Origin of the sequence: Bizionia saleffrena (assembly GCF_008086175.1) — a bacterium.
In the GTDB taxonomy this organism is placed as follows: domain Bacteria; phylum Bacteroidota; class Bacteroidia; order Flavobacteriales; family Flavobacteriaceae; genus Bizionia; species Bizionia saleffrena.
On the sequence record NZ_VSKM01000006.1, the window covers coordinates 57,672 to 115,342 of the forward strand.

The 57,671-nt window shown below is 35.2% G+C and carries 57 protein-coding genes (2 of these 57 cut by a window edge); 30 read left to right on the forward strand and 27 right to left on the reverse strand.

From position 1 onward, the window contains the following. Positions 1-92, reverse strand: partial view of an FMN-binding glutamate synthase family protein gene (locus ES676_RS07045; RefSeq protein WP_148369622.1) — the beginning only. 1,516 nt of this gene lie to the left of the window's left edge; only the first 92 of its 1,608 coding nucleotides appear in the window; the start codon lies at positions 90-92; the stop codon falls past the left edge of the window. A gap of 609 nt (positions 93-701) precedes the next feature. Here ES676_RS07045 and yaaA point away from each other — a divergent pair. Next, the gene (yaaA, locus tag ES676_RS07050; RefSeq protein WP_148369623.1) at positions 702-1,460 is read left to right on the forward strand and encodes a peroxide stress protein YaaA; all 759 of its coding nucleotides are present in this window, start codon (positions 702-704) and stop codon (positions 1,458-1,460) included. 1 nt (position 1,461) lies between these two features. Here the strand turns inward: yaaA and ES676_RS07055 are convergent, their stop codons facing one another. Beyond that, positions 1,462-1,593, reverse strand: a complete 132-nt coding sequence (locus ES676_RS07055; RefSeq protein WP_148369624.1) for a 30S ribosomal protein THX — start codon at positions 1,591-1,593, stop codon at positions 1,462-1,464. Between the two features lie 86 nt (positions 1,594-1,679). Here ES676_RS07055 and ES676_RS07060 point away from each other — a divergent pair, with 86 nt between their 5' ends. The 6 genes from ES676_RS07060 (at position 1,680) to ES676_RS07080 (ending at position 4,992) form a co-directional block, all read left to right on the forward strand. Then, on the forward strand, positions 1,680-2,399 hold the full coding sequence (locus ES676_RS07060) for a tetratricopeptide repeat protein (protein WP_148369625.1): 720 nt from the start codon (positions 1,680-1,682) through the stop codon (positions 2,397-2,399). A gap of 181 nt (positions 2,400-2,580) precedes the next feature. Continuing rightward, entirely contained in the window at positions 2,581-2,817 is a 237-nt protein-coding gene (locus tag ES676_RS15075) for a hypothetical protein (RefSeq protein WP_246124357.1), read from the forward strand. A gap of 48 nt (positions 2,818-2,865) precedes the next feature. Beyond that, a complete protein-coding gene (locus ES676_RS15080; RefSeq protein WP_246130322.1) occupies positions 2,866-3,069 on the forward strand; it encodes a hypothetical protein in 204 nt (67 codons plus the stop codon). A gap of 163 nt (positions 3,070-3,232) precedes the next feature. Next, on the forward strand, positions 3,233-4,528 hold the full coding sequence (locus ES676_RS07070) for a DEAD/DEAH box helicase (protein WP_148369626.1): 1,296 nt from the start codon (positions 3,233-3,235) through the stop codon (positions 4,526-4,528). 2 nt (positions 4,529-4,530) lie between these two features. Then, positions 4,531-4,746, forward strand: a complete 216-nt coding sequence (locus ES676_RS07075; protein WP_148369627.1) for a DUF6500 family protein — start codon at positions 4,531-4,533, stop codon at positions 4,744-4,746. Positions 4,747-4,749: 3 nt separating this feature from the next. Continuing rightward, positions 4,750-4,992: a VF530 family protein gene (locus tag ES676_RS07080; protein ID WP_148369628.1), complete on the forward strand. Its 243-nt coding sequence runs from the start codon at positions 4,750-4,752 to the stop codon at positions 4,990-4,992. Here the strand turns inward: ES676_RS07080 and ES676_RS07085 are convergent. The 16 genes from ES676_RS07085 to ES676_RS07155 form a co-directional block, all read right to left on the reverse strand. Beyond that, positions 4,989-5,672, reverse strand: a complete 684-nt coding sequence (locus tag ES676_RS07085) for an N-formylglutamate amidohydrolase (protein WP_148369629.1) — start codon at positions 5,670-5,672, stop codon at positions 4,989-4,991. The two genes, ES676_RS07080 and ES676_RS07085, sit on opposite strands and share 4 nt — an antisense overlap. After that, positions 5,669-6,895, reverse strand: coding sequence for a glutamate-cysteine ligase family protein (locus tag ES676_RS07090; protein WP_148369630.1), 1,227 nt, complete (start codon positions 6,893-6,895; stop codon positions 5,669-5,671). Before ES676_RS07090 ends, ES676_RS07085 begins: the two co-directional genes overlap by 4 nt. Beyond that, the gene (locus tag ES676_RS07095) at positions 6,895-8,343 is read right to left on the reverse strand and encodes a RimK family protein (RefSeq protein ID WP_148369631.1); all 1,449 of its coding nucleotides are present in this window, start codon (positions 8,341-8,343) and stop codon (positions 6,895-6,897) included. Before ES676_RS07095 ends, ES676_RS07090 begins: the two co-directional genes overlap by 1 nt. 189 nt (positions 8,344-8,532) lie before the next feature. Next, a complete protein-coding gene (locus ES676_RS07100) occupies positions 8,533-8,985 on the reverse strand; it encodes a tRNA (cytidine(34)-2'-O)-methyltransferase (protein WP_148369632.1) in 453 nt (150 codons plus the stop codon). 18 nt (positions 8,986-9,003) lie between these two features. Further along, the gene (locus tag ES676_RS07105) at positions 9,004-9,765 is read right to left on the reverse strand and encodes a Rossmann-fold NAD(P)-binding domain-containing protein (protein WP_148369633.1); all 762 of its coding nucleotides are present in this window, start codon (positions 9,763-9,765) and stop codon (positions 9,004-9,006) included. A gap of 85 nt (positions 9,766-9,850) precedes the next feature. Beyond that, positions 9,851-11,179, reverse strand: coding sequence for a Na+/H+ antiporter NhaA (gene nhaA / locus ES676_RS07110; protein ID WP_148369634.1), 1,329 nt, complete (start codon positions 11,177-11,179; stop codon positions 9,851-9,853). A gap of 114 nt (positions 11,180-11,293) precedes the next feature. Further along, on the reverse strand, positions 11,294-11,914 hold the full coding sequence (locus tag ES676_RS07115) for a hypothetical protein (protein ID WP_148369635.1): 621 nt from the start codon (positions 11,912-11,914) through the stop codon (positions 11,294-11,296). A gap of 360 nt (positions 11,915-12,274) precedes the next feature. Beyond that, complete coding sequence (locus ES676_RS14695) at positions 12,275-12,418, reverse strand: hypothetical protein (RefSeq protein WP_170234434.1); 144 nt, start codon at positions 12,416-12,418, stop codon at positions 12,275-12,277. 106 nt (positions 12,419-12,524) lie between these two features. Then, the gene (locus tag ES676_RS07120; RefSeq protein ID WP_148369636.1) at positions 12,525-14,048 is read right to left on the reverse strand and encodes a carbon-nitrogen hydrolase family protein; all 1,524 of its coding nucleotides are present in this window, start codon (positions 14,046-14,048) and stop codon (positions 12,525-12,527) included. 10 nt (positions 14,049-14,058) lie between these two features. Next, positions 14,059-14,823 (reverse strand): tryptophan synthase subunit alpha, encoded by a 765-nt coding sequence (trpA, locus tag ES676_RS07125; RefSeq protein WP_148369752.1) that lies wholly within the window; start codon positions 14,821-14,823, stop codon positions 14,059-14,061. Positions 14,824-15,050: 227 nt separating this feature from the next. Further along, on the reverse strand, positions 15,051-16,232 hold the full coding sequence (gene trpB, locus ES676_RS07130; protein WP_148369637.1) for a tryptophan synthase subunit beta: 1,182 nt from the start codon (positions 16,230-16,232) through the stop codon (positions 15,051-15,053). Beyond that, the gene (locus ES676_RS07135) at positions 16,222-16,860 is read right to left on the reverse strand and encodes a phosphoribosylanthranilate isomerase (protein ID WP_148369638.1); all 639 of its coding nucleotides are present in this window, start codon (positions 16,858-16,860) and stop codon (positions 16,222-16,224) included. The genes trpB and ES676_RS07135 overlap by 11 nt, the downstream gene beginning before the upstream one ends. 19 nt (positions 16,861-16,879) lie before the next feature. Continuing rightward, a complete protein-coding gene (gene trpC, locus ES676_RS07140) occupies positions 16,880-17,665 on the reverse strand; it encodes an indole-3-glycerol phosphate synthase TrpC (RefSeq protein WP_148369639.1) in 786 nt (261 codons plus the stop codon). A 25-nt stretch (positions 17,666-17,690) separates the two neighbouring features. After that, on the reverse strand, positions 17,691-18,683 hold the full coding sequence (gene trpD, locus ES676_RS07145; RefSeq protein ID WP_148369640.1) for an anthranilate phosphoribosyltransferase: 993 nt from the start codon (positions 18,681-18,683) through the stop codon (positions 17,691-17,693). Position 18,684: 1 nt separating this feature from the next. Then, positions 18,685-19,251 (reverse strand): anthranilate synthase component II, encoded by a 567-nt coding sequence (locus tag ES676_RS07150; protein WP_148369641.1) that lies wholly within the window; start codon positions 19,249-19,251, stop codon positions 18,685-18,687. Between the two features lie 18 nt (positions 19,252-19,269). Next, on the reverse strand, positions 19,270-20,664 hold the full coding sequence (locus ES676_RS07155) for an anthranilate synthase component I family protein (RefSeq protein WP_148369642.1): 1,395 nt from the start codon (positions 20,662-20,664) through the stop codon (positions 19,270-19,272). A 453-nt stretch (positions 20,665-21,117) separates the two neighbouring features. Here ES676_RS07155 and ES676_RS07160 point away from each other — a divergent pair, with 453 nt between their 5' ends. From ES676_RS07160 to ES676_RS07210, 11 genes are all read left to right on the forward strand, one after another. Continuing rightward, complete coding sequence (locus tag ES676_RS07160; protein ID WP_148369643.1) at positions 21,118-21,429, forward strand: rhodanese-like domain-containing protein; 312 nt, start codon at positions 21,118-21,120, stop codon at positions 21,427-21,429. A gap of 24 nt (positions 21,430-21,453) precedes the next feature. Then, entirely contained in the window at positions 21,454-21,852 is a 399-nt protein-coding gene (locus ES676_RS07165; RefSeq protein ID WP_148369644.1) for a rhodanese-like domain-containing protein, read from the forward strand. 120 nt (positions 21,853-21,972) lie between these two features. Further along, on the forward strand, positions 21,973-22,389 hold the full coding sequence (locus ES676_RS07170) for an HYC_CC_PP family protein (RefSeq protein ID WP_148369645.1): 417 nt from the start codon (positions 21,973-21,975) through the stop codon (positions 22,387-22,389). Between the two features lie 107 nt (positions 22,390-22,496). Further along, the gene (locus tag ES676_RS07175; RefSeq protein WP_148369646.1) at positions 22,497-26,270 is read left to right on the forward strand and encodes an efflux RND transporter permease subunit; all 3,774 of its coding nucleotides are present in this window, start codon (positions 22,497-22,499) and stop codon (positions 26,268-26,270) included. A 19-nt stretch (positions 26,271-26,289) separates the two neighbouring features. Next, positions 26,290-27,558: a TolC family protein gene (locus tag ES676_RS07180; protein ID WP_246130323.1), complete on the forward strand. Its 1,269-nt coding sequence runs from the start codon at positions 26,290-26,292 to the stop codon at positions 27,556-27,558. A gap of 3 nt (positions 27,559-27,561) precedes the next feature. Then, positions 27,562-28,131, forward strand: coding sequence for a helix-turn-helix domain-containing protein (locus ES676_RS07185; protein WP_148369647.1), 570 nt, complete (start codon positions 27,562-27,564; stop codon positions 28,129-28,131). A gap of 76 nt (positions 28,132-28,207) precedes the next feature. Next, the gene (locus tag ES676_RS07190; protein ID WP_148369648.1) at positions 28,208-30,712 is read left to right on the forward strand and encodes a heavy metal translocating P-type ATPase; all 2,505 of its coding nucleotides are present in this window, start codon (positions 28,208-28,210) and stop codon (positions 30,710-30,712) included. Positions 30,713-30,724: 12 nt separating this feature from the next. Continuing rightward, positions 30,725-31,198 carry a DUF305 domain-containing protein gene (locus ES676_RS07195; RefSeq protein WP_148369649.1) on the forward strand — a complete coding sequence of 158 codons (474 nt, stop codon included), beginning with the start codon at positions 30,725-30,727 and terminating at the stop codon, positions 31,196-31,198. After that, the gene (locus tag ES676_RS07200) at positions 31,188-32,936 is read left to right on the forward strand and encodes an efflux RND transporter periplasmic adaptor subunit (RefSeq protein WP_148369650.1); all 1,749 of its coding nucleotides are present in this window, start codon (positions 31,188-31,190) and stop codon (positions 32,934-32,936) included. Before ES676_RS07195 ends, ES676_RS07200 begins: the two co-directional genes overlap by 11 nt. Before the next feature lie 37 nt (positions 32,937-32,973). After that, on the forward strand, positions 32,974-33,408 hold the full coding sequence (locus ES676_RS07205) for a heavy-metal-associated domain-containing protein (RefSeq protein WP_148369651.1): 435 nt from the start codon (positions 32,974-32,976) through the stop codon (positions 33,406-33,408). A gap of 170 nt (positions 33,409-33,578) precedes the next feature. Further along, positions 33,579-34,409, forward strand: coding sequence for a universal stress protein (locus ES676_RS07210; protein WP_148369652.1), 831 nt, complete (start codon positions 33,579-33,581; stop codon positions 34,407-34,409). A gap of 22 nt (positions 34,410-34,431) precedes the next feature. On the opposite strand, the gene ES676_RS07215 is transcribed toward ES676_RS07210, so the two are convergent. Further along, positions 34,432-35,130 (reverse strand): Crp/Fnr family transcriptional regulator, encoded by a 699-nt coding sequence (locus ES676_RS07215; protein ID WP_148369653.1) that lies wholly within the window; start codon positions 35,128-35,130, stop codon positions 34,432-34,434. A gap of 246 nt (positions 35,131-35,376) precedes the next feature. Here ES676_RS07215 and ES676_RS07220 point away from each other — a divergent pair, with 246 nt between their 5' ends. From ES676_RS07220 to ES676_RS14700, 10 genes are all read left to right on the forward strand, one after another. Beyond that, positions 35,377-37,818: a heavy metal translocating P-type ATPase gene (locus ES676_RS07220; protein WP_148369654.1), complete on the forward strand. Its 2,442-nt coding sequence runs from the start codon at positions 35,377-35,379 to the stop codon at positions 37,816-37,818. Between the two features lie 148 nt (positions 37,819-37,966). Continuing rightward, complete coding sequence (gene ccoS / locus ES676_RS07225; RefSeq protein ID WP_148369655.1) at positions 37,967-38,179, forward strand: cbb3-type cytochrome oxidase assembly protein CcoS; 213 nt, start codon at positions 37,967-37,969, stop codon at positions 38,177-38,179. Between the two features lie 3 nt (positions 38,180-38,182). Continuing rightward, positions 38,183-40,387: a cytochrome-c oxidase, cbb3-type subunit I gene (gene ccoN, locus ES676_RS07230; RefSeq protein ID WP_148369656.1), complete on the forward strand. Its 2,205-nt coding sequence runs from the start codon at positions 38,183-38,185 to the stop codon at positions 40,385-40,387. 2 nt (positions 40,388-40,389) lie between these two features. Beyond that, entirely contained in the window at positions 40,390-40,581 is a 192-nt protein-coding gene (locus ES676_RS07235; RefSeq protein ID WP_148369657.1) for a cbb3-type cytochrome c oxidase subunit 3, read from the forward strand. 1 nt (position 40,582) lies between these two features. Further along, a complete protein-coding gene (locus ES676_RS07240) occupies positions 40,583-41,473 on the forward strand; it encodes a cbb3-type cytochrome c oxidase N-terminal domain-containing protein (RefSeq protein WP_148369658.1) in 891 nt (296 codons plus the stop codon). Positions 41,474-41,556: 83 nt separating this feature from the next. Next, positions 41,557-41,859, forward strand: coding sequence for a hypothetical protein (locus ES676_RS07245; RefSeq protein ID WP_148369659.1), 303 nt, complete (start codon positions 41,557-41,559; stop codon positions 41,857-41,859). Positions 41,860-41,886: 27 nt separating this feature from the next. Beyond that, positions 41,887-43,308 (forward strand): cytochrome c oxidase accessory protein CcoG, encoded by a 1,422-nt coding sequence (gene ccoG / locus ES676_RS07250; protein WP_148369660.1) that lies wholly within the window; start codon positions 41,887-41,889, stop codon positions 43,306-43,308. A 117-nt stretch (positions 43,309-43,425) separates the two neighbouring features. Further along, positions 43,426-43,872 (forward strand): FixH family protein, encoded by a 447-nt coding sequence (locus tag ES676_RS07255; RefSeq protein WP_148369661.1) that lies wholly within the window; start codon positions 43,426-43,428, stop codon positions 43,870-43,872. Positions 43,873-43,878: 6 nt separating this feature from the next. Next, entirely contained in the window at positions 43,879-44,586 is a 708-nt protein-coding gene (locus tag ES676_RS07260; RefSeq protein WP_148369662.1) for a sulfite exporter TauE/SafE family protein, read from the forward strand. Positions 44,587-44,609: 23 nt separating this feature from the next. Continuing rightward, a complete protein-coding gene (locus tag ES676_RS14700; protein WP_170234435.1) occupies positions 44,610-44,777 on the forward strand; it encodes a hypothetical protein in 168 nt (55 codons plus the stop codon). Between the two features lie 166 nt (positions 44,778-44,943). Here the strand turns inward: ES676_RS14700 and hemN are convergent, their stop codons facing one another. The 6 genes from hemN to ES676_RS07290 form a co-directional block, all read right to left on the reverse strand. Next, positions 44,944-46,305, reverse strand: a complete 1,362-nt coding sequence (hemN, locus tag ES676_RS07265) for an oxygen-independent coproporphyrinogen III oxidase (RefSeq protein WP_148369663.1) — start codon at positions 46,303-46,305, stop codon at positions 44,944-44,946. A 125-nt stretch (positions 46,306-46,430) separates the two neighbouring features. Continuing rightward, on the reverse strand, positions 46,431-46,772 hold the full coding sequence (locus ES676_RS07270) for a hypothetical protein (RefSeq protein WP_148369664.1): 342 nt from the start codon (positions 46,770-46,772) through the stop codon (positions 46,431-46,433). Positions 46,773-47,647: 875 nt separating this feature from the next. Continuing rightward, on the reverse strand, positions 47,648-48,058 hold the full coding sequence (locus ES676_RS07275; RefSeq protein ID WP_148369665.1) for a response regulator: 411 nt from the start codon (positions 48,056-48,058) through the stop codon (positions 47,648-47,650). A gap of 73 nt (positions 48,059-48,131) precedes the next feature. Further along, complete coding sequence (locus ES676_RS07280) at positions 48,132-48,893, reverse strand: LytR/AlgR family response regulator transcription factor (RefSeq protein WP_148369666.1); 762 nt, start codon at positions 48,891-48,893, stop codon at positions 48,132-48,134. A 129-nt stretch (positions 48,894-49,022) separates the two neighbouring features. Continuing rightward, positions 49,023-49,421, reverse strand: coding sequence for a response regulator (locus ES676_RS07285; RefSeq protein WP_148369667.1), 399 nt, complete (start codon positions 49,419-49,421; stop codon positions 49,023-49,025). After that, positions 49,415-52,363: a PAS domain S-box protein gene (locus ES676_RS07290; protein WP_148369668.1), complete on the reverse strand. Its 2,949-nt coding sequence runs from the start codon at positions 52,361-52,363 to the stop codon at positions 49,415-49,417. Before ES676_RS07290 ends, ES676_RS07285 begins: the two co-directional genes overlap by 7 nt. A 1,379-nt stretch (positions 52,364-53,742) precedes the next feature. Between ES676_RS07290 and epsC the strand changes: the two genes are divergently transcribed. Together epsC and cysM are read left to right on the forward strand one after the other, a co-directional pair. Next, on the forward strand, positions 53,743-54,534 hold the full coding sequence (gene epsC / locus ES676_RS07295; RefSeq protein WP_148369669.1) for a serine O-acetyltransferase EpsC: 792 nt from the start codon (positions 53,743-53,745) through the stop codon (positions 54,532-54,534). Between the two features lies 1 nt (position 54,535). Then, on the forward strand, positions 54,536-55,414 hold the full coding sequence (gene cysM / locus ES676_RS07300; RefSeq protein ID WP_148369670.1) for a cysteine synthase CysM: 879 nt from the start codon (positions 54,536-54,538) through the stop codon (positions 55,412-55,414). Positions 55,415-55,664: 250 nt separating this feature from the next. On the opposite strand, the gene ES676_RS07305 is transcribed toward cysM, so the two are convergent. Together ES676_RS07305 and ES676_RS07310 are read right to left on the reverse strand one after the other, a co-directional pair. After that, positions 55,665-56,852: a BaiN/RdsA family NAD(P)/FAD-dependent oxidoreductase gene (locus tag ES676_RS07305; RefSeq protein ID WP_148369671.1), complete on the reverse strand. Its 1,188-nt coding sequence runs from the start codon at positions 56,850-56,852 to the stop codon at positions 55,665-55,667. Between the two features lie 156 nt (positions 56,853-57,008). Continuing rightward, positions 57,009-57,671, reverse strand: the final stretch of a protein-coding gene (locus ES676_RS07310) for a PLP-dependent aminotransferase family protein (RefSeq protein WP_148369672.1). Its footprint extends 1,182 nt past the window's final position; only the last 663 of its 1,845 coding nucleotides appear in the window; the start codon falls outside the window, past its right edge — the gene reads right to left on this strand; the stop codon is at positions 57,009-57,011.

Sequence of the window (57,671 nt, forward strand, 5' to 3'; positions counted from 1 at the left end):
AAAAGCACATACCAATAAGGACTTAAAAATAGGCCTGATGCCAGTGACATCAACAATGAAATAGTTGATATAATATAAAATTGAGTACGCATAATAGTCGTTTAATTGAATTCTTAGCTTTCTTTATAAGAAATAAATAGCTTATTATAGTTTAATTGATTGAGAACCAGTGATCTGTAAATACAGAATCGTTTAGGGCAAATTACAATATAATTCTGAAATAAAAATTAAAATGAAATTAAAGAAAGCTTAATTGTTTTTCTAAGATTAATCTCGCATTATTTAGTGTGTAGAAGAGAATAAAAATGTCGAATTTTTAAAAATAGTTCTAAAAACAGAAGTGGTTTAAGAACGTCTAATGGGGATATTTATAAAAAGAATAGTTCTGAACATCTAGAAAAGATACGTGTAAAGGATTTTGAAAAAGGCAGATCAATTCAGTATCTAATTAATTACAACAAGTGTGATACAAAACTAACGTCTGTTAAATACCCCTTAAAAGTCTATAAATACTTCTTATACATTGATAAGAAATAGCAGTGCAAAGGGGTGTGTACTTTGTGCTTTAAGTATTAAATTTATATATGGCGAATGCTAGTCTGTTTTTAGCTGCAAAATGCGTTAATACAATCATAAGATTTAAGGTCTATCTGTAAAAACAGGAGAATTAGTAGTAATTTAGTAAACAGAAGCAATAAAAGATGAAAATAGTACTATCACCAGCAAAATCTTTGGATTTTGAAACGCAGTTACCAACAGAAAAAGTATCGCAACCAATATTTTTAAAACAATCGGAGCGACTTAATAACATACTAAAAGAGAAATCGGCAAAAAGCCTATCTAAATTAATGCATATAAGCGATAATTTGGGGCAACTAAATTACGCGCGTAACCAAGAATGGACGGTACCATTTACAACAGACAATGCACGTGCGGCAATTTATGCTTTTAATGGGGATGTATATCGCGGTCTGGATGCTTATACCATAGCGTCAAAAAAAATCGATGTATTACAAGATAAAGTCCGCATTTTATCGGGGCTGTACGGCGTATTAAAACCGTTGGATTTAATGCAAGCCTACCGTTTAGAAATGGGAACAAAAATGCCGGTGGGAAAGAACAAAAACTTATACGAATTCTGGAAAGAAGAGATCACTAAAGCGCTAAATGAGGAATTAGAAGACGATGAGGTATTTGTAAATTTAGCGAGTAACGAGTATTTTAAATCTATAGATACCGCAGCCTTAAAAGTTCCTGTAACTACAATCGAGTTTAAGGAATTTAAAAATGGCACGTATAAAATAATTGCTATTTACGCTAAAGTGGCTCGCGGATTAATGGCGCGTTACATCGTAGATACCGATGCTAAAACCATTGATGATTTAAAAGGGTTTACTGCAGAGGGATACGGATTAAGCGACGCGCTTTCTTCAGAACATAACTTAGTATTTACCCGATAAATTAAGGTTTAACTTTTTTATCGATTTCTATTTTAGTTTCCGGTGTTACTCGTTTTTTTATGCGTGGGCGTCTTACACCATAACTACCACGGCTAATTTTTCCGCGTTTCGTTTTTTTGTCTCCTCTTCCCATAATTTTAATATTTGTTTAACCCTTAAGGTACTTATATTATTGGGGATAGTTCACTATATTTAACACTTTAAAATAAAATTTAACATATGTACTATATTATCGTTGCTTTGCAAGTGTATTGCATCTATCATCTTATTAAAAACAGGAACCAGTATTACTGGATTTTTTTAATTTTATTTATTCCTGCCATTGGTTCGGCAATTTATTTAATTACACAGGTTTATAATAAACGCGATGGCGAAAGAATTCAAGAAGGGATAACGGCTGTTTTAACACCCTCGAAAAAAGTTAAGGATCTAGAGAAGAAACTTGAGTTTTCAGAAACGTATCTCAATAGAATTAATTTAGCAGAAGCGTATTTTGAAATGAAAGATTTTGAGAATGCCATAACCCATTACAAAATTGCTTTAGAAGATAAAGGTCAAAATAATTTATTTGTCATTAAAAAATTAATAGCCGGCTATTATCAAACAAATAATTTTGAGCGTTCTGTTTTTTATGGTGATCAAATAAAAGACGTATTAGATTTTAGAGCTAAAAACGCACAGTTTCTTTATGGTTTAGCGTTAAATGAATTAGGTCGCGTTGAAGAAGCCGAAGAGCAATTACGACAAATAGATCAGCGTTATTCAAATTATAACGAGCGATTAGCATTGGCTAAATTTCTTCAGAATAAAGGAAAAATGGAAGATGCTCAAGAGATTTTGAAAGAATTAAAGACGGAATCTGAGCATTTTACCAACCCCAACAAAATAAAATATAAGCCAACAATGCACGAAGTAGAGATGCTTTTAGCCAAGGCTTAATGTTGTACTCCGGCAGCCGTAACCGCCATTTATACAGAAAGACTTAGAACCTTTAATTTTAGGCAAGCTGCCGCCACTACGTTTTACTACTGGCGATCTATTAGAAAAGGATATCGATTGTTGTTACGGCAGTCACTATAATTCGGTGTAGTTATGCATCGCTGCGATTTACAATTTAAATTTGCGTTACGGTATTTCTCAAGAAGCCATTATAGAATGGAAACAGTTTCTAAAAGCATATAAAATTGAGGTTTGCGATAGTGAAGAATCGGATGAAAGTGAAAAAATAGATGCATCCGCTATGGGTGCGACGGCTATAAAATGCCATAATATTATCGGTTGTCCACAAGAATTCCCTTCGGTAGCAATGCTGTTGTTTATAATTGGAAACAGTAAAATAGCCCTGAGATTTCTTTAGAAAGCAGTTTAAAAAGTACGGATTAAAACTAGAGCAGTGAAAAATTAAATGTCTAGAGTACACCAGTTTGTGTTGCCAAGTGTATCAGCTTTTTGCCGAGAGCGCCTAAATAAAACAGTTTCGCTAACGTCGTCTTCGGGCGCGGTAAATATTTCAATAGGTAGTAAGTCGCTATTCAAAGAGCTAAAAGCTATAAGTACTGAGTTTAATGCCTTCGATTTTCGTGTACTTCAGGATAGCGAGTTTTTATAAGATCGCTTTTCAATACGGTTTATGGGGGTTTAGGACTAAAGAAAACACAATTATAGTAAATAGAAATAAATTAAGTGTACATTTGTCGCTTAATTAATAGAGGTGATATTTATAATAAATTGTCATCTCCCACCCCACAAATGTGGGTTTCTAAACAATTTGTATGTCATTTAAATCTTTAGGCTTATCCGAAGCCTTGCTAAAAGCAATTAGCAAAAAAGGATACACAACTCCATCTCCAATTCAGTTAAAAGCAATTCCTCCAGTTTTATTAGGAGTCGATGTATTGGCTTCTGCCCAAACAGGAACAGGAAAAACAGCAGGTTTTACACTGCCGTTATTACATTTATTATCACAACGACCAGCCGAAAGACATCGTCCAGTTCGTGCGTTAATATTAACACCAACACGAGAATTAGCAGCACAAGTGTATGCTAATGTTAGAGAGTATAGTGAGTTTTTAGATATTCGCAGTACTGTTATATTTGGAGGTGTAAACCAGAAATCGCAGGTCTCTACCTTAAGACAAGGTGTAGATGTATTGGTAGCAACTCCAGGGCGTTTACTAGATTTAAATAATCAAGGTCTATTGTCTTTAAAACACGTAGAAATATTTGTTTTGGATGAAGCAGACCGTATGCTAGATATGGGGTTTTTACGCGATATTGAACGGGTAATGAAAATAATGCCAGCAAAACGTCAGAATTTAATGTTCTCTGCGACGTTTTCTAAAGACATAAAGAAACTCGCGAAGGGTATTTTAAATCATCCAGCGCAAGTTGAAGCAACGCCAGAAAACACAACCGTAGAGGCTATATCTCAAAAAGTATATCGTGTAGCGAAAGGTAAAAAAACAGACCTCATCATCAAGTTAATTCTAGATGGAAATTGGAAGCAAGTTTTAGTGTTTGCACGTACCAAACACGGAGCAAATAAACTAACAAAGAAAATGATTAGCGAAGGCATTACTGCAGCAGCTATTCATGGAAATAAAAGTCAAGGGGCACGAACAAAAGCCTTAGCAGGTTTCAAAGAAGGAACCGTAAGTGTTTTAGTGGCTACTGATATTGCTGCTCGAGGACTAGATATTCCCTTATTACCACACGTGGTGAATTTTGAAATTCCTAATATCTCTGAAGATTACGTTCACCGAATTGGTAGAACGGGTAGAGCAGGAGCGAAAGGAGAAGCAATCTCTTTAGTAAGTGCCGATGAAACTACATTTTTACGAGACATTGAAAAATTAATAGGCGAGAAATTACCAATTGAAATAATGGAAGGTTACGAACCTGATCCTAATGCATCAACAGCACCGATAAAGCAAGGTGGTGGTGGTGGTGGTAGATCATCGCGTAACTCTAATACATCCAAATCAAGAGGGTCTAAATCTGGTGAGAGTAAATCGGCTCACAATTCAAGACGTCCAAAACGTACTAACGACCGACGTTCAAAAAGTTAAGGATGCGTAGTCGTTTAAAGGAAAAAATTATAGCAGTTTGCAATAAGAAAATAGAGCAAAAGGGAGAGTCCGTCGGACTCTCTTTTTACGCTTTTTTTGCTAATAAAAATGACGATCCGGAGTTATTAATGGAAGCTGCAACGTGGTGGATAGGAACGCACCAATTAGATCATTTTGAAAAAGCTGTTAAAATTAAAGCACTCGTTTTAAATTCTTAAAAAATGGAACCACAACCTAACAATCCTTTACACGGTATTACTTTAGAAAAAATAATCACCGATTTACAAACGCATTACGGGTGGGAATATTTAGGACTTACCATAAAAATTCGCTGTTTTAATGAAAATCCAACAGTAAAATCGAGCTTAAAATTTTTACGTCGCACACCGTGGGCACGAACTAAAGTCGAAAATTTATATTTAAAAATGATTAAAAGTCAAGCGTATAAAAAGAGTCTTAATTAATTTAAGGCTTTTTTTATGGCGTGAAATAAGATGCTTTTTAATGTTGAATGCATTATATTTTGCCTTGAAAACTTCTGATTAATCTCTAATTCAATACCTAGATAATTAAGTGCGAATTGTTGTCTTAGGTACGTTGTAAAACCATCGGCTTTGCCCAAATAGGGATAGTTATATCGCACGTTTAAGTTGCTATCTTCAGTCTTTAAATGGTCTTTTAATAGTGAGGCCCATCGTTTTTCTCCTTGCCTTGAAGAATCGTAAAGAATTCCAATATCGCACGAACGTTCTATAATGTTAAAAACGGGAGTAAATGAATGAATGGATAAATGCAACACGGTTTCATTACTGCCAATTAAATTTCTTATTTCTGTTTCTACCGCATTGCGATACGGGAAATAATAATCCTTTATAATACCCTCTTTTTCGGTGTTGGCTAACCCTTTCGTAAACTCAGAAAAGAGATGTTTATGGTGCAACGAGCGATTCAATTCAATTAACAATCTACTTGTAGCACTATAATTAGAATATACTGCTAGCGTTTTTAACGCATTAAAAACATCTAAAGCACCGAAGTCGAAACCACGATGCGATTGTAATATTTCAAGACTATTTTTAAAATATTCTGTGTACTCACTCGGGATAGTCTTGCCTCCATGTTCGCAGGTTACAATCAGTTTCATACTGAGAATACGGTATTTGTTTGTAAGCAATCGGCAAGTTTAGAATACACTTTTTTAATGTGAGCTTCAGAGAAATCACTGTCGACTGCCTTTAAAATTCTAGTCGCCAAAGTGCCGTCATTTAAAATCGTTTCAATCGCGTGATAATGTGACGCGTGAATAGTTGGTTTTGCTAATTTATATAAGTGTTTCCAAATAGCATTCACTGTTGCGTTTTCTTCTAGATGGAACAATTGTAAATAGTTTGTATTTGTTACTTCGTAGTTTTCACCTTCTTTAATTATAGGGTTAAAAACAGCAAATAACGCTTCTTTTGTCCATCCTTTTTGGTCGCTCAAAGAGGCTAAGTGTTTATTAACTAATAATTTTAATGTTTCAATAATTAACACGCAAATGGCAATATCTGCTTGCGGACATTCTTGAATATCTACCAATCTAATTTCTATGGCATTCCTATCAAAACGGGCGATTGCTCCTCGTGAATTTAAAAAATGATGATCTAAAATACCGTTAGTATCTTTCGGTGCGATGGCTTTTTTAATCGGTTCGAAAATGGTAGAATAATAATCGATTTTTGTAAACACACGTTCCGGAATTACCAAGCCTGTCATTTCTGGAATTTCTTTCTGATTCGTTTTATAGTATTCTAATCGCGTGTCTTTAAACCCCGTATTTTTGCCTTCTAAGATAGGAGAACTGGCACATAATCCTGGAATTAATGGTAATATAACGCGAATAGCCGCGTGTAATTTTTCAAATTCTTTATCATCGAAAAACGGCAAATTAATATGTGTGCTTTGCACGTTACTCCAACCGTGACCTTTACAATCGAAAATGCGATTATAGAGCTCGTAAACTTCGCTAAACGAATGTTTCCAAAGCTGTGTGTCGGTTAAGGGATTCATTAACGGATGCGACGCTGTTGGTAATAGCTTTAAATTTTCAGTCTTTAAAAGGCTATTTATTTCGATAATGTTTTTATGAAATGCTTCCGATAAATTATCTAAATCTTTTGTAGGTCCATTTGTCTTCAATTCTATTACGTGCGCCACTAATTCATTACTCCACGCAATTAAACCGTTGTCGATATCTGAAGTTAAGGCACCATTTTTTTTAGTTAATAATGCATCCACTTTGGGAGCGACTTTAAATGTAGCGGTATCAATGAGCATATATTCTAACTCTATACCGTATACTTCAAATAAATGATATTTTTTGCTCATTAGGAATCTAAACGTTTTTTTAAGGCTGAAAGAATCTCGATGTAAACCGCATCGCCATAATACGCGTCTTCCACTCCGAAATCGATATTTGGGTTGTCGTTAATCTCGATAACCATGGGTTTGTTATTTACTACTTTAATGTCTATACCGTATAAACCTTTTCCCATAAGTTTAGCCGATTTTATAGCCATATTCAACACCTTTTTAGGCACTTCTTCTATGGGTAAGCAATCGGCATTACCATCTTGGTCATTTTTGTTTTTTGCTTTCCAATTGTAAATTTGCCAATGCCCTTTAGCCATATAATATTTACACGCGTAAAACGGTTTGTCGTCGATAATACCTATGCGCCAATCGTAATCTGATGGGCAAAACTCTTGCGCAATTATCAGGTCAGATTCTTTAAGCATTTCGGTAACAAGCGTGTTATATTCGTCTACAGTTTTGGCTTTCTTGACCCCAAAGGAGAACGTAGAATCTGGCGCTTTTAGCACACACGGTAATCCTGTAATCTCCAAGATAGTGTCTCTGTTTTCTTTATATACTATGCACGTTTTTGGAGTGTCTATATTCGCGTTTTCTAAAGCTTCAGCCATATATACCTTGTTACAGCATTTTAAAATGGCATCTGGGTAATCTATAATCGCTAAACCTTCTTTCTGTGCTTTTCGAGCAAAGGCATAGGCTTCGTTATTCACTTCGGTGCTTTGACGAATAAAAAGAGCATCAAAAGACGATAAGCGCGATAAATCTTTAGGTTCAAGAATTTCGACATAAATATTCATCTTTTCGGCAATTTCGGTAAACCGTTTTAGGGCTTTAGCATTACTTGGCGGTGCAGGATCTTTGGGGTTGACTAATATGGCTAAATCAAAATCCGTTTTTACCAGTTTCGGTGTGTCGTAACGCTTCTTTGAAAAATATTGATTAGCAAATATGCGGACACTTTCTTTGTGTTCTTCAGGGATTTCATTTTCTGAAATAGCACGAATACTTTGAATATTCCATTTTGTCGTATGATTAAATTTTACGCGTAAAAAGGGCATCTGAAAATGTCTGTAAAAAAGTGCACTCAACTCTTTGTATTTTTGCGCTACGTTTTGGCCGAAATAAATACTCAATGTAAACTCTTGAGATTTGATGTTTTTTAAATGATGCTGAATCACATCATCAAACTCACCAGATACAATACGAACGAGCTTTAAGGTTTTTAAATCGACAATATTTTTAACGGTAGGTATCGCTAAATGCCCTCGTGCTTCGGCTAAAAGCGAGACGTAATATCCTTTAGATTGGTATGAATAATCCTTACAAAGGTTAAAAATTCTTGCTTTTTTTAGACGTGAGAATTTAGGATTCGTTAAATAGTCTTGAGACGAAATAACGGAAATATGATCTATCGCAACAGTCCATTTTTCTGGCTGATTGACAACAATGTATTTTTGCATTAAAGACGCTTTAAATAAATATAAATTTACAATAAGTGTGTTGTGCTTAATTTAATATGATAATAGCACAATGTATAGTAAATGTATATTTTTTTTGAATAGCTTTAACAATTTCGAAATAAATTTACACTCTTTTTTAATTTGATTTTAGGGGAGTTTAAAAAATGTAGATACCTGGTTTTTAGCGCTTTATTTTAATTGTCTTAAGCCTTCGTAAACAACGATACTTACAGCATTTGCAATGTTTAAACTACGAATGTGCTCGCTATGAAGTGGTATTTTGTAGAGGGCCTTTTTGTTCTTATCGGTGATTGATTTTTGTAATCCTGAAGATTCTTTTCCGAAGACTAAAAATAAATTGTCTTTAAAAGGAATGTCCCAATGCGATTGTGAGCCGTGACTAGATAAGAAAGCCATAGAAGCATTTTTATTCTTGCTAAAAAAGTCTTCTATGTTCTCATAAATGGTAATATCTATATGTTTCCAATAATCTAAGCCTGCACGTTTTAGTCGGGCGTCGCTAATTTCGAAACCAAAAGGTTTTACTAAATGCAAACGCGAGCCAGAACCTAATGTTAAGCGGCCAATGTTACCAGTGTTATTTGGGATTTCGGGTTCTATTAAAACTATATTTAAAGGCATTCGTTGGGAGCGTTTGTTTTATATTTTGGTTAAATCGTTGTAAATAAATTCATAATTTAAAGTGTTTACTAATTTAGCATTAGAGACTAATTTATAGCTGGAAGAACCGCTTTCGAAATCGGGCGATGGCTTGTCGTAGCTTTTAGCAAGTGCGATATAAAATGAATTGCGTTTTGGGTGCGAACTGCAACAGGCATTAAAAATGGTGTTCCAGCAGTCTTTTTTTATAATCTCTTCAATTATAGCGATGCAATCGTCCCGATGAATAAGATTGACGTAACCCTCAGGGTTCGGCATTTTTTTCGATGCGGATATGAAATTAGCCGGATTACGGTTATAGCCAAAGAGTCCTGAGAACCTAATAATAGTGGTATCGAAATTGGAAGCGTTTAAAAATAATTTTTCAATTTGAGACAACGCGCTATTGTTGGTAGGCGCATTTTCCGTTACCGTCCCATTGGTGTTATCGTAAACCGAGGTCGAGCTGATAAAGATAACGTGTTGTATTGAAGATTTTTCTATTTCATTCACTAAGCGTTCAAAATTAGCGATATTTTTATAAGCGATAGGTAATATTAGAACATTGGCTTTTAGAAAGTTGGACGTGGCTATAGTTTTGTCTTCCAAATTAATTGCATAATGCTTGATATTATTCTTCTCAAATTCAACGGCATTTTCGATTGATCTATTGGACGCTTTCACCGAATAGGATGCGCTCAATTTAAAAGCTAGCGGTTTACCTAACCAGCCACAGCCTAAAATACTTATGGTTTTAGTCATATATAATTAATTGGAAAAGAAAGACATTACAAAACGATGTAAGAATTATAAAAATAGCCATAGATGAGCCTAGACTCTGTGCGACTTACAACTCTTTATTTAAATTTTGAGACGGAGGTTTATTGCCCGTAAATCTTAAAATAACATACCCTAAAAACCCAGCTATTAAGGAACCAATAATAATACCTACTTTAACTGAGTTTATATTAGAAAGATCGTCGCTAAAGGCTAAGTTTCCAATAAAAATAGACATAGTAAACCCAACACCTGCAATACAAGCAATTCCTAGAATTTGCGCAAATTTAACACCTTCCGGTAGCCGCGTTATTTTTAGTTTTATTCCTAAGTAAGAGAATAATGCCACACCAATAAATTTTCCAAGGAATAAAGAAATTGCGATATTTGAGAGGAGCGAGAAATTAAAGTTATAACTGGTATTAATGACGACTCCGGCATTAGCAAAAGCAAATATAGGAAGAATAAAATAAGCGGTTAGATTATGTAATCTCTGTTCTAAATCTTGCAAAGGAGAACGCACTGCTTCGGTTAAATTGTCTAAGTCATCAATGTGATTAATTTCATCATTTGAGAGTAAGTGTTTTTCTTTCCCATCAGATTGCCTTACGATTTTCTCGGAGATCGAAGACAGGTTTTCAGCGTAAAGACTTAAATTAATTCGCCTTTTAATAGGAATTGTAAATGCTAATAGAACACCTGCTATGGTTGGATGAATCCCAGATTTAAGGAATAAAAACCAAATAACGACGGCAAGGACTAAACCAATACCAAGGGAATATTTTTTTTTGTTATAAAAGGCGGCTAAAATACCAATAAGAATTAGACCGTAAATAATGTATTCCCAATTAATATTAGAACTATAAAAAACGGCAATAACCAATACTGCGGCGATATCATCTATAATGGCAAAAGCGGTTAAGAATATTTTTAAACTTAAAGGTACACGCTTCCCTAAAGTGCTCAAAATAGCCAAAGCAAAAGCGATATCGGTAGCCATCGGTATACCCCAAGCTTTTGTCGTTGTTACGTCTTGATTTAAGGTTAAGTATAAAATAACCGGAATTATCATACCCCCTAATGCCGCAACAAAAGGGAACGCTGCTTTTTTTATCGTGTTAATTTCTCCAATAAGTAACTCTCGTTTAAGCTCTAAACCAATTAAGAAAAAGAAAATGGCCATTAAACCATCATTGATCCAGAGATGTAATGGTTTTTTAAGCTCAAAATCTTCAAAAGATATTCCTAATTTATATTCCCAAAGATGCGTGTAACTGTCTACGAAAGGTGAATTGGCCCAAATAAGGGCAATAATAGTTGCGCTAAATAGCAGTATACCTGCTAAACTCTCGGTCTTAACAAATTTCTGAATTGGCGATAGGATAATTCTTTTAATCATTAATTAATACAGTTATGAAGTTACATCACGTTTTTTTGAATGAAAACAGTATTAACTTGAGTTCACTACGAAAATAACTGTATTTTTTAAGATTACTATTCTGCCTAATGTTAATTATACATTAAAAAAGCCTTCTTTTTTAAGCTCTTCAATTTCTTTAGCATTAAAATGATGCGCAATAGCTTCCATTCTATCCAAATTAGTTTTACGTGTGTACACCCAATTATATAACTTACCGATGATGCGTTTATAGTGAAACCATTTACCATCAGGGTTTAGGGCTTCATCATATCTAAAAGCTTTCCATCTCATTATTTTATCTTCGGTCGTTTCTGGTTTGGTCCATTTTCTACGGTCTCCAAACTTCTCTTTCCAAACCTCATTCAACTCTTTCTTAGTATCTTTCTTAAGAATTGTTTTCTTAGGAAGTATGTAAGAATTGAAACGGGTGATGTATTGTTGTTTAACAGGGTTTTCGTTTTCTCTAAGTTCTTTAATATATCGCATTAAAAAATCTTCGGGATCTTTACTGTGCATTTTAAAATCGAGACCTAAATCTTCAATTTTTTTAATTAACTCGGGTTTACTTTTGCGTTTAGCACCAGTAAGAAAAGTTCCTAGATTTCTGTCTTTATACTTAAATCTATGGTTTACTTGAATTTTAACGCCGTTAGCTATGGCTTCCTCTAGTAGGTTTAGCCAATCTTGTTCTGAAGATACTTTTGCTCTTTTCATAAATAGACAATGGTTAATTAATTTAACTGACTCGTATTTTAAGACGAATATTGCCCTTGATTAAATTGTTTTATAATAAAAAATAAAAAAAAGTATATAAAGGGATAATACTTTTAAACATCCTACAAAAGTAAACTTTTATTTTATAGTATGTTAACTTGATGGTTTTTAATTTTTTGTTAAAAAATAACAAATGATATTGTTTTATTCTATAAAACGTATAAAACACACTTTTTTTGGCAATGAAATCGTATTATTCGTAAAATGTTTTAAAACATTGTTTAATATAACTAAAATTAAACAAAAAAACTATGTAAAATTAATTACACAGTTCTTTTTTATATAAAATTAATAAGCCAATTATTTCTTTTTTTGTTGCCCCTTTATAGACGACTCTTCAATATCGAATTTATTTGTTTCAATATCTGTATTTCCTGTTGGGTTCGTCGGATTTGATTGCTTCTTTGTCGTTTTAAATTTTCTTTTATCTTCAATAGCCCCCATAATTTCTAAGTTTTTTAATTGTTATACATCAAAGCTACATATTAGAGAAATAAAAATGTATTAAAATAGTCATAAAACGGAGACAGAAACTGTTAAGACCTGTTAATTATTCTTTTTTGGTTAATGAGAATAAGTCTTTTCTACGATCTTTAAGGTTTTTAACGCTGCCATGTTTGTTTAAGTTTCGTAATAAATCGATATCAACGTCGGCAATTAAAATCATTTCCGTGTTTGTGGTAGCCTCAGCTTTTATTCCATTTAAAGGAAAAGCAAAATCACATGGCGTTAAAACAGCCGACTGTGCAAACTGGATGTCCATATTTTCTACTTTAGGTAAATTACCAACACTTCCTGCAATGGCTACATAACATTCGTTTTCTATCGCTCTAGCTTGCGCACAATGTCTTACTCTAGAATAGCCATTTTGCGTATCGGTTAAGAACGGAACAAACAGAATGTCCATTCCTTCATCGGCCAACAAGCGGCTAAGTTCAGGAAACTCAGAATCGTAGCATATTAATACCCCTATTTTTCCGCAATCGGTATCGAATGTTTGAAGTTTGTTTCCGCCGACCATTCCCCATACTTTAACTTCGTCTGGGGTAACGTGTAGTTTTTCGTAACGTTCTAAACTTCCGTCACGGCGACATAAATAACCAACATTATATAACTTTTCGTTTACCATTTCTGGCATACTACCGGTAATAATATTTATATTATAAGAAATCGCTAATTGGGAGAAGCGCGAGACAATTTCTTGGGTGTGTTTTGCTAATTCTCTAACGGCATCTGGTGTAGACAAATTATTGTGATCGGCCATTAGCGGCGCGTTAAAAAACTCTGGAAACACGGCAAAGTCACTGCGGTAACCAGAAACAGCATCCACAAAAAATTCTGCTTGTTGCATTAATTCGTCCAAATCTTTATACAAACGCATCTGCCATTGTATTAAACCTAAACGAACTACCGTTTTTATTGTACTGGCTTTTTTGTTCTCTTTTTCGTAATAGATATTATCCCATTCTAATAAAATAGCATAATCTCCAGATGATTTATCGCCTTTTAAATAATTTTTTAAAACGCGTGTAGGATGAAAATCGTTCGAAATCTGAAAGTTTAGAACGGGATCGTTAATTTCTTTACTTTTAACCTTATCTAAATATTGTTTTGGTGTTAACGTATCTGAATACTTGTGAAAGTTTGGGATACGTCCGCCAAAGGCCAAACCACGAAGGTTGGAGCGCTCGCAAAGTTCTTTTCTATAATCGTATAAACGGCGCCCTAAACGTAAACCTCTAAATCGTGGTCTTATAAAAACATCTATACCATAAATAACATCGCCATCTGGTTTATGCGTAGTAAAGGTGTCGTTTCCTGTAATATCTTTATAAGTATGGTGATTGTCTAATTTGTTATAATCGACAATAATGGACAAGGCACAACCCGCAATTTGATTATTGATTTTTATAACGACTTGCCCTTCCGGATATATATCTATTAATTTTTGAATGTGATGTTCTTTCCAAAAGGCGTCTGGCATTGTAGAATAAGATTCAATCATCGCTTCCTTAAGCTCTTGGTAATCTTCTATTTTTAAATATTCTAATTCTATATTTTCTATGTCTTCCATTTTAGTACGATTAATGTAAAATTGTATTTACAAAAGTATCTATATTTTTAATACCATTAGCAGAGAGGTGTTTAATAAATGCTGAACCAATTATTGCGCCTTTTGTATGTTGGGTTGCTTGCTTAAAAGTCTCTTGATTTGAGATACCGAAACCTACAATTTGTGGTGCTTGAAGTTCCATATTCGCCACCCGTTTAAAGTAATCGGTTTGTTCTGTTTGAAAGCCAGAGCTACTACCGGTAACACTAGCACTACTTACCATATAAATAAACCCTTCGGAAATAGAATCGATATAACGAATACGCTCTTGTGAGGTTTGAGGCGTAATTAAAAACACATTGATTATACCATATTTTTTGAAGAGGTGTTTATAGTTTTCATCGTACACATCAACAGGTAAATCGGGAATAATTAAACCGTCGATACCCACTTCTTGACACGCTTTACAAAAGGCTTCGACACCATATTGAAGAATAGGGTTGAAGTAGCCCATAATAATTAAAGGAATTGAAACGGACGCTCGAATAGATTGTAATTGTTGAAACAAAAGCTCTGAAGTCATGCCGTTTTTTAACGCCTGCGTAGAACTTTCTTGAATTGTGGGGCCATCGGCTAAAGGATCGCTGAAGGGTAATCCAATCTCGATCATATCTACACCATTGCTCTCTAGTTCTTGAATGATTTCTACGGTATCGTTAACCGAAGGATATCCTGCCGAAAAGTAAATGGATAATAATTTTTTGTCTTCCTTTAATTTTGTCTGTATTCTATTCATTTGTAAAGCCAAAAAAGCTGGGTTTTAATTATTCAATGAAATATATCGTGTGTTATTATTTGCGTTAAGGATTGATGCGACATCCTTTTTTTTGATTGTATTTTGATTTGTTTTTAGCTGAGAAATAGAATTAATAGTCAAAAAAACCATTTTAAAGAAACCAAAAAAAAGATATAGCGGAAAGCCTGACCCTTTGGGTAACGCCATTATAGTAACACTTAAAGATATTATAACTTAAAATGTTTACTATACGTGTCTAAATCTTTATCACCGCGACCCGATAAACTCAGCACAATAACGTCGTCTGTTTTAAAGGTTTTTTGCTTAAATACGGCAAGTGCGTGCGAACTTTCAATGGCCGGAATTATACCTTCGAGCATACTTAATTCTAGTCCGGCTTCCATTGCTTGGTCGTCTGTAATTGCTATAAATTCTGCGCGTTTGGTTTTATACAAATTAGCGTGCATTGGGCCAACACCAGGATAATCTAATCCTGCAGAAATAGAGTAAGGCTCGGTTATTTGTCCGTCGGGTGTTTGCATTAACAGTGTTTTACTACCGTGAATAATACCTTCTTTACCTAAAATAGAGGTGGCGGCACTTTCGCCCGAATGGACACCTAAACCAGCGGCTTCGGCGGCAATTAATTTAACCTTTGGTGTATCGAGGTAATGATAGAAAGCACCCGCTGCATTACTCCCGCCTCCAACACAAGCGATAACATAATCGGGGTCTTTTCGGCCTTCTTTCTCTTGTAATTGCCATTGCATTTCCTCGGAAACGACGGCTTGAAAACGCGCCACCATATCTGGGTACGGATGCGGCCCTACAACGCTACCAATAATATAATAGGTATTTACGGGGTTATTAATCCAATCTCTAATGGCTTCGTTTGTCGCGTCCTTTAACGTTTTGCTACCCGAATTTGCAGGAATAACGGTGGCGCCTAACATTTTCATTCTGGCGACGTTTGGTGCTTGGCGTTCAATATCGACCGCCCCCATATACACAATGCATTCTAACCCCATTAATGCACAAACGGTAGCGGTGGCAACACCGTGTTGTCCAGCCCCAGTTTCGGCAATAATACGTTTTTTGCCCAAGCGTTGCGCCATTAAAATTTGGCCAATAGTATTATTGATTTTATGCGCACCGGTATGGTTTAAATCTTCGCGTTTTAAGTAGATTTTGGTGTTGTATTTTTCTGAAAGTCGCTTGGCAAAATATAAGGGCGACGGACGCCCAACATAATCTTTTAATAAAGCGTTAAAAGCGTTAATAAATGAAGGTTCGGTCATTACTTTTAAATAGTTTTGACGTAATTCTTCGACGTTTGGATAGAGCATTTCTGGAATGTATGCGCCACCGAAATCGCCGTAATAACCTTTGCTGTTTACATTATAGGACATAACCGTTTTTTATAAGTTGGTATTTAAAATCGTTTAGTTTTTTAATGTCTTTAAAGCCTGAAGTCGATTCGAATTTACTGTTTAAATCTACTGTACAGCACAAGTCTGATTCTGGTCGTTTTAGGAATAATAGAAAGTCTTCTAATTCTTCCATACCGATACCGCCACTTAAAAAGTACGATTTACTCGATGTGTATTTTTTTAAAACATTCCAGTTAAACGTGTAACCGTTTCCACCGGGTTCCTTACCTTTTGTATCGAACATGTAGTAATCGCAAACGTCTTCGTAAGGTTCTAAAACCTTAAAATCGAAATGATTTTTTATAGAAAATACTTTTATAACAATAACGCCAAACGCACGCACTTCTGCACAGAATTCGGGCGATTCGTTACCGTGTAATTGTACACCTTGTAAGTGGTGTTTTTCTATGTTACCGACTATAAAATCTAATTTTGCATTAACAAAAACACCTATTTTTTTGATGTCTTCAGAAATTTCTGGACATTCAGAATTAAAATATCTCGGCGATTTTTCGTAAAAAATAAACCCCATATAATCTGGTTTCACATCGCTAGCCACATCCAAAATGTTACTTTCAGATTTCATTCCGCAAACTTTTAATTTCATCTGTATATTTTTATTGTTGTTATTTTTTTAGTTGATTGATAAATGCTTTGGCACTTTGGCCAGCGTTATCGGTTTTCATAAAATGCTCTCCTATTAAAAAACCTTTATAACCAAATGGCTGAAGGGTTTTTACGGCGTCGATAGAACTAATGCCACTTTCAGAAATTTTAACAAATTCTTCAGGAATCAAAGAACTTAACGTTTTACTAGTTTCTAAACTCACAGTAAAGGTGTTTAAATCTCTATTATTAACACCGATAATGTCGATGCTCGGAAGTAAAGATTTATCAAGTTCTTGGGCGTTGTGTATTTCCAGTAAAACATCTAGACCTAATTGCTTTGCAAAAGTAGAGAAATGTTGAATCTCTTTGGGTGTTAAAATAGCGGCAATTAACAATATGGCATCTGCACCGTGCGCTTTAGCTTCAGTAATTTGATAAGTATCGATAATAAACTCTTTACGTAAAATGGGTAAGTTACAGCACGCACGTGCCACGATTAAATCGTCTAACGAGCCACCAAAATATTTAGCATCTGTAAGAACAGAGAGTCCGCTTGCACCTGCATTTTCATAACCTTTGGCCACTTCGCACACTGTGAAGTTTTGATTAATAATATTTTTTGAAGGCGATCGGCGCTTATGCTCTGCGATGATACCAATAGCACTACTTCTAAGACTAAGCGCTAACGACAATGTTTTGCGATTAAACAGTACAGAACGTTCCAATTGTGAGACTGGAATTAGCGACTTGCGGAGATCGACCTCTTGCCTTTTATCGGCTACAATACGTAATAATATATTCATTTTATTAAGAAATAAAGAGGTTTGGTTAATGACTTAATGCGATTAATTTATTTAAACTCGCTTTGGCTTTTAGCGTAAGTAAAGACTCTTTTGCGAGTTCGAAACCTTCGGCGTGGCTTACCTTTTTTACCATTGCAATGGCTAAGCCGGCATTAGCGCACACCACATTATTTTGTGCTTCTTTTCCGTCTCCGTTTATAATTTTTAAAAATGTTTTAGCGGACGATTTTACGCTTTTTCCACCATATAACGCTGCAGGTTCTATAGGTGAAAGGTTTAAGTCTTTCGGCGTTAAAATAGTTTCAGAATGATTCGTAATTATTTTAGTGTTACCTGTCAACGAAATTTCATCATAACCATCTAAAGCGTGAACAATACTATAATTAATATCGGTATCTTGATAAAGATAGCCATAAATGCGCTGTAATTCTAAGTTGAAAACACCTACCAACTGGTTTTTTGGAAACGACGGGTTTACCATTGGACCTAACATATTAAAAAATGTTTTTAAACCTAAGTCTTGCCTTACCGGTGCCATTTTTTTCATTGCCGGATGAAATAAGGGCGCGTGTAAAAAACAAATATTAGCATCTTCTAAAGATTTTTTTAATGCCGCCGTTTTGTTTGTAAAAGTAATGCCAATGGCCTCCATTACATTTGAAGATCCTGAAGCAGACGAGACGCCGTAATTGCCGTGTTTTGCTACTTGAACACCAGCGCCAGCCGTTATAAAAGTCGCTAGAGTAGAGACATTAAAAGTGTCTTTTGCATCCCCACCAGTACCGCATAAATCTATGGTGTTATAGTCTGATAAATCCACGGGAATACAGAGTTCTAAAAGAGCATCGCGAAACCCTTTAAGTTCATCTATGGTAATACTACGCATCATATATACCGTAACAAATGCGGCAATTTGGGTGTGGTTGTATTTTCCTTTAGAAATATTTACTAATACATTTTGAGCCTCTTCACTAGAAAGAGGTTCTTGGTTAATTAATTTATTTAGTATCGCTTTCATTTTAATTTCGTATCCAATTTTCTAAAATTTGTTTTCCATTTGGTGTTAATACCGATTCTGGGTGGTACTGCACCGCTTTTACGTCGTAAACGTTATGTCTTAATGACATAATTTGTCCGTTCTCGTCTACCGAAGTAACCTCTAAACATTCTGGTAGAGCTTCGTTAACAACCCACGAATGGTAGCGTCCTACACTAAACGTTTTTTCTAATCCAGTAAATAAACTCTCATCGTCGACAATAATCTTTACTGTAGTCGATACACCATGATAAACAGTGTCTAAGTTTATTAAAGTACCGCCAAACACTTCTCCAATGGCTTGCAAGCCTAAACAAACACCTAAAATACTTTTTGTAGGAGCGTAGTGTTTTATAATGGCTTTTAATAATCCGGCTTCTTCCGGAATTCCTGGACCTGGAGATAATACGATTTTATCGAATGCCTCTACAAAATCTAGTGTTAATTTATCGTTTCTTCTTACGGTAACTTTACAATCTAAATCTTCTAAATAATGTACTAAATTGTAAGTAAAGCTGTCGTAATTATCAATTACTAATATGTTTTTCATATATGAGGAGCATCTTTTTTAGATGTCTTTTGCTAATTCTATGGCTTTTGTTAAGGCGCCTAATTTGTTATACACTTCTTGTAATTCATTTTCAGGTTTGGATTTCGAAACTAATCCGGCTCCAGCCTGCCAATGCAGTGTGTGGTTTTTACTTAAGAAGGTTCTTATCATAATTGCGTGATTATAATTGCCGCTAAAATCCATAAACCCTATAGCACCCCCGTAAAAGGCACGACTTGTTTTTTCGTATTTTTCAATAAGCTGCATCGCACTGTGCTTTGGCGCTCCGCTTAATGTTCCGGCAGGAAAAGTATCGGCGACTACCTGCATTGTTTGTGTGTTCTTATTAATTTTACCTGTTACTTTACTTACCAAATGAATAACGTGAGAGAAAAATTGGGCCTCCTTATACGTTTCTACTTTTACCTCGCTGCCGTTTCTACTTAAATCATTTCGTGCCAGGTCTACAAGCATAACGTGTTCTGCATTCTCTTTTTCGTCTTCGGCGAGCTGTTTTGCCAATTCGGTATCTTGCGTATCGTTACCAGTGCGTTTAAATGTACCGGCAATAGGATGTATTTCGGCCCAACCATCAGAAACGACTAATTGTGCTTCTGGTGAACTACCAAAGATTTTAAAATCACCATAATCGAAATAAAATAAATAAGGCGACGGATTGACGCTTCTTAGTGCGCGGTACACATTAAATTCATCGCCTTTAAAATCTTGAGAGAATTTTTTAGATAATACCAATTGAAACACATCGCCTCGAGCACAGTGTTTTTTAGCTAATTCTACTTGATCTTTATATTCTTTATCTGTTAAATTGGATGAAATGTCAGAGTTTGTTGAAAAATCGTAAGAGGCAAAGTTTTTCGATTTTATAAGTTGAAGAATTTCGTCGATATTATTTTCTGTATCGTGGCAATGCGCAAAAATATAAGCCTCGTTTTTAAAGTGGTCTATCGCTATAATATTTTGGTATACCGCATAATAAATATCAGGAATATCTATAGAATTAGGTTTTTTTGAAATCTCAATGTCTTCAAAATATTTTACCGCATCGTAAGCAGTATAGCCAAAAATACCGTTGTTTATAAACTTAAATTCGTTGTTAGAAGAAACCTTGAAACGTTTCGTGAATTTATGAATTTTCTCTGCGACATTTTTGGTTTTATTAACCATTTCACTGCCATCGGGAAAGGTTTGTACAATTCTTTTGCTATCAATTTTTATAGAGGCAATCGGGTTAAAACAGATGTACGAAAAACTATTATCACTAGCGTGATAATCGCTACTTTCTAACAAAATACTGTTCGGATATTTATCTCTTATTTTAAGATAAATACTTACAGGAGTAATGGTGTCTGCAAGTATTTTTTTATAGTGGGTATACAGGCTAAAGGTTTTCATTGTTTAAGTTTTTTAAATAAAAAAAAGGCTTGTCGTGAACGACAAGCCTTTTTCAATATATTTTAATTTAAATATTACGAATAGGGTTATTTCACGATTGTTAATTTTCGAGAATTCCACCACCAAGTATTATTTAAAATTGTATTCATTGTATTTTGTAATAGTTGACAAATATATAAATGAAAAATTAAATTTTCCTATAATTATATGTTAAAACACAATTTATTTTCAATCTTTATCTGTTTTCTAATTTTTGATGATAAGAATTTAGATTTTTATTTATGTTGACTAAAAAATTAAGAGTGAAAATAAGATAAATATATTAGAGTAGTTAAGAAGATGGATGTAAGTTTTTTTAGGGGTAGATTTTTTGCTGTTCTTTTTTAATAAAAAATATTTTTTTCTGAAGAAGGAAAAAGCAAAACCTTAACTTTGCCGTCTAAAACAATTATAATGGCAGATTTAACGCAAGAACTTTGGGCAAACAAGTTAAAAAATGATGATAATTCAGTCCTTTTAGATGTGCGAACAGAAGAGGAGTTTGGCGAAGGGAATATCCCGAATGCTTTAAATATAAATATTTTTAAGGGGCAGGCATTTGTTTACGAATTAGAAGAACTCGATAAAAGCAAAAATTATTATGTGTATTGTCGATCTGGAGGAAGAAGCGGGCAGGCTTGCGAGATAATGAACGATATGGGGTTTGAGAACGCCTATAACCTTATGGGTGGTTTTTCTGAATGGACTGGAGATAAACAATTTTAAGTGTAATTATAAATCTATATAGTAATGAAAAAAATAATTTTAATTTTTGCCGTAGCATTGGCGTCACTAAGTTGTGAAAATAATTCTGAAGGTGTAATCACAGAGGTGAGCCCTGAGGAAATTGATTTAATTCTAGACCTAGAAAAAGTGCAATTAATAGATGTAAGAACCGCTGAAGAATTTGATCTTGGACATATTATTAATGCTCAAAATATCAATATTAATTCGGATTCTTTTGATGCGGATATCGAGTTGTTAGACAAAGAGCAACCGGTAGTGCTGTATTGTAAATCGGGGAACAGAAGTGCAATGTGTGCTAAAAAAATGAAAGACGCGGGGTTTAAAAAAATATATGATTTAAAAGAAGGTTTTTCTAAATGGAAACACATCGATTTAAATACAACTACTAATAAAAATATATAGACGTAATAGTTTTTTGCCTTATAACGAGGCTTTTTATTGATTATCTCTATTGAAATAATCGCTTAGTTTCGTGTTAAACAAAATTAAGCGATTATTTTTTTTGTACATTTGTTACTAACTATGAAAAAAATAGGTCATAAAATATTCGCAACGATGCTGGCTTTTGTAGTGTTATTCTCTACATTGTCCTTTACTATCGATATGCATTTTTGTGGCGGCTCGTTAGTAGATACTGCTATTTTTCAAAAAGCAAAGACGTGCCAAATGTCAATGCAAACAACGAGTAAAAATACTGAATGCTCTGCAGTAAAAAAGAATTGCTGTAACGATGAGCAATTGGTAGTGGATGGACAAGACGAATTGCATCAAAATAGCCATCACATTTCATTCGGCCAACAACTGTTTGTAACCGCATTCGTTTATACGTATAGCTCTCTTTTTGAAACCATAAACAAAGAAGAAACTAATTATCAAGATTACCGATCACCACTCGTCGTTCAAGAACTCTACAAGCTAGACGAGACTTACCTCATTTAATTTTTAAACAATAATCTATAGTATCCTGCGAAGTTATTTTGCGAGGAGAATATGCTGTATTCGGTGTTTTCTACACCTATGTTTCATTGTTTAAATAAATAAATCAGATGCTAAATAAAAGCATAAAATTTTTAATAGAAAATAAGCTGGTTGCCGTTTTATTACTCGTCCTTTTTATAGGTTGGGGAACTATAAACGCACCCTTTAATTGGGATACGGGCTTTCTGCCTAGTAATCCTGTCGCTGTAGATGCTATTCCCGATATTGGCGAAAACCAGCAGATTGTTTATACCGTATGGAACGGACAATCGCCTCAAGATATCGAGGATCAAATTACCTATCCGTTAACAAGTGCGTTGTTAGGTATCCCGGGGGTAAAAACAGTGCGAAGTTCTTCGATGTTTGGGGCGTCTAGTATATATCTCATTTTTGAAGAAGATATAGAGTTTTACTGGAGCCGTAGTCGTATTCTAGAAAAGCTGAATTCCTTACCGAAGAACTTGTTACCTGAAGGCGTTAATCCAGCATTGGGGCCAGATGCAACAGGTTTAGGGCAGATCTTTTGGTATACGCTTGAAGGTCGCGATACCAAAGGAAATGTAACTGGTGGTTGGGATTTACACGAATTGCGTAGTATACAAGATTACTATGTAAAATTTGGGTTATCGTCGGCAAGTGGGGTGTCTGAGGTCGCGTCTATTGGCGGGTATACCCAAGAATATCAAATTGATGTGAACCCCGAATTAATGCGCCAGTATAACATTGGTTTAAATGCCGTGGTAAAAGCGGTCAAAGAAAGTAATAAAGAGATTGGCGCTCAAACATTAGAAATTAATAACGCCGAGTATTTAGTGCGGGGCTTAGGTTACGTAAAATCGATAGCCGATATAGAAAACACAGTAGTGACTTCCAAAGACTTTACTGCCATTACAGTAAAAGATATCGCTAAAGTATCTTTAGGGCCCGCAGAGAGACGTGGGTTATTAGACAAAGAAGGAGCTGAGGTTGTTGGTGGGGTGGTTGTCGCTCGATACGGTGCGAATCCGTTGGAAGTGATTACCAATGTTAAAACCAAAATTAATGAGTTAAGTACAGGGTTGCCGTCTAAAGTTTTAAGCGACGGAAGAACATCGCAACTCACAATTGTTCCTTTTTACGATCGTTCGGAATTGATTCAAGAAACGCTCGGTACACTAAATGAGGCGCTCGCTTTAGAAATTTTAATTACAGTACTTGTTATTGTTATAATGGTGTTTAATTTAAGAGCTTCAGTTTTAATTTCAGGCTTATTGCCAGTCGCGATATTAATGGTTTTTATCGCTATGAAACTCTTTAATGTCGACGCGAATATTGTCGCATTGTCAGGAATTGCTATCGCCATTGGTACAATGGTGGACGTCGGTGTTATTTTATCTGAAAATATTATTAGGCATCTTGACGAGCATAAAGCCAAATCTGAGATAGCAGAAAATGCAGGGCAATCTGCACCTAAAAATCGTTCCATAAATCAGGTGGTATACAAAGCAACAACCGAAGTTTCTGGTGCAATTGTTACCGCGGTTATGACTACGATTATTAGTTTTATCCCTGTATTTACTATGATTGGGGCTGAAGGTAAGTTGTTTAGACCCTTAGCATTCACAAAAACATTTGCACTAACAACCTCGTTAATTGTGGCGCTGTTTTTAATTCCGCCGTTCGCAGCATTCTTATTCCGTAAGAAAACGATGAAACGAACAACGCGTTTTATTACTAATTATATACTGATTCTAATTGGTCTCATCGGCCTCTTTTATGGGTTTTGGCTCGGTCTTTTAGTGATTGCGTTTGCTGCTATTTCTATGTGCCGATTAATAGACTATTTGCCTTTTGGACCGCTGCCCAAAGCAGAAGGCCTCTTATCGGCCCTAGCGGTTGTGATTCTATTAACCGACTATTGGAGACCACTAGGGATTCATAATAATATTTTCTTTAATTTTATTTTTGTTAGTGTTATTTGCTTCGGATTATTGGGCGTTTTTATAGGATTTAGAACCTATTATTCGCGCATTTTAAGATGGTGTTTAGATCATAAATTATTGTTTTTATCATTACCCTTAGGACTTGTTATTTTTGGTTTTTTAGTCTTCAAAAATACCGAAAAAGAGTTTATGCCCTCTTTAAATGAGGGGTCGTTTTTATTAATGCCAACGTCCTTACCGCATTCAGGAATTGAAGAAAATAAACGTGTCTTGCAGCAATTGGATATGGCGGTCGCGAGTATACCTGAAATTGAAACAGTGGTTGGAAAAGCAGGGCGTACCGAATCGGCTTTAGATCCTGCGCCGTTATCGATGTATGAAAATATTATTCAATATAAATCGGAATATTTGTTGAATAGTGACGGCGACCCGCAACGCTTTCGAGTAAATAAAAAGGGTGAGTTTGTGTTAAAAAACGATTCTGTTTTAGCTAAAACTGAAGCACATTCGTGGCAAATTTCCACATTAAATAAACAATTAATACCCGACGAAGATGGTGAGTATCTTAGAAACTGGCGACCAGAAATAAATTCTCCTGACGATATTTGGAACGAAATTTCGAGAGTTACTAAATTACCGGGTGTTACGTCTGCACCTAAATTGCAACCTATAGAAACGCGTTTAATTATGTTGCAAACAGGAATGCGAGCGCCAATGGGAATTAAAGTAAAAGGACAAGATTTAAAAGAAATTGAAGCTTTTGGTGTGCAGTTAGAAAATCTTTTAAAACAAGTAGAAGGGGTGAAAACCGAAGCTGTATTTGCCGATAGAATTGTAGGCAAGCCGTACTTGCTTATCGATATTAATCGCCAAAATATTGCACGCTACGGTATTAGCATTCAAGCCGTGCAGGAGGTGTTGCAGGTTGCTGTTGGCGGTAAGGTTTTAACGCAAACAGTAGAAGGTCGTGAACGTTACGGTATTCGTGTGCGGTATCCCCGAGAATTGCGTGCCAATCCTTCCGATTTGGAACAACTTTACATTCCTGTGGGAAACGGAAGTTCTGTGCCGTTAAGTGAATTAGTAACTATTCGGTACGAGCAAGGGCCACAAATGATAAAAAGTGAAGATACCTTTTTAGTGGGGTATGTGCTATTCGATAAATTATCAAGTTTTGCCGAAATGACAGTGGTCGATAATGCGATAAATTTTATACAAGAAAAAATTGATGCTGGCGAATTAATCGTACCCAAAGGCATCAGTTATCAGTTTACTGGAACCTACGAAAATCAAGTACGTGCCGAAAAAACGTTAGCGGTCGTTGTGCCATTAGCGTTAGCAATAATCTTTTTAATTCTTTATTTTCAATTTCGCTCTGTAGCCACATCATTAATGGTGTTTACTGGAATTGCGGTTGCATTTGCGGGTGGTTTTATTATGATTGGGTTATATAGTCAAGAGTGGTTTTTAAATATTACCATTTTTGGGGAAAATTTACGCGACGTTTTTCAAATTCAAACCATTAATTTAAGTGTCGCTGTTTGGGTTGGATTTATAGCCTTGTTTGGTATTGCAACCGATGATGGCGTGGTAATGGCGACTTATTTAACACAAACTTTCGAGCGTAATACACCAGAAACAAAAGCTGCTATTCGTGCATCTGTGTTAGAAGCAGGAGAGAAACGTATTCGTCCGTGTTTAATGACAACGGCAACCACCATATTAGCGTTGTTACCGGTATTAACGTCGACAGGGCGCGGTAGTGATATTATGATTCCGATGGCAATTCCAAGTTTTGGCGGTATGTTAGTCGCTTTAATTACCTTATTTGTAGTGCCTGTTTTATTTAGTTGGAGAGCAGAGCGTAAGATAAAGGATATAGCGCCAACAAAAATTCAAACTAATTCTCGCTTATCATAATCGTTTAAAACCTATACAAATGAATTCAAATAAATACAAACAAACGGCGAAGCGCATTGGTTTTAAGACTTTTAAAATGATGGTATTTTGTGCTTTGTTTTTCGGATTTCAAAATGCAGTATTCTCACAAGAATTGGGTAGTTTAATAAAAGAAGGGTTGCATAATAATCCGGAGGTTCAAAAATTCGAATTGCAGTACCGTATTGCTTCAGAAAAGGTAAATGAAGTCAATACAATCCCTAATACGGAATTTGGCGCAGGGTATTTTGTAAGTGAACCCGAAACCAGAACGGGCCCACAGAAATTTAAATTGTCGGTAAAACAAATGATACCGTGGTTTGGAACGCTTACGGCACGAGAGAATTATGTTAGCGCTTTAGCCGAAGCTAAATATCAAGACATCGCCATCTTAAAACGACAATTGGCAGCTTCCATTTCGAATGCCTATTACGTGTTATATCAAAATAAAGAAACACAATTGGTGTTTGAAGAGACGATTCAGCTTTTAAAAACTTACGAAAAGTTGGCGTTAACCGGTATTGAATCGGGAAAAGCATCGGTGGTAGATGTGCTGCGCCTACAAGTGCGACAAAATGAATTAGAGCAAGAGTTGCATGTCCTTCAAATTAATTATTTATCAGAGCAAAGTGTGTTGAATCTTCAGTTAAATAGAGGTAAAAATACGCCGATAACTATTGAAACGACTTTCGAAATCCCTGAGAATGAGTTGGTGTTTAATAGTGAGAACTTACAAGTGCACCCAGAGCTAATCAAATATGATAAATTGTATGAATCGGTGAGTCAGTTAGAGCTCCTAAATCAGAAGGAAAAAGCGCCCGCAATAGGTTTTGGGTTAGATTATATAAACGTGTCCAAAAATCCAGATATGACGTTTGCCGATAACGGTAAAGACATTATTATGCCAATGGTAACCGTGTCTATTCCCATTTTTAATAAAAAGTTTGGATCTGTAACGAAGCAAAACCAATGGGAACAAGAGCGCATAGAATTTGAGAAAACCAATAAATTTAATACATTACAGACGGTTTTGGATAAAGCTATAAAACAAAAAAATGTAGCGCGTGTTCGTTATACTATGCTTTTAAAAAACAGCAATCAAACTAAAAAAGCAGAAACGATTTTATTAAAAACTTACGAGACGGGAACGTTAGATTTTACTGCGGTTTTAGAGGTTCAGGAATTGCTGTTAAAATTTCAAACCAATACCATTGAAAGCATCAAAAATTACTGTGTACAAGCGTCAATTATTAACTATCTAACACAATAGAAAATGCACGAAATTTATACGATTAAAAATATGGTTTGTGATCGGTGTATTGCTTCGGTGTTAACTATTTTCGAGGGTGAAGGATTTACCGTAGAGTCTATCGAATTAGGTCAGGTTAATGTGGTTAAAACTGAAAAGAGTAATCAAGAATGTAATTTAGAATCACTAAGCATTCAACTTAAAAAGAATGGTTTCGAAATCATAAAAAATGACAAAGACACCCTTGTTGAAAAACTTAAAATTGAACTTATAAATGCTATTGAAGCAGGACGAACCGAACAATTGTCTCAAGATCTTGCTTTGCGTTTTGGTAAAAGTTACTCGGTATTAAGTAAATTATTTAGTAAAACTGAAGGGGTAACTTTAGAAAAATACAGTATTCAGCTTAAAATTGAAAAAGTAAAGGAACTCATTCAATTGGGGCAACTTAATTTTTCTGAAATCGCGTATTCACTAAATTACAAAACAAGCAGTCATTTGGCGCGACAATTTAAAATGGTTACTGGAGTATCGATGACAGAATATAAAAATGCTAAAGAATGGAACCGAAAAACCATAGACAAAATTATATAAATAAGTAACCGAATTGTGAAAACTAAAATGCGTATTTAGCTTTATATTTACGGGCATAGTATTAAAAAAGAGACTAATGGAACAAATATATAAAATAAAAGGAATGACGTGCAATGGTTGTCGCGGTCATGTCGAAAAAACGCTTTCGCAAGTGAGCGGTGTTCTTTCTGCACGTGTAGATTTGGACGCTGCCGAAGCAACAATAGAATCAGAAGACGGCATCGCTATGTCAGTTTTAAAAGATGCTTTGGAAAATGATGGCGGTCGCTACCAGATTTATAATCAGGAAGAATCTATTCCCGAATCCAAACCTAAAGAAGAACCAAAAGGTCAGGGGACAGGTGTTTTTTATTGCCCGATGCATTGCGAAGGCGATAAAGAATACGACGCGCCGGGAGATTGCCCAGTCTGTGGAATGGATTTAGTAGAAGAGCAAAACCTAAAGGCCATTCAATCTGAAAAATGGACGTGCCCAATGCATCCCGAAGTTGTAAAAGATGAATCTGGTGATTGCCCAATCTGCGGAATGGATCTCGTCCCTTTGAAACCCTCATTATCGGCCGAAGAAAAGACGTATAAAAAGCTGATGCACAAATTTTGGTTATCATTAGGGTTTACATTGCCCATTTTTATAATTGCAATGAGCGAGATGATTCCTAACAATCCATTGTATTCTATTTTAGATCAGAAGTATTGGAACTGGGTGCAATTAGGACTGTCTATTCCTGTGGTTTTTTATGCGACGTGGATGTTTTTTGAACGCGCTTATAGAAGTATAAAAACGTGGAATCTTAATATGTTTACCCTTATCGGTATTGGCGCTGGGGTGGCTTGGTTATTTAGTGTCTTCGGATTGTTTTTTCCAGATTTCTTTCCAGCTCAGTTTAAAACCGAAATGGGAGCTGTTCACGTGTATTTTGAAGCGGCCACGGTTATTTTAACCTTAGTGTTAATGGGGCAAGTTTTAGAAGCGCGAGCACACAGTAAAACTAACGACGCAGTAAAAGAATTATTAAAATTAGCACCCAATAAAGCACTTCGTGTTGTAAATGGCGACACCGAAGAAGTAGCGATCGATAGCATTAAAAAGGGTGATATATTAAAAGTAAAACCAGGCGATAAAATCCCTGTCGATGGTATTATTACTGAAGGACAAAGTACTATCGATGAATCTATGATAACTGGAGAACCAATGCCAGTAAGTAAAGCGGTTAGTGATACGGTGAGTAGTGGCACCATTAACGGGAATCAGTCCTTTTTAATGCGCGCAGAAAAAGTAGGTTCTGAAACCTTACTATCGCAAATAGTGAAAATGGTAAACGATGCCAGCCGAAGTCGTGCGCCTATCCAAAAGTTAGCCGACACGGTTTCTGGCTATTTTGTACCGACCGTAGTTGCAATTTCTCTACTAACTTTTGCCGCTTGGGCAATTTGGGGACCAGAACCCGCTTATGTTTTTGCGTTAGTTAATGCCATTGCGGTATTAATTATTGCATGCCCGTGTGCTTTAGGTCTGGCAACGCCTATGTCGATAATGGTTGGGGTTGGTAAAGGTGCTCAAAATGGTGTACTAATAAAAAATGCCGAATCCTTAGAGTTAATGGACAAGGTAAATGTGTTGATTATAGACAAAACAGGAACCATTACCGAAGGGAAGCCAACGGTTGAGGAAATTGGTGTTTTTAATGCTGAAAATACTGAGTATTCTGAAGTTGAGGTACTTCAGTTTATAGCGTCTTTAAATAGTTCTAGCGAGCACCCGCTTGGTGAAGCGACAGTAACTTATGGTAAGGAGAAAGGCGTAGAAATATTAGATGTCAAACAGTTTATTGCGGTGACAGGAAAAGGTGTGGAAGGAACTGTCAATGATTTAAAAGTGGCTTTAGGGAACGCTAAAATGATGGATTATGCTAAGGCAACTATCAATAAGGAAATGACCAAAACGGTTACAGCGCTTCAAGAGCAAGGAAAAACGGTGTCCTATTTATCGGTAAATGAAAAAGTAGTAGGTTATGTTGTAATTAGCGATAAAATTAAAGCGACAAGTGCCAAAGCTATTCAAGAATTACAAGCGAAAGGTATCGCGGTGATTATGTTAACGGGTGATAACGAAAATACAGCGAAGGCAGTTGCAGAAACGTTGCAATTATCGAGTTATAAGGCCGGAATGTTACCGGAAAATAAATTAGAAGAAGTTCGGAAACTTCAAGAGCAAGGTGAAATTGTAGCGATGGCAGGCGATGGTATTAACGATGCGCCAGCATTAGCAAAAAGTAATGTGGGCATCGCAATGGGTACAGGGACCGATGTGGCTATAGAAAGCGCAATGATTACTTTAGTAAAAGGCGATTTGCAGGGCATAGTGAAAGCGAGACACTTAAGCGATGCGGTAATGAAAAATATTAAACAAAACCTGTTTTTTGCTTTAATTTATAACACGTTGGGAGTCCCTATAGCAGCAGGACTTTTATATCCGTTTTTCGGCATATTATTGTCACCAATGATAGCAGCATTAGCAATGAGCTTTAGTTCGGTGTCTGTTATTACAAATGCGTTGCGATTAAAATCAATAAAAATCTAAAACCAATCAATTATGGAAAATTCAAAAAAAAGTAATAAGTATACCAAATTCTTTTTAATGTTAGGCGCTTCTTTTGTGGCGATGTATGTTACTATGTATCTTAATACATACGCGATAGACCACGTTTATTTTAGCTTAACGCGTTTTTACATGACCTGTTTGGGTATCTCGGCAATGGCGGTGATTATGTTGCTATTTATGCTGGGTATGTACCAAAATAAAAAGAAGAACATCGCTATTATATTAGGGAGTGTGCTCTTGTTTATGGGCGCCTTAGGATTAGTGCGTGCTCAAAAACCTATTATAGGCGATGTGTTATGGCTTCGCGCAATGATACCACACCATTCCATTGCGATATTAACTAGTGAAAGAGCAGATATAAAAGATCCGGAAGTAAAAGAATTAGCTAATGCTATAATTGCAGCACAACGCAAAGAAATTGGTGAGATGAAGGCGATGATAAAACGATTAGAAAATGAAAAATAATAAAATAATTATGTATGCGGTTTTTCTAACTATTGGCGTATCCATTGGTTGGTTTGTTTTTGGTGGCGACTCTAATAAAGAAATAGAACATAATCACGAAGAGGTTGCCGAGAGCAAGAAAATGTGGACCTGTTCTATGCATCCACAAATAATGCAATCGGAGCCTGGCGATTGTCCGATTTGCGGTATGGATTTAATTCCGGCCGCAAGTAGTAGTGAAGGTCTTGCGGCCAACGCTTTTAAGTTAACTCCAAATGCTATGGCATTAGCGAATATACAAACGCGTCGGGTAGGTAAAGCCGAGGGTGATGCTGAAAATAGACTTGTGCTTTCGGGTAAAATTGCTCAAAATGAAGAAGAAAATAAAGTGCAAGCCAGTTATTTTTCGGGACGGATAGAGCGATTAAATGTGAGTTATACGGGAGAAGAAATACGAAAGGGACAGATTTTAGCGACTTTGTATTCTCCTGAGTTATATGCGGCTCAGCAAGAGTTGATTACGACAGCGTCGTTAAAGAAAACGCAGCCTGATTTGTATCAGGCGGTTCGTAATAAATTGAAGCTATGGAAACTTTCTGAAACTCAAATTCAACAAATTGAAAGTTCTGGAATAGTAAAAGAATATGTGCCTATTTATGCTACGGTTTCAGGAACAGTAACCGAAAAATTGGTTAACCAAGGGGATTACGTGAAACAAGGACAGCCACTATTAAAAGTTACCAATTTAAATACGGTTTGGGCACAATTTGATGTGTACGAAAATCAAATCAATTTAATAAAAAATAAGCAAACGGTTATGGTATCGGCAAATGCGTATCCTAATAAAGAAGTAGAAGCGGTTGTAGATTTTATTTCACCAACCTTAAATACGACAACGCGTACGACTACTTTGCGTGTGGTTTTAAAAAATAAAGAAGGGGTTTTTAAACCTGGTATGTTTGTATCGGCAACCGTGAATGTGAATTCTGATCGTATTAATCAAGAGTTAAAAATACCGGCGTCGGCGGTAATGTGGACGGGGAAACGTTCTGTGATTTATGTAAAAAAAGATGAAAATACTCCTGTTTTCGAAATGCGTGAAGTTACTTTAGGGCATCGTGTGGGAGAATCTTATGTTATTTTAGAGGGCTTAACTAAAGGTGAAGAGATTGTGGTTAACGGCACATTTACCGTTGATGCGGCAGCACAATTACGAGGTAAGAAATCGATGATGAATGCTTCAAATACATCAAATACTTCAGTAGTTGCTAATACTGAGCCAAAACTTGAGGTTGTGAAACGCTTAAAAGCATCAAAAGTATTTCAGCAACAGCTAAAAACGGTGTATGATTCGTATATACAAGTAAAAGATGCTTTAGCAGAGGATAATGTTGCGGTGGCAAGAGACTTTTCCGAAGTGTTATTAAAAAAAGTAAATAATCTGGCTTTAAAAGAATTAGAAACTACTGAAGCCAAAGCAGCTGGAGAACCTATAATAAGGACGTTGTTTGAAAGTACAAAAAACTTAGCCGAAACACAAACGATTGCAGGTCAGCGAGAGGTATTTCAGAGGGTGTCTTTACAATTGGCCACTGCAATAAAACTTTTTGGAATTAATGAAGAGGTCTTTAATTTACATTGCCCGATGGCGAATAACGATAATGGTGCGTATTGGTTAAGTACAAGTAAACACGTGTTAAACCCTTATTTTGGTGCGGCGATGTTAAAATGTGGAGAAGTAAAAGATAGTATTGAGTAAAACGGAATAAATAGTAATAACTTTAAATTTTAAAACGATGAAAAAAACAATGTTAAGTGCAGCAGTACTAATGATGATAGCTTTTACAAGCTGTAAAAATGAAGCGAAAATAGACACCGAGGTAACGACCACGCCAGAAACAGAAATAGCGACTACGGGAGCAGAAGATTTAGCGATGGTGGAAACTACTTTTGGAGTGCGCGGTAACTGCGGAATGTGTAAAGAAACGATTGAAAAAGCGGCAAAAAGTGTAGCGGGCGTTTCTAGTGCCGATTGGAATGTGGACTCTAAAACAATGGCCGTGGCTTTTGATGAAAAAGCGACCGATGAAATGGCTATTCATACTGCTATTGCAAATTCGGGTTACGATACGGAACAAGTGGCTGGTAATGAGGAGGCTTACAATGAATTACCAGGATGTTGTAAATATGATCACGCAATGGAAATGAACCAATCTGGTACAAAAATGTAATTTTAGAGTTACAAATTATGCTAAATACCAATAGAATTTGTTTTATAATGGTTAACTTTATCCTGGAGTAATTAAAAGGTGACTGTGATAATTGTCACCTTTTTTTACAATTAGAGTCCTTATATTTACAAAAGTAAAATTTAGATTAACCACCAAAAAAAAATAGACCAATGAAAAAAATTATAGTACCTGTAGATTTTTCAATACACTCAGAAAACGCTTTAAGGGTAGCGGCACAAATTGCTAGACATCAGAACTCAGAAATTGTTGTTGTACATATGATGGGCATAAGCGATGCAAAGCTTATTAAAGAAGGGAATGATTCTATTGAAGGCTTATTTTTAATAAAACTAACCAGAAAACGTTTTACAGAATTTTTAGATAAAGATTATTTAGAGGGACTAACAATTCATGATACGGTAAAAAATTACAAAGTATTTTCAGAATTAGATGATGTTGCTAAAGAATATGGTGGCGATTTAATAGTTATGGGGTCGCATGGTACTAGCGGTGTCTCTGAAGTTTTTGTAGGCTCTAACACTGAGAAAGTAGTACGTACCGCGTCGGTGCCTGTTTTAGTAATTAAAGAAGAAACAAACTTTAACCCGTCAGATGCTGTTTTTGCATGCGACTTTAAAGTAGAAAGTTTAGACGTGTACAATAAGGTCTCTGGAATGTTTAAATTATTAGATATTAAGCTTCATTTATTATACGTAAACTTACCGGGACAAAACTATAAGAGTACAGATCAAATTGAAAAGCAAATTATTGAATTTATAGTGAGTTTGCCAGAAGATGATAAAATATTACCAGAAGATGTAACAATCTATGCCGACTTTTCTGTGGAGCAAGGAGTGTTTAATTTTGCTAATAAAATAAAGGCAGATGTGATTAGTATACCCACGCATGGTAGAAGCGGATTAGCACACTTTTTCTCTGGAAGTATTGGAGAAGATATTGTAAATCATTCTAAAATCCCTGTATTAACAGTAAAAATATAAGGTTGCAAAACCATGTAAAAATTTACAAGCCTTCTATTAAATTATAGAGGGCTTTTTCATTTTCTATTTTAATGCGTTTACCTGTAGCAGAAATTAACTGGTCCTTTTTAAAGGACGACAGCGTACGGATGCACGCTTCTTTTGCTGTGCCAACGACATTAGCAATATCTTCGCGCGAGAGCGTCATAGAAATATAACCCTCTTCGTCTACGCCAAAATTATCTCGTAAATACATTAACGCTTCAGCGATACGTTGTCTAACGCTTTTTTGCGCCATACTAACAATGACATCGTCTGCCACTTTTAAATCTTGCGCCATTTGTTTTAAGATCGCTTGAGTAAACTGTGTGTTTTCGTCAAGAGACTTTGAGAGTTCAATTTTAGGAATAAAACACACCGTCATGTCATTGAGAGCAACCGCACTTAAATTCGTAGATTGATCTGAAATCACAGAACGTTGTCCTAAAATCTCACCTTTTGCTACGATTTTAACAATTTGATCTTTACCATTATCGCTCATTTTTGAGAGCTTAGAAACGCCATTTTGAATACAAAAAACCCCGTTAAGCTTTTCTCCTTCTCTAAAGATAGACTCGCCTTTTTTTATAATTTTCGATATTTTACTATCAGAAATGCGCTTAAGCTCTTCCTTTTTTAAGGCTTTTAATGAATTTAATTGTCTAACAATACAATTTTCACAACGCCTTTCAAGATGACTCATAAGTTGAAAAATATTATTCTTTATTCTTGCAAAGAAACGAATAATTTAGGCGAAATCTATGAAAGTAAAGTTCTTTATAATGAAAACTCTAGAGAATGTTGTAAATTATACGGCTGTAGGTTTTACTTTAAAACAGCTAAATAATGCTAATATATATGATAAATGTCATCTTTTTGGGCTGTAAAATGAAAGACCTTTGTCTTAGGTATGAATGATCTTTTTAAGGTCGAAGTAAATTAAGTAGTTATGGAGAATTGTTTCCATTGTGGTGATGCCTGCGATAGAACTGTAATTAAATATGAGGATAAACAATTTTGTTGTCACGGTTGTAAAACAGTGTTCGATATTTTAAATGAAAACGACCTCTCTTATTACTACGATTTACAGCAAACACCAGGAATTACACCCTCTCGTATAGAAGGTAAATACGACTTTCTTGAGAATAAAGTGATTTCTGATAAGTTGTTAGAATTTAACGAACAAGGCATTCAAGTGGTGACGTTGTTAATTCCTTCCATACATTGTAGTTCTTGTATTTGGGTCTTAGAGAATTTAAACAAACTTAATCCTGCAGTTAAAACGGCGCAAGTCAATTTTCCTAGAAAAACAGTGCGGGTTACGTATTCAAGCGACGGTTTTAATTTGCATGATTTAGTGGTTTTATTGGCTAAATTAGGGTACGATCCTTATCTATCTCTAGAAGATGCTTCTGTAAAAAAAACGACAACCGATCGTACTTTAATTTACCAACTGGGTATTGCAGGTTTTGCATTTGGAAACATTATGTTTTTGTCTTTCCCCGAGTACTTTAAAGTCGATGAGTTTTGGCTAGAGCGGTATAAATATTTTTTTAGATGGCTTATGTTTGCCTTTTCGCTACCTGTCGTTTTTTATGCAGGCTGGGGTTATTTCGTATCTGCTTATAAAGGCTTACGTTCTAGAATATTAAATATTGATGTGCCCATTGCTATAGGTATATTCGTCTTATTTGTTCGGTCTTCGGTAGAAATTATTATGGACTGGGGATCTGGTTTTTTCGATAGTTTAGCTGGTTTAGTGTTTTTCTTGTTATTAGGAAAATTCTTTCAGCAAAAAACCTATGCTTTCTTGTCTTTTGAAAGAGACTATAAATCCTATTTTCCTATTGCGGTAACACGATTATTTAAGGAATACGCTTCGGTTGATGGTGAAAACACATCCGAAACTTCAAAAAAAGAAGACCAAGCCCAAGTTTACGAATTAGAAAAAGGAGACCGAATAATTATCCGAAATTCAGAATTAATTCCTGTCGATGCTATTTTAATAAAAGGGAAAGCATTAATCGATTATAGTTTTGTAACCGGCGAGGCAGAACCCGTGGTAAAACAGTCTGGCGATTATTTATATGCTGGGGGCCGGCAACAAGCAGGTGTTATCGAGTTGGAGGTTTTAAAACCAGTAGAACAAAGTTATTTAACCCAATTATGGTCTAACGAAATATTTAGTAAAAATAAGCAGAGCGGATTTGAAAGTTTAACAGACAAGATAAGTAAGCGCTTTACCATTACCTTATTATTGATAGCTTTAGTGTCCACAATATTTTGGTTATTTTACGATACATCGATCGCACTAAATGTGTTTACATCGGTACTAATTGTTGCGTGCCCGTGTGCAATAGCTCTGGCCGCTCCCTTTACTTTAGGGAATTTACTGCGCATTTTCGGTCGTAATAAATGCTACATTAAAAACAGTAAAGTGATTGAGCAACTATCTCACATCGATACCGTGGTTTTCGATAAAACTGGAACACTTACTACCAATCAGAAAAACGGAATTGTTTACGAAGGAATAACGCTCTCCGAAGACGAGAAATTAGTATTAACTTCAACTTTACGTGCCTCAAATCACCCTCTGAGTCGTGCCTTATATACGCTGTTGAATACGAATGGTATTTGCACTTTAGATTCCTTTACAGAAGAAGTAGGTAAAGGTATTGAAGGGGTTTCACGTGCGTTTTCTATAAAAGTGGGCTCCTATGATTTTGTAACTGAGAAAGCTCAAGAAAAATCACAAGTTTTAGAGCAATCGAATACAAACAAAACTACAGTTCATATTGGTACCAGCGAAGAGTATAAGGGATGCTTCGTATTTTTTAATGAATACAGAGCGGGTATGACTGATGTATTTGAAGCGTTGTCTAAAAATTGTAATCTCGTTGTTTTATCTGGCGATAATAATGGAGAGCAAGCGTATTTAGAACAAATACTTCCTAAAGGGATCACGTTGCTATTTAATCAGAAGCCTGAAAACAAACTCAATTATGTTAAAACGTTACAAGATCAAGGGAGGAATGTGTTGATGGTTGGAGATGGACTTAACGATTCTGGGGCATTGGCACAAAGTAATGTGGGTATTGTTATTTCGGAAAACGTCAATGTGTTTTCTCCAGCGTGCGATGGTATTTTAGATGCTTCTCGTTTTAAACAAATAACAACGTTTTTAACGTTATCTCGTCAAGGTATAAAAGTTATTAACTATGCTTTTATTTTCTCGTTATTCTACAATGTAATAGGGTTAGGCTTTGCGGTGACAGGCCATTTAGCGCCAGTTGTAGCAGCAATATTAATGCCTTTAAGCTCTATAAGTATCGTGATTTTTACGACTGTTTATACATATATTTTAGGGCGAAAGCTTAATTTGGTCGACTAATACCCAAAGGGAGTAAGGTGGAAAATATCAATAAGAATCATTGAATAGAAATAAAAAGGGGTATTTTGAAATAAAAAGAAGTAAACTGACAAAAGTCATTTTATTAATAAACCAATACCGGTAATTTTACACCGTAATTCAAGATGATATGAATATTATATATATGCTTTTAGCAATCAGTGTTTTTGTGGCACTAGTGTTTTTTGCAGCTTTTATTTATTCTGTGAAGAAAGGTCAATACGATGATATGTATACGCCCTCTGTAAGAATGCTTTTTGAAGATGAACTTGTTGATGAAAAAAAAGAAACTAGTAAATCAACCAATGAAACAACACCAAGAAAAAAAAGACTAACTAAATAAACTATGGAATTACAAAAATTTTATTATGATAATAAGGTTGTACGGAACTTTATTATCGCAACACTATTCTGGGGGATTGTAGGAATGAGTGTAGGGCTACTATTAGCTTTTATGTTTTTATTCCCTAATCTTACCGATGGTATTTCTTGGTTAAGTTTTGGTCGTTTACGTCCGTTACATACAAATGCCGTTATTTTTGCTTTTGTTGGTAATGCTATTTTTGCTGGAGTCTATTACTCTTCACAGCGATTATTAAAAGCGCGTATGTGGAAAGATTGGTTAAGTAATTTTAACTTTTGGGGATGGCAAGCTATAATTGTAGGTGCTGCCATAACACTACCGTTAGGGTACACAACATCTAAAGAATACGCGGAGTTAGAATGGCCTTTTGATATCGCTATTGCTGTAGTATGGGTTGTATTTGGAGCCAATTTAATTGGAACTATGCTAAAAAGAAGACAACGTCACTTATATGTTGCACTTTGGTTTTATTTAGCAACATTTGTTACTGTAGCTGTTTTACATATTGTAAACAGTATGGAAATTCCGGTAAGCGCATTGAAGAGTTACTCTATGTATGCTGGTGTTCAAGATGCATTAGTACAATGGTGGTATGGGCATAATGCCGTAGCATTTTTCTTGACTACACCATTTTTAGGTTTAATGTATTATTTCGTTCCAAAAGCGGCAAACAGACCGGTATATTCTTATAGATTATCTATTGTGCACTTTTGGTCGTTAATATTTATTTATATCTGGGCAGGACCCCATCACTTATTATATTCTTCGTTACCAGATTGGGCACAGAACTTAGGTGTTGCATTCTCAATAATGCTTTTAGCGCCATCTTGGGGAGGTATGATTAATGGATTATTAACATTACGTGGTGCTTGGGATAAAGTAAGAACAGATCCTGTTCTTAAGTTTATGGTTGTAGCGATTACAGGTTATGGGATGGCTACTTTTGAAGGGCCAATGTTATCACTTAAAAACGTAAATGCTATCGCTCACTTTAGTGACTGGATTATTGCCCACGTGCACGTTGGTGCTTTAGCTTGGAATGGGTTCTTGGCATTTGGTATGATTTACTGGATGGTACCCCGATTATTTAAAACTAAATTATGGTCTCTTACATTAGCCAATACACACTTTTGGGTTGGTACTCTAGGTATCATTTTATATACATTACCTTTATACGTAGCAGGATTTGTGCAAGCCTCTATGTGGAAACAATTTAATCCAGATGGTACTTTAACTTACGGGAATTTCTTAGAAACCGTAACCGAAATTATGCCAATGTATTGGATGCGTGCTATTGGGGGAACGCTTTACATTTCAGGAGCAATAATTGGTGTTGTTAACTTAATAATGACGGCTAGAGCAGGAAGCGCTGTAACCGATGAGTTAGCAGAAGCTGCACCATTAGAAAAAATAACGAAAAACAGAACTAAAAAAGAAGGGTACCACTCTTGGTTAGAGAGACGTCCTGTTAAATTAACAATTTTCGCTACAATCGCTATTCTTATTGGAGGTATGGTACAAATTATACCCTCGTTAATGGTAGACGATTATATTCCAAGAATTTCTAGTGTAAAACCATATTCTCCATTAGAATTAGAGGGTCGAGATCTTTACATTAGAGAAGGCTGTGTAGGTTGTCACTCACAACAAGTTAGACCCTTTAGAAGTGAGGTAGAACGTTACGGAGAATACTCTAAAGCAGGGGAATATGTTTACGATCATCCTTTCTTATGGGGAAGTAAACGTACGGGACCAGACTTAATGCGAATAGGTGGTAAGTATAGTGATAACTGGCATTTTAATCATATGTACGATCCGCAAAGCACCTCTTCAGGTTCTATTATGCCTTCTTATAAGTGGTTAATTTTAAATGAGCTCGATAAAAGTAATACTGAAACTAAACTGAGAGCAATGGTAACACTTGGTGTTCCTTATACAGAAAATGATATCGTTACAGCGCAACAGTGGATGTCCGAGCAAGGTGAGAAAATTGAAAAAAGCTTGTATAACGATCCTGATTTTGCAAAAACATACGAAGCAGATAAGCAGTATGCAAAAGATAATAATGAGGAGTTTGTACAAATGCGAGATAGAGAAATTGTGGCCTTAATAGCTTACCTACAACGTATGGGTACCGATATTAAAGTGACAAATGGAGACGGATCAACAGAAAACTTAAACGAATAGATATGTTCAAATTTGTAAAAGGAAACCTAGAAAATATAGATGGTGTTGCAATCTATCCTTTAGTATCGTTATTAATATTCTTCATTTTTTTTGTAGGACTTTTTTTGTGGGTTATTACGGCAAAAAAATCACATATAGAGGAAGTTAGTAACATTCCTTTAGAAGATGACACCATTAATACAAACCAAAACTAATATGAGAACAACTGCATCCTTATTAAGACTCTTCTTGTTATTAATTATTTCTATAATTTTAATGGAATGGGTTTATGAAACAGATCAGCAATGGGCAATGCTTACTGAGCCCATTTACTGGATAATTATAGGTACTGTAATGCTTTTCGGTATGGCTTTCGAAATATGTATCGAAGCCTTACGTGTTATTTTATTTAAAACACTAAAGCCCGAGCAGCAAGCCAGTTATTTAGCAAAAGAAGTGTACCGAAAAGAAAACCAATTTAAGTGGTTTAGAGTAACGTACCTAAAAATGCTTGGAAACGATGAGGATATTGAAGAAAAGGAAATTATTCTCGATCATGATTACGATGGTATCCGTGAGCTAGATAATAATTTACCGCCATGGTGGGTATACGGTTTTTATGCGTCAATTATTTTTGCCATTGTTTATATGGTGCGCTTTGAAGTGCTGAATGATTACAACCAGAAAGAAGAGTATGAAATGGCCGTAGCGGAAGCCAAAATTCAAGTTGAAGAATGGAAAAAAACGGCAAAAGACTTAGTCGATGTAAATACGGTGACTTTATTAACCGATGCTTCAGATTTGAATTCAGGGAAAAAAATATACGAAACAAATTGTATCGCGTGTCATAAGTCTGACGGTGGTGGTGGTATTGGGCCAAACCTTACCGATGAGTATTGGATTTTAGGAGGTGGTGTTCAAAATGTTTTTAGAACACTTTTAGAAGGTGGTCGAGCAGGTAAAGGTATGATTTCTTGGAAGTCAGAGTTAAAACCTTTAGAGATGGCTCAAGCTGCGAGTTATGTTATTAGTCTGGGAGGAACAACTCCAGCAGAACCAAAGGCTCCAGAAGGAGAAATTTGGCAGGATGAAAACACTCCAAAATAGAGCCTTAAACTGACGCACTGCCAGTAAACAATGAAAATGCACTATCAGAAACTGAAGTAAACGAGTAAAAGACTCTATTTACAATGAATATGTTACATAATATAGCACAAGGTTTAGAACACTCGGAGCAAATAGTTTTAAAAAATCTATTCAACTCAGAGAGTTCTAATCTTACTGCTGTAAGTTTAAAAAGAGAAGTGATCTTACCAAAACGAATAGCCTCTACTAAAACAAAAATTTTAGTAGTAAAAGGTGAAATCGATTTTAATATGGAAGGTCAAAGTTTTCGTTTAGCAATGTTCGATACGTATAACGTTCCACTAGAACAGGCGTATTGCATACAGGCCTACAACGATGCTGTGTTTTTAGTATTAGCAGAACATTAGAATAACACCAGAATAACTTAAGGAAAGATGGCAGAGCAAGGGGAAGAGAATTTTCGCGATTCAATAGGAACACTTAATGAAGAAGGAAAAAGAGCTTGGGTTTTTCCTAAAAAACCTTCAGGTAAATGGTATGACTATCGCAAATATGTGAGTTATGTACTTTTGGCATTTTTAGTCTCTGCACCGTTTATTAAAATAAACGGAAATCAGTTTTTAATGTTTAACGTTTTAGAACGCCGTTTTAATATTTTTGGTAATCCGTTTTGGCCACAAGATTTTCATTTATTTGTTGTAATGATGGTTATTGGAGTGGTTTTTATCATTCTTTTTACGGTGGCCTTTGGTCGTATATTTTGTGGCTGGATTTGTCCGCAGACTATTTTTATGGAAATGGTATTCCGTCGTATAGAGTACTGGATTGATGGCGATAGAGGAAAACAAATCCGATTGAAAAAGATGCCTTGGAATGCAGAGAAAATTAGAAAACGCGTATTAAAGTGGATCATTTTCTTTATCATTTCATTTTTAATAGCCAATGTCTTTTTAGCCTACTTAATAGGAAGCGATGAACTTATTCGTTATATCACCGACGGTCCTTTTGTACACACAAGTACGCTAGTATCACTCCTTATTTTTACAGGTGTATTCTATTTTATATTTGCTTGGTTTAGAGAGCAAGTCTGTATTATCGCTTGTCCTTACGGTCGTTTACAAGGTGTGTTATTAGATAATAAATCTATAATTGTAGCCTACGATCATAAACGTGGTGAGAAAGAAGAAGGCCGTGCAAAGTTTAAAAAGAATGAAGACAGAGCTACAACTGGTAAAGGGGATTGTATAGACTGTTTTCAGTGTGTTCACGTGTGCCCTACAGGAATCGATATTCGTAATGGTACACAATTAGAATGTATAAATTGTACCGCTTGTATCGATGCATGCGACCATATGATGGAGTCTGTAAATTTACCAAAAGGACTTATTCGTTATACTAGTGAGGATAATATAGAAAAGAAAGAACCTTTTAAATTTACACCTAGATTAAAAGGTTATACCGCTGTTTTAGGGATTTTAATTGCTGTACTTATAGGGATGTTGTTTTTAAGAAACGATGTTGAAGCCACTATTTTAAGATTACCAGGCCAGCTATACGAACACAAAGAAGGCAATATTATTAGTAATGTGTATACTTTTAAGTTGGTAAATAAAACCATTAAAGATATTGAAAACGTTAGATTTGAATTAATGTCTCACAAAGGCACAGTGAAATTGGTATCGCACTCAAATTTTACAGTGCCAGAGCAAGATTTGGCAAAAGGTACTTTATTTGTAGAAATAAACGCTAGCGGATTAAGCGGCGATAAAGACCGTGTCGAAATAGGCGTGTATAGTGGTGACCAATTAATAGAAACCACAACAACGACCTTTATGGGACCACGAAGTTATAAATAAATCTGTAAGTGATTTGTTTTCAATGTAATAGTAAACGATTAAGAGTGTAAATTTATTTAAGAAGAAACTCGTTAGGGGAGTCTATATAAGCGCCTTTATTAGCGAGCATTAAAAATTATGAAATGGAATTGGGGAACAGGTATTGTCGTTGCGATGGCATTATTTATGGGGTTTATACTATATTTAGTTATTACAATGAGTACTCATAAAAAGTTTAGCTTCGATTTAGTCACCGAAGAGTATTATGCGAAAGAAGTAGTGTACCAAAAAGAAATAGATGCTGAAACAAACACGAATGATTTAGAAGAAAAAATTATTTTTGAAATTACAGATAACGGACTGAAATTAGTGTTTCCAGACACCTTCGAGGAGTCAAAGATAAAAGGAAACGTGTTTCTTTACCGACCGTCTAATGAGCAACTAGATTTTAATTTACCATTACTTCTAGAGAATTCTAATGTGTTCATACCTGGAAAAAATTTGATTGACGGTCGCTGGAATATTATTATAGATTGGGAGTACGACGGCACGCCGTTTATGTATAAAAAATCGTTTACTTATTAATAACTTATGTTACTATCGGCACTTATATTTGGTTTATTAGGGAGTTTCCACTGCGTAGGAATGTGCGGGCCTATTGCCTTTTTATTGCCCATAGATCGTAAAAACAGAACCAAGAGAGTCCTCCAGTTATTAAGTTATCATTCGGGCCGTTTATTAACGTATGCCTTATTAGGATTCATTTTTGGGCTGGTCGGTAAAAGTTTAAATCTATTTGGTTTTCAACAGCAGCTCTCTATTTTAATTGGGGTTTTAATGATTGTAGTTATAGTAATGCCCACCAACATTTTTAATAAGTATAATTTTTCTAAACCTATATACAGAGCGGTTTCTAAAGTGAGAAACGCAATGGGTAAAGCACTTAAAAAGAAAACCCTTGGCACGTTTTTTACCATCGGGTATTTAAACGGATTGTTGCCTTGCGGTCTAGTATATATGGCTATTTTTGGGGCGTTAGCTAGCGGAAACGCTTGGAATGGTAGTTTGTATATGCTCGTGTTTGGGTTGGGGACAGTGCCGTTAATGACCACCGCTATTTATGTTGGTAATTTTATAACGGGCACCCTTAAAAAGCGCATCTTAAAAGCGATTCCTGTCTTTGTATTTATAATAGCCCTATTATTTATTTTACGCGGATTAGGTTTAGGTATCAAGTATATTTCTCCATCGGAAATGATTACTGTTGAAGAAGTATCGGCCGACAATAGTTGCCATTAGTTTAATTTTTAAAAATAAGAAGTATGAAAAGTTTAATGTTACCTTTAGTAAATTGGGGAATGGGCGTAGCCATAATAGGTGTTTTTGCATTAGTTTGTATCGTTTTAACAGCGGTAGTTATCAATATGGTGAAATCTGATAAAAAAGCTAAAACCAAAACGGATTCTGATAAAGACGAACCGGTACTGTAATTAGTTGGTATAAGACGTGAAATGATTGAAAGAGAAGACCGACTACCCATCATTTTTAAGGACTATAAAACGCACTATTTTAAACAATAAAAAAAGGAAAGCTATTTTACGGCTTTCCTTTTCTCCTTTAAACTCTAACTACAAAATTAAGACGTTTATGGGTACTCTATACTGTCATAGAGAATAATTGTGTTTTTGGTTTGTTTCGTTGTAAGCGTAAATCGAAAGGCAGGCAAATGTTTCTCACAAAGGCACGGCCTTTTTCGGTAACTAAAAGCTTGTTTTCTAAAATAGTTACTAAACCATCTTTTTCAAGTTCTTCTAGTTTAGACAATACTTCAGGTATTTCATTAAAATACAAAGAGGCGTCTTCCCAAGAGGTTTCAAACGTACACATCAAATTAAGAATATGTTTGCGTATAATTAAATCTTCAGCACTTAAAATATGACCTTTAAATATAGGAAGTATGTCATCATTAATCATATTTTTATAATCCTCAATGCTTTTTACATTTTGTGCAAAACCGTACCAGCTGTCACTAATGGCCGATACTCCTAGACCAATCATAACCTGCGTTTTGCTGTCGCTATAGCCCATAAAATTACGGTGGATAGTGTGCTCCTTTACTGCTGTGTATAAACTATCGCTTTTCAATGCAAAATGATCCATACCAATTTCTACATAACCAGCATCTAGCAATAGTTGCTTTCCTGTTTCGTATTGCAGACGTTTTAACTCTGCATTAGGTAAGTGTTCTTCTTTGTAACCACGTTGGCCATTACCTTTTATCCACGGCACGTGTGCGTAGCTGTAAAAGGCGATACGGTCGGGGTTGAGTGCGATTGTTTTTTCTATGGTATTAATAATGTGGGCTTCGGTTTGAAACGGTAATCCGTAAATAATATCGTGCCCCACAGACGTATAACCGGCATCGCGCGCATTCTGGGTGGCTTTTTGCACATTTTCGAAAGGTTGAATACGGTTTATGGCTTTTTGCACGGTTTCGTTATAATCCTGAACACCATAACAGACACGTGTAAAACCATTTTTCGCCAAGGTGTCTAAATGAATTTTTGTGGTATTGTTGGGGTGTCCTTCAAAACTAAAATCGCAATGTTCTGCTTTTTTAGCAATTTTGAAAATACCAGTAATTAAAAAGTTTAAATTCTCAGGGGTAAAAAATGTTGGTGTTCCGCCGCCTAAATGAATTTGTTTTATAATTGGTTTTTCACCTAAAAGTGCTTTATATAAAGACAATTCTTTTAAAACCGCTTTAAGATAGGGCACTTCCACCAAGTGATTTTTTGTAATTCGCTTATTACAGCCACAAAACGTGCATAAACTCTCGCAAAATGGCAGATGAATGTAAAGGCTAATCCCTTCTACAGTATTACTTTCTTTGAAGCTTCTTATTAAAGTTTCTTTGTATTGCTTTAATGAAAAACTATCGTTATCCCAATACGGAACCGTTGGATAACTAGTGTATCGTGGTCCTGGAATATTGTATTTTGAAATTAGTACACTCATAGCTTATGTATTTTACTCAAAATTATAACATATGAGTGCCCTAAAAGATGACTTTTGTTAGCTTTGGTTGTTTTTTCTCTGAATAAGAGGGATAAGAGTCTGCATATCGCCTTTACAATCTGTACTTAATTTAAAATTCTAAAAGCACGTTCTGAGCCTAAACAGTTTTGGTCGCCGTACTTTTCAGACCAAAAACCGTCTAATAAATCTTTAGAAATACAAGTATACACCGCTACGCCTTTATAAATAGTGTCATCATCTCCGGTATATTTAAAATTAATGACTAGAATGTCATTTTTAAAAAAGGCTGTTCCTGATTGCTCTTGGGTTTTGTTTATAAGCCATTGGGCATCTAAACGGTTGTTTTCTTTACAGATTAAGTGCAAGACGCCTTTATACGATTGCCCTTCGGTATCCTGGTTTTTGCCGATAATAGTGTAAGTGCCTTCTAAGTCTTTAATGGTCATACGTAAAAAAGTAAAATAGCTGTTGGTTAGTAAATCTATTAAGAGTTCTAAAAATACTGCTAATTTATGATAGTTAAAGTCTGCTTTTTAGTTGTTTTTTACATTGAGAAGGTTTTTTTTATCCATACACTATCCATACACTATCCATACACTATCCATACACTATCCATACACTATCCATACACTATCCATACACTATCCATACACTATCCATACACTATCCATACACTATCCATAGAGTATCTAATTTATGGCATAACGCGGCTATAACTCTGAAAACCTAAAATCCCGTGTTTTTGTTTTGTAATTTCTAATTATTTAATTTTTTTTTAATAAAATAACAACCATATAAAATGCCTAATAACAACATCGGGATTAGATAGGTGTCAATATTTAAGGAAGGAGGTTCAACTAAACTTTTACTGCGCGAGGGAAGAGCAGGCAAGGTGTTAGAAATAACTTTAGAAAAACTCAAGAGGTATGTAATGAGAAATAGAAGTATTTTTTGAATTCTTAGTCTATTTGATTTTTTCATACTTTAAATTAAATTCGATAATTTTTAGAATTAATTTTTAAAAAAACATCTATATAGAATCTAAAGATTTGAGTTTAGATTGATTAGCCATAGGTCGTTAAAGAACAAAGGAAGAAGATTATTGTCTAAATGTAAAACGAAAAGTAACAACTGCATTATACAGGAAATAAGTGATTCTTAATATCTGGTTTAAGAAAAGCGGAATACTTCTTAAATTCTTTTCAAACAGGTCACCTAATGCAAATAGCAAATCATTACTATTTTGTAATAGAAAGTCTGGTTTTTAGTTAGATATAGCGTTACGTTGAGATACGTACAGTTTTATTAATTATATTGCTTATTAATGGGTGCCAATGCGGTTAAGGAATTCTTTAGTAATAGGCTTTACTTGAAAGAAAGCGACATTTTGATCTGTTCGTGCACGTACGATGTCTAAATCATCGATAGTTGATGAAATTATGAACACCTGGCATTGTTTTTTTAAAGCGGAGGAAAGTTTGTTGAATTCTTCCAAAAACTGAAATCCTGACATTAACGGCATATATATATCTATAAAAATCACTTCTGGCAGTAAAGCAGCGTTTTTCTGGTTGTGCTGGAGATATATTAACGCTGCTTGTCCAGAAGAATATTCTAAGACTTCTTTTCCGAAGTTATTTTTTGAAATTATACGTGATGAAATATAGAGATCTGTTGGGTTGTCATCAATTAACATAACTCTTTCAAACTTGGGTTGTAATTGGGCCATCATATTTTTTAAATTATTAGTGTTAATTAAATCGGTTGTAACGGTATTGTTACACCGCTAATTTGTGTTAATTTTTTTAATCGCGTAGCTTTATAAATTTATTAAAATCTTCTTGGCGCCTTTTTGCAATTGGCAGTGCGATTCCATTAGGGAATTCGCAATAATATCCGTTTTTTTTAGAAATTATGGAAATATGATGAACATTAATAATATACGAATGATGTATTCTGAAAAAACAACTGTTACTCAAAATGGTGCTATACTCTCCTAAGTTTTTGCTCGACATTATTTTTTTTCCATTCAATAGGTGAAAATAGGTGTATTTCCCCTCTGCTGCGCAATACATAATATTTGTCATATGAATGATTTCAACTTTGTCTATCGAAGCAACAGCAACATATTTACCACCTTGATTTTGAGCATTCAAAATATTGATATTGCTTATTTTATTATCCTGATAAATGCGTTCCATTTTAATTGCTTCAATTACTTTGTAGAGGGCTAAAATAACGTTGTTAAACTCTATCGGTTTTAATATAAAATCAATAGCGTTATTTTTAAAAGCCTTTACGGCAATGTTATGATGCTCAGATATGAACACCAGTTTTGGGGTGTTGAATTCTATTTGAGCCAGCATATCAAAAAAAGCATCATCTTTAAAAGTAATGTCTATAAACACGACTTCTGGTCTGTTTTTTTTTATCAAAGTTATGGCTTCCTTTATAGAAGCTGTACTTCCAACGATATTCATGATCATAGAGTTTTCCTCAACAAATTTTTCTAAAAGTGTTAGCGTCTCTTTATTATCATTAATAATTATGGAATTTAGTTTGATCATATTTTGATGTTTTGTTTTTAAAATAATGCTATGGCTTTTAGCTATACTGAATAGACTAAAGCGGATTACAACAAAAAGGATATCGATATTTTATGGCTAAAGAAAGACATTCAATTTGTTAAATATTAATTAAATACTATCGAGGAATTCTTTGGTAATAGTTTTAACTTGGAAAGCCACCACATTGACGTTGTCGTTTGCTCGTTTAATGTCATTTCCATCAATGGAGGACGATATAATATATACTTTACAATGGTTTCTTAATTCTAACGATAATTTATCATATTCTTCCATAAATTCGAATCCTGACATTATGGGCATATAGATATCCACGAAAATTATTTCTGGCAATTCTGAAAAGTTGTTCTGGTTTTCCTTTAAAAAATCCAAAGCTTTTAAAGCAGATTTGTACTGGTTATTTTCTTGTGCAAAATTATATTTTGTTATTAGTCGAGCAGTTATATAGAGGTCAATAGTATTGTCATCAATTATCATGACTCTTTTGAACTTTGATTTTAGTTCTAACATATTTTAAAATTTTTTAGCTTTATTTCAAAAGTAGTACCACTCTTTATCTGTGAAGAGACGTTAATAGAGCCTTCTAATTTTTCGATTGTATCTTTTACAATGTATAAACCAATTCCGGAACCTTGTGATTTACTTGATATTCTAAAAAACATATCAAATATTTTTTCTTGATACTCTAAAGGAATACCTATTCCATTATCCGACACTTTAAGTTGTAGCATTTTGTCATTGGCAATTGCTTTCACTTTAATAAATCTTTCGGTACTGCTAGATTTATGATATTTAATGGCATTAGAAATAAGATTTTCTATAATGGTTTTAAAACGCAACCTATCTGAATAAAACGTTGAGTGCTCTTCTACATCAATGTCAAAGTGAATTCCTTGTGCGTTGGTTATGTTTTTCAGGGCCAGAGTAATATCTGTAATTGTTTCTTTTACAGGGATTGTTTCTACTTCCAAACCTGTCCGGTTGTTTTGTGAATAACTTAAAATGTTTCTTATAAAGTCATCGAGACGATTTATGTTATTCTTAATCATCTGAACATGTTCCATAGTTTCAGGCTCTTTGGTTTCGTCCTCAATAATTGAAGCAAGTCCTTGAATTGAGGTTAATGGGCTACGTAAATCGTGAGAAACGCTATACACAAAACGGTCTAATTCTTTGTTTGTTTTGACAAGTTTTATATTTTGTCTTTCAAGGTTTAGTTCTGCATTTTTACGTTCTGTGATATCGAATTTCGTGGTAACAAACTGATACGGCTTTCCTTGCTCATTAAGAAAGGGGATTATGGTAGTGTCTACCCAGTAGTAACTTCCATCCTTTGCTTTGTTTCTCAACTCGCCTTTCCATATCTTACCTTGAGTTATCGTTTGCCATAGATTACTTATGTATTCTTTAGAATGATAGCCTGAGTTAATAATTTTGAAATCTTGTCCTATTAATTCTTCGAAACTGTATTTGGAAATTTTACAGAAGTTAGTATTTGCGTATATTATTATTCCATTTGCATCAGTAATTCCTACAATATTTGATTCATCTAAAGCATATTTATAATCGGCCAGTTCTTTGTTACGTAGCTCCAATACTTTTTGAGCCGCTTTGCTTTCCGTGATATCCGTTACCACATTAACAGCGCCTGTAACTTTTCCTGATGAGTCAATATAGGGAACGACATGAGGAATTACATTGCGCCTCTCCCCATTTGGCCGTTCGACAGTACCTTCCCAACCAGATACCGTTCTGCCTTCTTTCAAGGCCACAGCCATAGGAGACAAGTGCGCTGGTATCAAGTGTCCAGCATTGTCTATAAGTTTCGAGAAGCCGCAAAATAAATCCTTTCCTATTTTTGGTTTTACGCCCCACAACGTAGCCGCTGCCTTATTAAAAATTTTTATTTTTCCGGCCGCATCGCAAGAGTATGCCGCCACAGGCAATTCTCTTATTAGTTGACGATACATTTTTTCGCTTTCTTCTATTTTTATTCTTGACTTTACTTGTTCAGTGGCATCAATTGCAAAAAACAAAATTCCGTCAATAATACCGTCAAGGTTTCTATGCGCTTGATATAAAATATTCAAGTACTTATCTTCAAGGTTTCCATTGCCTTGTAAATCAAAATTAAAACGCCTTTCGTTAGCGATGAATGGTACCCCTGTATTATACACGCCGTCTAATAATTCTATAATGCCCTGGTCTTTTAGTTCGGGTAATACTTCCATTACCGTTTTACCAATGATATTGGTTTTGCCAATTAATTTTAAACACAGTGGATTTGCCATTTCATAGATATGAGTAGGCCCTTTTAAAATTCCCATACACGATGGGGAGTGGTTGTAAAAGTCCAAAAACCGTTGTCTTCCTATTTCGTAGGCTTTTTCTAATTTTTTTTCACCTGTAATATCCTTGGCTGTACAATAAAATAACTTTTCATCCTTATCCCATTTGGTAGTCCATACCACGTACACCGTGGTTCCATTTTTATGGGTCATTCTTTTTTCGAATGTCCTCTCCGGCTGGCTCTTTTTGATTTCATTATCAATATTTATGGTAGCGTCTTGATTTTCACTAGCTATGAGGCTGAGGTAATTTTTGCCAATTAATTCATGGGGGGAGTATCCCCAAGTGCTTTTGCAAGCAGCGCTTACTTGAACAAACCTGCTTTCTTCATCAATAGTACATAGTATATCTAAAGAAGAGTCCATTAATTTCTTGAGTTCATCTAAGGCTTCCTGCAGTTTTATGGTTGTTTTGGGAAGTTTTTTTTCACCTTCTTTACATGTTGATAAATCATTAATAGTCACTAAAATTCTTTGTTGTTCATAAACATCCGTATAGTTTACGGAGCTTACTATAGCAGGTAGTTTAGTGCCATCTTTCTGTACTAATCTTAACTCTTCTTTACATCTTCCTTTTTCCTGTTGTTCTTTTATAAAGCCTTTTAATTTGGGATCCGTTAAATCAATAAGGTCAGACCAGTGTTTTTTGCAGAGCTCTAGAAGTGTCATTTGGAACATATTACTAGCAGCAGGATTCGCAGAAATAACAAACCCTTCTTTATTGGCGAGGAGAATGACTTCCATAGAATTATCAAATATAGCCTGTAATGTGGCTTCATCTTTGGAAGATTTAATTTCACAGGAGTTCTTGTCTGTCCTTTGTTTGACTAGTACATTATTATTATTATTAAAACCATAACTTTCTTTTAGGTTTTTTTCCATTTCATAATTTAAAGACGAGAGGTTATTTTTTAGGACAATATTTGTCAGGCCTTGCTTGAGTTGTGTAATACAATTTTCTATTTCTATGTGATTTGCAATAAATATATATGGGATTGTTTGCTGCATGTTATTTCTGTTTGTTAAGGCTTCTCCTTCAGTACGACCTAAGTAAGACTGTTGAGCGTGTAAAATGTAAGGTTGTGAATGGAGTAGCTTATACATTAACTCATAGATACAATTTTAAAGGTTTAATTATATCATTGATACTATCATTATTTAATGCTATACCAATCGAAACATTATAAAATAAGAGATTATCATTATTTTAATTGTCATTTGTAGGGGTCTTTTATTTCTGTGATAAATTTAAAAAGAGAATTTTATTTATACAAAACAACTATTGCGTTGTTTATAAATATTTAGGTTATGCGAAGTTTTTTTAGGTCTGTCGAGATAATAAATTTGGTTGAAATAAAAAATGGGATGTTGTCATGTCGGTTAAACTTCTGGGCTGTGCTAAATTACACTATTACTATTGATTAAAGTAACTAATAGTAATGGCTCGGGGTGTTTTGTTGTAAGTGTATTTAAAAAGGAATATATGTACCTTAAAAGGGAATAAACGGGTTTTATTATTTATTATATCTCAAAATAGACTTTGTTTTGTCTTTAAAATTTTTCTATTTTTTTGTTAAACGTGAGTTAATATTCCATTAATGTGGTTTTTAACTCCCGTTTTCTGAAAAATTGGAGCTCTTTATTCTATTTCAAACCATTGCGTTGTTATTAAATAGGAAAACTCAAAATCAAGCTTTAAATACATTTGTTTATTAAGTATGCTTGAGCATTTCCAAAAACCGAACGTTTTCTGAGTCAACAAAAATGTATTCCAATAGGGTGGTTTTTTTTATTCTTTCAATTATTGTAGGCATAAATCTGTCAACTATTTCTGGCCATTTTGCTGCTTCTATTCATTATTAATTATAACGCTATTTCTTCATTGCCAATGTGTTGGTCTCTTTTGATATTCGTTTTTTGTAACTAAATTAAAATACGGGCCATTTTTTTATGGCTATTAATGATTTGTATAGTCTATTTCCATTCAAAAAATTCATGACATACAAAAAGGGAATTAGATCGATTAATTTTCCTGCTTTGAGTGTTTGTTTGTTAGATGAAATGCCATTTAAAACTATTTTGTAATGGTATTCTCCGTTATTCTATAGGGTTTGTTGCTTTGTTAAAGCGACTCATTTAGCGGGTAAAAGCAATAGTTGCCCCTTTTTATACCTGTTGGTATACCGGATTTAGCGAAAGTAGGCGAGCACTAGCAATAAATGAGATACTTTATTACACCTTTTTTTACTGTCTGTTGTTCTTTTTTCTACTTACGGTGTCAGAAGTAGTGGTGAAGTGTGAAGCCCTTTAACGAATAGATTATAAAATTCTTAACTTATTTTAAAGGGTTGAAGCTTTATCTTTGAAACTATTAACGATGCTAAGCATTATTTCAAACGCTAAACGTTGAATTGAAAGTACTTTTACTTGCTTTTATTATTCAGCCTTAGCTGCTATACTGCTTCTCTTCTAAAATTAAACTAATGAATCAATCCGTATTGCTACAGGCTATACATCAACAAAAAGAGGAAATTCATTTTTCCAGTATACTAAAGGAGGAATCTCAACGGTTTACACAATTGCTTTTTAAGGCGTTATTCGACCGGTCTACAGATGCAGAAAAAGCACTGGTAGAATTGGAAGATTTATTTCGCGTGATTAGAGATTTAGCATGTCCGCAAATTGCAGGTCAGCCCTGTAAAACATGGGAAGACTTTTGTTTAATTATCCCCTCTTTATTCTCTAGTCTAAAAAAAGACGCCATCACTATTTATAAAAATGATCCTGCAGCCGTCTCAATGGAAGAGATTTATTTGGCTTACCCCGGGTTTTTTGCCATTGCAATATATAGAATGGCAAGAGAGTTTTATGCTTTAAAACTACCTCTAATACCGCGACTTATGACGGAGTACGCCCACCAGCTCACCGGAATTGATATTCATCCTGGAGCACAAATAGGAGCGTCTTTTTTTATTGATCACGGCACGGGAATTGTGATTGGAGAAACCGCGGAAATCCACGATAATGTTAAAGTATATCAAGGGGTAACCTTAGGGGCGCTTAAAGTTAAAAAGCAGCTAAAGAATGTAAAAAGGCATCCTACAATAGAGAGAAATGTTGTTATTTATGCCAACGCCTCCATTTTAGGTGGAGATACGGTTGTGGGTGAAAATAGTGTTATAGGTGGTAATACATGGTTAACGACCTCGGTCTTAAAAAACTCAATAGTTCTGCACACACCAACGGTACAAGTCATCACTAAACCAGAAAAATAAGATGAATAAAACGATATTAGATCAAATAGGAAATACACCACTTGTAAAATCAATGGTGTTAAACACCAACCCCAATGTAAGTCTGTATTTTAAACTTGAAGGAGATAATCCGGGTGGTAGCGTAAAAGATAGGGCGGCTTACTATATGATTAAAAATGCGCTGGATGCTGGAGAAATCGACGAATCTTCAAAACTTATTGAAGCCACTAGTGGTAATACTGGTATTGCACTAGCAATGATTGCGGGATTATTTAAATTAGATATAGAACTCGTTATGCCAGAAACGGCGACTAAAGAGCGCGTTCAGACTATGGAAGCTTATGGCGCGAAGGTTACGCTACACCCAGACGGGATAGAAGGTGCGCGAGATTATGCTATGGCTAAAGTAGACCACGAGAACTATTACTCGTTTAACCAATTTGCAAATGATAACAACTGGAAAGCGCATTATAATACTACTGGGCCAGAAATATGGAGGGATACCAAGGGATCGATTACTCATTTTGTGTCGTCTATGGGTACGACGGGAACCATTATGGGCACTTCTACCTTTTTAAAGGAACAGAATACAGAGGTGCAAATAGTTGGTGTGCAACCCACTGATGGTTCTAAAATACCTGGAATACGTAAATGGCCAGAAGCGTATTTACCTAAAATATATAACCCGAAAAAAGTAGATAGGATCTTGGAGGTTAGCCGCGACGAAGCTATGGCTATGACCAGAAGATTGGCAAAAGAAGAGGGGATATTTGGAGGGATGAGTAGTGGAGGTGCTACGGCAGCAGCTCTAAAATTGGCGAATGAATTGGATAGTGGAATTATTGTAAGTATCATTTGCGACCGTGGAGATCGCTACTTGTCTTCAGATCTTTTTAAATAAAGACTTTGTAGTAGAAGGTATTTGGAATGGTTTTGCGAAAGCAAGCAAGCTCTAGCAATAAATGAGATACGTTGTTACACTCGTATTTTAATTTCTGTTCGTCTTTTTTTCTATTGCCAGCTACGGAAGTAGTGTTTAAGGGTTTTTATTTTGGTAAACGATAACTTTTGTAGGTGCGCGTTTGGTTAAAAACTATAGAAACAGCAATACCTTCAACTAGAAACCAAATTAAACGGCGATAAACGCGTTTTTAATCCGTGTTATTTAAGTGTTTCGCTAAATAGACTCCGGTACTTGCACAAGCCTGCAAAAGATATCCGCCTGTTGGCGCGTCCCAATCTAACATTTCTCCAATACAATATTGATGAGGTAGAGCGGCCAGTTCAAAATGGTTAGAAATGGCTTTTAAATCAATGCCTCCAACGGTGGAAATGGCTTCATCAAGTGCGGCCGTGTTTATTATTTCTAACGGAAATTGTTTAATGTTTTTTGTTAATGATTCTGTATTTAAATAAGACGCTTTAGTGAGGTGTGTTTTTAATAAATCGATTTGAGCGGCACTTAATTTGAGTTCCTTTTTTAAGGTCTCCGTCGTATTTCTATAGGTAGATAGTTTTATTTTAGAATGGATATTTTCTAACGTTAGCGACGGTTTAAAATCGATTAAAAGGTGTGCTTTGGAGTCTTTCTGCAACTGTTCTCTAATTTGTGGACTCAGTCCGTAAATGGCATTTCCTTCTAATCCAAATGTAGTAATAACGGCTTCCCCTTTCTGCATACCATTATTACAAGACACCGCAATGTTTTTTAAAGGTGTTCCTTCGTGCTTTTTAATAAAATCAGGTTTCCAATCAATCTGATATGCGCAGTTTGAGGGTTGAAATGGTTTTGTTTGAACTCCTTTTTTAGAAAAAGTATCACGCCAGTTTCCGTCCGATCCCGTAACTTTCCAGCTACCTCCGCCTAAACAAAAAACGGTATAATCTGTTGGTATTGTTTTGTTATTAATAATAGGGTTATTAGCACCGTCCCAATCAGAAAAAGTATGATCATACTTTATAATAATTCCTTTTTCTTCGAGATGGTTTAGGATTGCCTTCTGTACAGCAATAGGTTTAATTCCCTCTTTCGGATAGACTCTTTTACTGCTTCCTATGTAAGTTGAAATCCCTATATGATTAAGCCAATTTCTGAAATCGGTATTGGTAAAATTGCGTAAGGCTGCGTCTAGAAAATGATCTGGTGTGTACCGTTTAATAAGCTGATTAATCGGTTCTGAATGCGTTAAATTAAATCCCCCTTTACCGGCAACTAAAAATTTGCGTCCAGAGGTTTTGTTTTTTTCATAGAGGCTGATAGTAAACTTTTCAGTATCTAAAAAAGCAGCCAATAAATAAGCTGATGGCCCGCCGCCTATAATTGCAATTTGTTTTTTCATAGAACAAAAATAGTTGTTATTAGACTTTATGAAAGCGTTTTATTTATAGCCTACAACGGTTAGCTAAATGCATTATTATATAGGTTTTAGCTTTAGGTTTACTAAGAAATCGCGCACAAATACAACTAAGTTGGGAGGCGTGCCACCTCCCAATTCTTAACTATTCTTTACAAAATCTAAAAAGACTTTTTTATGACGCTCAAGATCCATATTTGGAGATAGTGATACACGTACAATATAGTCTTTATCACCTTCTTTAGTCGTTCCTTGAGTCGATGTTGCAGGTATGGTCCAATAAGAGCCCTTTAACTGCCCGTAGCTTACACAGAACTTGCTTTCATTTGGGATTTCTGTAATCATTAAATTGATTAACTTCAAATTTAAAGCTCTTTTATAAGTCTCTCTTTCCGCCTCGGTATTCCCTTTAGTAGGAAGGTCTAAAGAAAAAACAGAGGGTGTAAACCCTTCATTTGCTAAATCTTCTGAAACAAAATTGATTTTCGCTGCTGGTAAAGACTCGTGAATAAAGTTTACAAATTCGCGTGTGTTTTTATGTGCCTCAACAATTCTTTGATTCATTGATGGTAACTGTTGTGCTAATATTTCATATTGAAGCGCTGTCGCTTCGTTATCGCAAAGCAATAGATGTGTTTCAATTTTATCCATTAATGCTTCCGTTTTCATATTACCTACAACGTAACCCGCAGTACATTTTCCACCACTTGGAAATTTCGATCCACTAGCATAAGAAAGGGTTCTCATTGTTGAGAGTATTTCACCTTCACCTAAAAAGTGCACGTTAGGACAAAATGTTTGGTC

Bases quoted from the DNA above. Each gene is read 5' to 3' on its own strand.
- yaaA (WP_148369623.1), top strand. From the start codon at position 702: ATGAAAATAGTACTATCACCAGCAAAATCTTTGGATTTTGAAACGCAG.
- ES676_RS07055 (WP_148369624.1), bottom strand. From the start codon at position 1,593: ATGGGAAGAGGAGACAAAAAAACGAAACGCGGAAAAATTAGCCGTGGT.
- ES676_RS07060 (WP_148369625.1), top strand. From the start codon at position 1,680: ATGTACTATATTATCGTTGCTTTGCAAGTGTATTGCATCTATCATCTT.
- ES676_RS15080 (WP_246130322.1), top strand. From the start codon at position 2,866: ATGTCTAGAGTACACCAGTTTGTGTTGCCAAGTGTATCAGCTTTTTGC.
- ES676_RS07070 (WP_148369626.1), top strand. From the start codon at position 3,233: ATGTCATTTAAATCTTTAGGCTTATCCGAAGCCTTGCTAAAAGCAATT.
- ES676_RS07075 (WP_148369627.1), top strand. From the start codon at position 4,531: ATGCGTAGTCGTTTAAAGGAAAAAATTATAGCAGTTTGCAATAAGAAA.
- ES676_RS07080 (WP_148369628.1), top strand. From the start codon at position 4,750: ATGGAACCACAACCTAACAATCCTTTACACGGTATTACTTTAGAAAAA.
- ES676_RS07085 (WP_148369629.1), bottom strand. From the start codon at position 5,672: ATGAAACTGATTGTAACCTGCGAACATGGAGGCAAGACTATCCCGAGT.
- ES676_RS07090 (WP_148369630.1), bottom strand. From the start codon at position 6,895: ATGAGCAAAAAATATCATTTATTTGAAGTATACGGTATAGAGTTAGAA.
- ES676_RS07095 (WP_148369631.1), bottom strand. From the start codon at position 8,343: ATGCAAAAATACATTGTTGTCAATCAGCCAGAAAAATGGACTGTTGCG.
- ES676_RS07100 (WP_148369632.1), bottom strand. From the start codon at position 8,985: ATGCCTTTAAATATAGTTTTAATAGAACCCGAAATCCCAAATAACACT.
- ES676_RS07105 (WP_148369633.1), bottom strand. From the start codon at position 9,765: ATGACTAAAACCATAAGTATTTTAGGCTGTGGCTGGTTAGGTAAACCG.
- nhaA (WP_148369634.1), bottom strand. From the start codon at position 11,179: ATGATTAAAAGAATTATCCTATCGCCAATTCAGAAATTTGTTAAGACC.
- ES676_RS07115 (WP_148369635.1), bottom strand. From the start codon at position 11,914: ATGAAAAGAGCAAAAGTATCTTCAGAACAAGATTGGCTAAACCTACTA.
- ES676_RS14695 (WP_170234434.1), bottom strand. From the start codon at position 12,418: ATGGGGGCTATTGAAGATAAAAGAAAATTTAAAACGACAAAGAAGCAA.
- ES676_RS07120 (WP_148369636.1), bottom strand. From the start codon at position 14,048: ATGGAAGACATAGAAAATATAGAATTAGAATATTTAAAAATAGAAGAT.
- trpA (WP_148369752.1), bottom strand. From the start codon at position 14,823: ATGAATAGAATACAGACAAAATTAAAGGAAGACAAAAAATTATTATCC.
- trpB (WP_148369637.1), bottom strand. From the start codon at position 16,232: ATGTCCTATAATGTAAACAGCAAAGGTTATTACGGCGATTTCGGTGGC.
- ES676_RS07135 (WP_148369638.1), bottom strand. From the start codon at position 16,860: ATGAAATTAAAAGTTTGCGGAATGAAATCTGAAAGTAACATTTTGGAT.
- trpC (WP_148369639.1), bottom strand. From the start codon at position 17,665: ATGAATATATTATTACGTATTGTAGCCGATAAAAGGCAAGAGGTCGAT.
- trpD (WP_148369640.1), bottom strand. From the start codon at position 18,683: ATGAAAGCGATACTAAATAAATTAATTAACCAAGAACCTCTTTCTAGT.
- ES676_RS07150 (WP_148369641.1), bottom strand. From the start codon at position 19,251: ATGAAAAACATATTAGTAATTGATAATTACGACAGCTTTACTTACAAT.
- ES676_RS07155 (WP_148369642.1), bottom strand. From the start codon at position 20,664: ATGAAAACCTTTAGCCTGTATACCCACTATAAAAAAATACTTGCAGAC.
- ES676_RS07160 (WP_148369643.1), top strand. From the start codon at position 21,118: ATGGCAGATTTAACGCAAGAACTTTGGGCAAACAAGTTAAAAAATGAT.
- ES676_RS07165 (WP_148369644.1), top strand. From the start codon at position 21,454: ATGAAAAAAATAATTTTAATTTTTGCCGTAGCATTGGCGTCACTAAGT.
- ES676_RS07170 (WP_148369645.1), top strand. From the start codon at position 21,973: ATGAAAAAAATAGGTCATAAAATATTCGCAACGATGCTGGCTTTTGTA.
- ES676_RS07175 (WP_148369646.1), top strand. From the start codon at position 22,497: ATGCTAAATAAAAGCATAAAATTTTTAATAGAAAATAAGCTGGTTGCC.
- ES676_RS07180 (WP_246130323.1), top strand. From the start codon at position 26,290: ATGAATTCAAATAAATACAAACAAACGGCGAAGCGCATTGGTTTTAAG.
- ES676_RS07185 (WP_148369647.1), top strand. From the start codon at position 27,562: ATGCACGAAATTTATACGATTAAAAATATGGTTTGTGATCGGTGTATT.
- ES676_RS07190 (WP_148369648.1), top strand. From the start codon at position 28,208: ATGGAACAAATATATAAAATAAAAGGAATGACGTGCAATGGTTGTCGC.
- ES676_RS07195 (WP_148369649.1), top strand. From the start codon at position 30,725: ATGGAAAATTCAAAAAAAAGTAATAAGTATACCAAATTCTTTTTAATG.
- ES676_RS07200 (WP_148369650.1), top strand. From the start codon at position 31,188: ATGAAAAATAATAAAATAATTATGTATGCGGTTTTTCTAACTATTGGC.
- ES676_RS07205 (WP_148369651.1), top strand. From the start codon at position 32,974: ATGAAAAAAACAATGTTAAGTGCAGCAGTACTAATGATGATAGCTTTT.
- ES676_RS07210 (WP_148369652.1), top strand. From the start codon at position 33,579: ATGAAAAAAATTATAGTACCTGTAGATTTTTCAATACACTCAGAAAAC.
- ES676_RS07215 (WP_148369653.1), bottom strand. From the start codon at position 35,130: ATGAGTCATCTTGAAAGGCGTTGTGAAAATTGTATTGTTAGACAATTA.
- ES676_RS07220 (WP_148369654.1), top strand. From the start codon at position 35,377: ATGGAGAATTGTTTCCATTGTGGTGATGCCTGCGATAGAACTGTAATT.
- ccoS (WP_148369655.1), top strand. From the start codon at position 37,967: ATGAATATTATATATATGCTTTTAGCAATCAGTGTTTTTGTGGCACTA.
- ccoN (WP_148369656.1), top strand. From the start codon at position 38,183: ATGGAATTACAAAAATTTTATTATGATAATAAGGTTGTACGGAACTTT.
- ES676_RS07235 (WP_148369657.1), top strand. From the start codon at position 40,390: ATGTTCAAATTTGTAAAAGGAAACCTAGAAAATATAGATGGTGTTGCA.
- ES676_RS07240 (WP_148369658.1), top strand. From the start codon at position 40,583: ATGAGAACAACTGCATCCTTATTAAGACTCTTCTTGTTATTAATTATT.
- ES676_RS07245 (WP_148369659.1), top strand. From the start codon at position 41,557: ATGAATATGTTACATAATATAGCACAAGGTTTAGAACACTCGGAGCAA.
- ccoG (WP_148369660.1), top strand. From the start codon at position 41,887: ATGGCAGAGCAAGGGGAAGAGAATTTTCGCGATTCAATAGGAACACTT.
- ES676_RS07255 (WP_148369661.1), top strand. From the start codon at position 43,426: ATGAAATGGAATTGGGGAACAGGTATTGTCGTTGCGATGGCATTATTT.
- ES676_RS07260 (WP_148369662.1), top strand. From the start codon at position 43,879: ATGTTACTATCGGCACTTATATTTGGTTTATTAGGGAGTTTCCACTGC.
- ES676_RS14700 (WP_170234435.1), top strand. From the start codon at position 44,610: ATGAAAAGTTTAATGTTACCTTTAGTAAATTGGGGAATGGGCGTAGCC.
- hemN (WP_148369663.1), bottom strand. From the start codon at position 46,305: ATGAGTGTACTAATTTCAAAATACAATATTCCAGGACCACGATACACT.
- ES676_RS07270 (WP_148369664.1), bottom strand. From the start codon at position 46,772: ATGACCATTAAAGACTTAGAAGGCACTTACACTATTATCGGCAAAAAC.
- ES676_RS07275 (WP_148369665.1), bottom strand. From the start codon at position 48,058: ATGATGGCCCAATTACAACCCAAGTTTGAAAGAGTTATGTTAATTGAT.
- ES676_RS07280 (WP_148369666.1), bottom strand. From the start codon at position 48,893: ATGATCAAACTAAATTCCATAATTATTAATGATAATAAAGAGACGCTA.
- ES676_RS07285 (WP_148369667.1), bottom strand. From the start codon at position 49,421: ATGTTAGAACTAAAATCAAAGTTCAAAAGAGTCATGATAATTGATGAC.
- ES676_RS07290 (WP_148369668.1), bottom strand. From the start codon at position 52,363: ATGTATAAGCTACTCCATTCACAACCTTACATTTTACACGCTCAACAG.
- epsC (WP_148369669.1), top strand. From the start codon at position 53,743: ATGAATCAATCCGTATTGCTACAGGCTATACATCAACAAAAAGAGGAA.
- cysM (WP_148369670.1), top strand. From the start codon at position 54,536: ATGAATAAAACGATATTAGATCAAATAGGAAATACACCACTTGTAAAA.
- ES676_RS07305 (WP_148369671.1), bottom strand. From the start codon at position 56,852: ATGAAAAAACAAATTGCAATTATAGGCGGCGGGCCATCAGCTTATTTA.